Origin of the sequence: Allosalinactinospora lopnorensis (assembly GCF_000981225.1) — a bacterium.
GTDB classification, from domain to species: Bacteria; Actinomycetota; Actinomycetes; order Streptosporangiales; family Streptosporangiaceae; genus Allosalinactinospora; species Allosalinactinospora lopnorensis.
Genome location: NZ_LAJC01000023.1, coordinates 1 through 57,671, shown reverse-complemented (window position 1 = coordinate 57,671; position 57,671 = coordinate 1). Strand labels below are relative to the sequence as shown.

General features: G+C 67.1%; 45 protein-coding genes, 1 tRNA gene and 11 pseudogenes (1 of these 57 running past the window's edge). 22 read left to right on the top strand and 35 right to left on the bottom strand.

All coding sequences use genetic code 11. The features are described from left to right. From VS93_RS10780 to topA, 8 genes and pseudogenes are all read right to left on the bottom strand, one after another. Positions 1–453 carry the start of a fatty acid CoA ligase family protein gene (locus tag VS93_RS10780; RefSeq protein ID WP_201776610.1) on the bottom strand. Its footprint begins 1,416 nt before the window's first position, so only the first 453 of its 1,869 coding nucleotides appear in the window; its start codon is at positions 451–453; its stop codon lies beyond the left edge, outside the window. Beyond that, on the bottom strand, positions 450–704 hold the full coding sequence (locus VS93_RS30390) for a 3-oxoacyl-[acyl-carrier-protein] synthase III C-terminal domain-containing protein (RefSeq protein ID WP_236700474.1): 255 nt from the start codon (positions 702–704) through the stop codon (positions 450–452). The genes VS93_RS10780 and VS93_RS30390 overlap by 4 nt, the downstream gene beginning before the upstream one ends. Continuing rightward, positions 626–1,372: a beta-ketoacyl-[acyl-carrier-protein] synthase family protein gene (locus VS93_RS10775; RefSeq protein WP_052745673.1), complete on the bottom strand. Its 747-nt coding sequence runs from the start codon at positions 1,370–1,372 to the stop codon at positions 626–628. Before VS93_RS10775 ends, VS93_RS30390 begins: the two co-directional genes overlap by 79 nt. Before the next feature lies 1 nt (position 1,373). Next, the gene (locus tag VS93_RS31480) at positions 1,374–1,703 is read right to left on the bottom strand and encodes a 3-oxoacyl-[acyl-carrier-protein] synthase III C-terminal domain-containing protein (protein ID WP_236700472.1); all 330 of its coding nucleotides are present in this window, start codon (positions 1,701–1,703) and stop codon (positions 1,374–1,376) included. Between the two features lie 137 nt (positions 1,704–1,840). Further along, positions 1,841–2,110, bottom strand: a pseudogene (locus VS93_RS33710) (hypothetical protein); the annotation flags it as partial. Positions 2,111–2,956: 846 nt separating this feature from the next. Beyond that, positions 2,957–3,744, bottom strand: a pseudogene (locus VS93_RS10765) (nucleotidyltransferase domain-containing protein). A 189-nt stretch (positions 3,745–3,933) separates the two neighbouring features. Beyond that, positions 3,934–6,101, bottom strand: a pseudogene (tmk, locus tag VS93_RS10760) (dTMP kinase). 268 nt (positions 6,102–6,369) lie between these two features. Then, positions 6,370–9,203: pseudogene (topA, locus tag VS93_RS10755) on the bottom strand (type I DNA topoisomerase). Between the two features lie 255 nt (positions 9,204–9,458). Here topA and VS93_RS31470 point away from each other — a divergent pair. Then, on the top strand, positions 9,459–9,644 hold the full coding sequence (locus VS93_RS31470) for a DUF5703 family protein (RefSeq protein ID WP_082126795.1): 186 nt from the start codon (positions 9,459–9,461) through the stop codon (positions 9,642–9,644). A gap of 178 nt (positions 9,645–9,822) precedes the next feature. Here the strand turns inward: VS93_RS31470 and VS93_RS10750 are convergent. Beyond that, a pseudogene (locus VS93_RS10750) lies at positions 9,823–11,144 on the bottom strand (M20/M25/M40 family metallo-hydrolase). A 150-nt stretch (positions 11,145–11,294) separates the two neighbouring features. Here VS93_RS10750 and VS93_RS10745 point away from each other — a divergent pair. Then, positions 11,295–11,382 (top strand) — tRNA-Leu (locus VS93_RS10745). A gap of 88 nt (positions 11,383–11,470) precedes the next feature. Here VS93_RS10745 and VS93_RS10740 read toward each other — a convergent pair. From VS93_RS10740 to VS93_RS10710, 9 genes and pseudogenes are all read right to left on the bottom strand, one after another. Continuing rightward, complete coding sequence (locus VS93_RS10740) at positions 11,471–12,700, bottom strand: tyrosine-type recombinase/integrase (RefSeq protein WP_052745672.1); 1,230 nt, start codon at positions 12,698–12,700, stop codon at positions 11,471–11,473. 47 nt (positions 12,701–12,747) lie between these two features. After that, positions 12,748–12,900 (bottom strand): annotated as a pseudogene (locus VS93_RS28000) (helix-turn-helix transcriptional regulator); the annotation flags it as partial. 20 nt (positions 12,901–12,920) lie between these two features. Further along, complete coding sequence (locus tag VS93_RS32940) at positions 12,921–14,591, bottom strand: replication initiator (RefSeq protein ID WP_046469833.1); 1,671 nt, start codon at positions 14,589–14,591, stop codon at positions 12,921–12,923. Further along, positions 14,591–16,028: pseudogene (locus VS93_RS32935) on the bottom strand (cell division protein FtsK). The gene VS93_RS32940 and the pseudogene VS93_RS32935 overlap by 1 nt, the downstream one beginning before the upstream one ends. A gap of 99 nt (positions 16,029–16,127) precedes the next feature. Beyond that, complete coding sequence (locus VS93_RS10730) at positions 16,128–16,430, bottom strand: hypothetical protein (protein WP_046469823.1); 303 nt, start codon at positions 16,428–16,430, stop codon at positions 16,128–16,130. Then, positions 16,430–16,852 (bottom strand): hypothetical protein, encoded by a 423-nt coding sequence (locus VS93_RS10725; protein WP_046469822.1) that lies wholly within the window; start codon positions 16,850–16,852, stop codon positions 16,430–16,432. The genes VS93_RS10730 and VS93_RS10725 overlap by 1 nt, the downstream gene beginning before the upstream one ends. A 112-nt stretch (positions 16,853–16,964) precedes the next feature. Then, positions 16,965–17,696 (bottom strand): GntR family transcriptional regulator, encoded by a 732-nt coding sequence (locus VS93_RS10720; RefSeq protein WP_046469821.1) that lies wholly within the window; start codon positions 17,694–17,696, stop codon positions 16,965–16,967. A gap of 241 nt (positions 17,697–17,937) precedes the next feature. Continuing rightward, complete coding sequence (locus tag VS93_RS10715; RefSeq protein WP_046469820.1) at positions 17,938–18,225, bottom strand: hypothetical protein; 288 nt, start codon at positions 18,223–18,225, stop codon at positions 17,938–17,940. Positions 18,226–18,714: 489 nt separating this feature from the next. Further along, positions 18,715–19,926: a helix-turn-helix domain-containing protein gene (locus tag VS93_RS10710; RefSeq protein WP_046469832.1), complete on the bottom strand. Its 1,212-nt coding sequence runs from the start codon at positions 19,924–19,926 to the stop codon at positions 18,715–18,717. Positions 19,927–20,026: 100 nt separating this feature from the next. Between VS93_RS10710 and VS93_RS27990 the strand changes: the two genes are divergently transcribed. Further along, complete coding sequence (locus VS93_RS27990; protein WP_082126793.1) at positions 20,027–20,737, top strand: HAD family hydrolase; 711 nt, start codon at positions 20,027–20,029, stop codon at positions 20,735–20,737. A 127-nt stretch (positions 20,738–20,864) separates the two neighbouring features. After that, complete coding sequence (locus VS93_RS32490; protein ID WP_269082835.1) at positions 20,865–20,987, top strand: hypothetical protein; 123 nt, start codon at positions 20,865–20,867, stop codon at positions 20,985–20,987. Positions 20,988–21,804: 817 nt separating this feature from the next. Here the strand turns inward: VS93_RS32490 and VS93_RS27985 are convergent. The 5 genes from VS93_RS27985 to VS93_RS32485 form a co-directional block, all read right to left on the bottom strand. Next, on the bottom strand, positions 21,805–22,938 hold the full coding sequence (locus VS93_RS27985; RefSeq protein ID WP_269082834.1) for a DUF4365 domain-containing protein: 1,134 nt from the start codon (positions 22,936–22,938) through the stop codon (positions 21,805–21,807). A 35-nt stretch (positions 22,939–22,973) separates the two neighbouring features. After that, the gene (locus VS93_RS29070) at positions 22,974–23,981 is read right to left on the bottom strand and encodes a hypothetical protein (protein WP_156184778.1); all 1,008 of its coding nucleotides are present in this window, start codon (positions 23,979–23,981) and stop codon (positions 22,974–22,976) included. A gap of 297 nt (positions 23,982–24,278) precedes the next feature. Continuing rightward, positions 24,279–25,463 (bottom strand): XRE family transcriptional regulator, encoded by a 1,185-nt coding sequence (locus VS93_RS10700; RefSeq protein WP_046469818.1) that lies wholly within the window; start codon positions 25,461–25,463, stop codon positions 24,279–24,281. After that, positions 25,460–26,242 carry a hypothetical protein gene (locus VS93_RS10695; protein WP_046469817.1) on the bottom strand — a complete coding sequence of 261 codons (783 nt, stop codon included), beginning with the start codon at positions 26,240–26,242 and terminating at the stop codon, positions 25,460–25,462. The genes VS93_RS10700 and VS93_RS10695 overlap by 4 nt, the downstream gene beginning before the upstream one ends. Before the next feature lie 287 nt (positions 26,243–26,529). Continuing rightward, positions 26,530–26,661, bottom strand: coding sequence for a hypothetical protein (locus tag VS93_RS32485; RefSeq protein ID WP_269082833.1), 132 nt, complete (start codon positions 26,659–26,661; stop codon positions 26,530–26,532). Between the two features lie 366 nt (positions 26,662–27,027). On the opposite strand from VS93_RS32485, the gene VS93_RS30385 reads away from it, so the two are divergent. Continuing rightward, positions 27,028–27,882, top strand: a complete 855-nt coding sequence (locus tag VS93_RS30385; RefSeq protein WP_046469816.1) for a hypothetical protein — start codon at positions 27,028–27,030, stop codon at positions 27,880–27,882. Positions 27,883–27,998: 116 nt separating this feature from the next. Here VS93_RS30385 and VS93_RS30380 read toward each other — a convergent pair whose 3' ends face one another. After that, the gene (locus VS93_RS30380; RefSeq protein ID WP_201776608.1) at positions 27,999–28,499 is read right to left on the bottom strand and encodes a recombinase family protein; all 501 of its coding nucleotides are present in this window, start codon (positions 28,497–28,499) and stop codon (positions 27,999–28,001) included. Positions 28,500–28,989: 490 nt separating this feature from the next. Here VS93_RS30380 and VS93_RS10685 point away from each other — a divergent pair, with 490 nt between their 5' ends. Next, positions 28,990–29,181 carry a hypothetical protein gene (locus VS93_RS10685; RefSeq protein WP_156184777.1) on the top strand — a complete coding sequence of 64 codons (192 nt, stop codon included), beginning with the start codon at positions 28,990–28,992 and terminating at the stop codon, positions 29,179–29,181. A gap of 181 nt (positions 29,182–29,362) precedes the next feature. Here the strand turns inward: VS93_RS10685 and VS93_RS10680 are convergent, their stop codons facing one another. Together VS93_RS10680 and VS93_RS10675 are read right to left on the bottom strand one after the other, a co-directional pair. Then, positions 29,363–30,232, bottom strand: coding sequence for a universal stress protein (locus tag VS93_RS10680; RefSeq protein WP_046469814.1), 870 nt, complete (start codon positions 30,230–30,232; stop codon positions 29,363–29,365). 549 nt (positions 30,233–30,781) lie between these two features. Beyond that, entirely contained in the window at positions 30,782–31,447 is a 666-nt protein-coding gene (locus VS93_RS10675; protein WP_201776607.1) for a ZIP family metal transporter, read from the bottom strand. A gap of 459 nt (positions 31,448–31,906) precedes the next feature. Here VS93_RS10675 and VS93_RS10670 point away from each other — a divergent pair, with 459 nt between their 5' ends. Further along, positions 31,907–32,839, top strand: coding sequence for a ribose-phosphate diphosphokinase (locus tag VS93_RS10670; protein ID WP_046469813.1), 933 nt, complete (start codon positions 31,907–31,909; stop codon positions 32,837–32,839). A 299-nt stretch (positions 32,840–33,138) separates the two neighbouring features. Next, positions 33,139–34,473: a phosphoribosyltransferase gene (locus VS93_RS10665; RefSeq protein ID WP_046469812.1), complete on the top strand. Its 1,335-nt coding sequence runs from the start codon at positions 33,139–33,141 to the stop codon at positions 34,471–34,473. 129 nt (positions 34,474–34,602) lie between these two features. On the opposite strand, the gene VS93_RS10660 is transcribed toward VS93_RS10665, so the two are convergent. Genes VS93_RS10660 through acsA form a run of 5 tightly spaced genes read right to left on the bottom strand, consistent with a single transcriptional unit; the run spans position 34,603 to position 40,015 of the window. After that, entirely contained in the window at positions 34,603–34,854 is a 252-nt protein-coding gene (locus tag VS93_RS10660; protein WP_046469831.1) for an acyl carrier protein, read from the bottom strand. Beyond that, a complete protein-coding gene (locus VS93_RS10655; protein WP_046469811.1) occupies positions 34,854–36,248 on the bottom strand; it encodes a 2-oxo acid dehydrogenase subunit E2 in 1,395 nt (464 codons plus the stop codon). The genes VS93_RS10660 and VS93_RS10655 overlap by 1 nt, the downstream gene beginning before the upstream one ends. A gap of 1 nt (position 36,249) precedes the next feature. Continuing rightward, positions 36,250–37,230, bottom strand: a complete 981-nt coding sequence (locus VS93_RS10650) for an alpha-ketoacid dehydrogenase subunit beta (protein ID WP_046469810.1) — start codon at positions 37,228–37,230, stop codon at positions 36,250–36,252. After that, positions 37,227–38,243 (bottom strand): pyruvate dehydrogenase (acetyl-transferring) E1 component subunit alpha, encoded by a 1,017-nt coding sequence (gene pdhA / locus VS93_RS10645; protein WP_173434290.1) that lies wholly within the window; start codon positions 38,241–38,243, stop codon positions 37,227–37,229. The genes VS93_RS10650 and pdhA overlap by 4 nt, the downstream gene beginning before the upstream one ends. Then, positions 38,240–40,015 carry an acetate--CoA ligase gene (acsA, locus tag VS93_RS10640; RefSeq protein ID WP_046469809.1) on the bottom strand — a complete coding sequence of 592 codons (1,776 nt, stop codon included), beginning with the start codon at positions 40,013–40,015 and terminating at the stop codon, positions 38,240–38,242. The genes pdhA and acsA overlap by 4 nt, the downstream gene beginning before the upstream one ends. A 1,205-nt stretch (positions 40,016–41,220) precedes the next feature. Between acsA and VS93_RS33365 the strand changes: the two genes are divergently transcribed. The 12 genes and pseudogenes from VS93_RS33365 to VS93_RS10600 all read left to right on the top strand — a co-directional run bounded on the left by VS93_RS33365 (position 41,221) and on the right by VS93_RS10600 (position 48,249). Next, positions 41,221–41,394 (top strand): CBS domain-containing protein, encoded by a 174-nt coding sequence (locus VS93_RS33365; protein WP_394298814.1) that lies wholly within the window; start codon positions 41,221–41,223, stop codon positions 41,392–41,394. A gap of 162 nt (positions 41,395–41,556) precedes the next feature. Further along, positions 41,557–41,796 carry a hypothetical protein gene (locus VS93_RS10630; protein ID WP_046469807.1) on the top strand — a complete coding sequence of 80 codons (240 nt, stop codon included), beginning with the start codon at positions 41,557–41,559 and terminating at the stop codon, positions 41,794–41,796. A 253-nt stretch (positions 41,797–42,049) separates the two neighbouring features. Then, entirely contained in the window at positions 42,050–42,337 is a 288-nt protein-coding gene (locus VS93_RS26905; protein WP_052745670.1) for a hypothetical protein, read from the top strand. Then, positions 42,300–42,653, top strand: coding sequence for a hypothetical protein (locus VS93_RS27970; RefSeq protein WP_236700470.1), 354 nt, complete (start codon positions 42,300–42,302; stop codon positions 42,651–42,653). Before VS93_RS26905 ends, VS93_RS27970 begins: the two co-directional genes overlap by 38 nt. After that, positions 42,650–43,345 (top strand): annotated as a pseudogene (locus VS93_RS33360) (ATP cone domain-containing protein); the annotation flags it as partial. The gene VS93_RS27970 and the pseudogene VS93_RS33360, both read left to right, overlap by 4 nt. Beyond that, positions 43,246–43,779 (top strand): annotated as a pseudogene (locus VS93_RS32480) (hypothetical protein); the annotation flags it as partial. The pseudogenes VS93_RS33360 and VS93_RS32480, both read left to right, overlap by 100 nt. Then, positions 43,704–43,916: pseudogene (locus VS93_RS33355) on the top strand (hypothetical protein); the annotation flags it as partial. The pseudogenes VS93_RS32480 and VS93_RS33355, both read left to right, overlap by 76 nt. A gap of 46 nt (positions 43,917–43,962) precedes the next feature. Next, positions 43,963–44,814: a hypothetical protein gene (locus tag VS93_RS32475; protein ID WP_269082832.1), complete on the top strand. Its 852-nt coding sequence runs from the start codon at positions 43,963–43,965 to the stop codon at positions 44,812–44,814. Then, positions 44,789–44,962: a CBS domain-containing protein gene (locus VS93_RS29065; protein ID WP_156184776.1), complete on the top strand. Its 174-nt coding sequence runs from the start codon at positions 44,789–44,791 to the stop codon at positions 44,960–44,962. Before VS93_RS32475 ends, VS93_RS29065 begins: the two co-directional genes overlap by 26 nt. Before the next feature lie 74 nt (positions 44,963–45,036). After that, positions 45,037–45,456, top strand: coding sequence for an aldo/keto reductase (locus VS93_RS10610; protein ID WP_269082836.1), 420 nt, complete (start codon positions 45,037–45,039; stop codon positions 45,454–45,456). A gap of 556 nt (positions 45,457–46,012) precedes the next feature. After that, positions 46,013–47,154, top strand: a pseudogene (gene fbp, locus VS93_RS33350) (fructose-1,6-bisphosphate aldolase/phosphatase). 780 nt (positions 47,155–47,934) lie between these two features. After that, positions 47,935–48,249: an Hsp20/alpha crystallin family protein gene (locus tag VS93_RS10600; protein ID WP_082126789.1), complete on the top strand. Its 315-nt coding sequence runs from the start codon at positions 47,935–47,937 to the stop codon at positions 48,247–48,249. 364 nt (positions 48,250–48,613) lie between these two features. Here VS93_RS10600 and VS93_RS10595 read toward each other — a convergent pair whose 3' ends face one another. Continuing rightward, the gene (locus tag VS93_RS10595; RefSeq protein ID WP_046469803.1) at positions 48,614–49,045 is read right to left on the bottom strand and encodes a DUF2267 domain-containing protein; all 432 of its coding nucleotides are present in this window, start codon (positions 49,043–49,045) and stop codon (positions 48,614–48,616) included. 529 nt (positions 49,046–49,574) lie between these two features. Next, positions 49,575–50,477 (bottom strand): universal stress protein, encoded by a 903-nt coding sequence (locus VS93_RS26895; protein ID WP_052745667.1) that lies wholly within the window; start codon positions 50,475–50,477, stop codon positions 49,575–49,577. A gap of 941 nt (positions 50,478–51,418) precedes the next feature. Between VS93_RS26895 and VS93_RS32470 the strand changes: the two genes are divergently transcribed. Next, a complete protein-coding gene (locus tag VS93_RS32470) occupies positions 51,419–52,000 on the top strand; it encodes an HAD-IC family P-type ATPase (protein ID WP_201776600.1) in 582 nt (193 codons plus the stop codon). Positions 52,001–52,058: 58 nt separating this feature from the next. Further along, positions 52,059–54,152: a cation-translocating P-type ATPase gene (locus tag VS93_RS10585; protein ID WP_275451689.1), complete on the top strand. Its 2,094-nt coding sequence runs from the start codon at positions 52,059–52,061 to the stop codon at positions 54,150–54,152. A 4-nt stretch (positions 54,153–54,156) separates the two neighbouring features. Here VS93_RS10585 and VS93_RS27965 read toward each other — a convergent pair whose 3' ends face one another. Both VS93_RS27965 and ppsA read right to left on the bottom strand, forming a co-directional pair. Continuing rightward, a complete protein-coding gene (locus VS93_RS27965; RefSeq protein WP_082126787.1) occupies positions 54,157–54,942 on the bottom strand; it encodes a CBS domain-containing protein in 786 nt (261 codons plus the stop codon). Positions 54,943–55,091: 149 nt separating this feature from the next. Next, a complete protein-coding gene (gene ppsA / locus VS93_RS10580; RefSeq protein ID WP_046469802.1) occupies positions 55,092–57,473 on the bottom strand; it encodes a phosphoenolpyruvate synthase in 2,382 nt (793 codons plus the stop codon). Positions 57,474–57,671: the final 198 nt, after the last annotated feature.

The window sequence follows — 57,671 nt, the reverse complement described above, 5'->3', positions numbered from 1 at the left end:
GAACCAGCGCCGGCCGACCGTGACGCTCGTCCGCAGGGACGAGAAGGTGCGGGGGCTGAGCACCCGCAGTACATGCGCCTCCGGGATCCCCACGAACGCCTCGGCGCCGGCGGTGCGGTAGCAGTGCAGCATCCGCCGCAACCCCAGCCCGGGGTCGGCGATGACCGGAACCGCGCCGATCCGGAACAGCGCGAACACGATCGCGAAGAGATCCGGCCCGGGCCTGACCATGACAATGGTCTTGGTTCCCCTGTCGATCCCAGCGCGGAGCAGTCTTCTCGCGTAGGCGTCGGCGGTGTCGTCCACCTCGCGGTAGGTGACGTGCCGGTAGACGGTCGCGCCCGCGCGGTCCCGGCCGGCGGGAAAGATGATCGCCTTCTTGTCCGGGAAGGTGCGGGCGTTGTCCCGCAGTCGCGCGGCGATCCCCGGCGCCGCTTCCGTCCGCGCCGTCATCGGACAGGGGAGTGCTCGGGGTGCCGGTACACCGCGCAGGCGGACGTGAGCCCGGCACCGACGGCCACGAACAGCAACTGGCGGAACTCCCGGTCCCGGCCGGCGGCGACGGCCTGATGGTAGGCGAGGGGCACCGCGGAGGTGTGCGGGTCACCGGCCACGCCCGTGACGGTCACCGCCGCGTCCTCGCCGACGCCGAGCCGGGCCGCGACCTCGGCTGCGAAAGCCGGGGTCGGCTGGGAGGTGACCAGCAGGGTCTCGTGCAGGTCGATGCCCTCGGCCTCGGCGCACGCCCGGGCGGAGTCAGCGGCGAGCGCGGCAAGACGGTCCGGATAGTCGCCGTCCTGCCGGACGGTGACCGCACGGCGGCCCTCGCGGCCCATCCGGCCGGTCTCGGTGTACCCTCCGGCCCCAGGCGCCCCCTCGTGCGCGGTCGCCGTGTGGATCTTGCCGAAGCCCGCTCCTTCGTCCAGGTGCGCCCGAGCAGCATCGCGGCGCCCATCGTGGCGTAGGGGAAGCCGGTGCGGCGGGCTTCGGCGGGGTCGTTCGACGGGTGAGCGTCGCCCGAGACCACGAGCACGTACTCGGCACTGCCGGACTCGACGAACCCGGCGCCCACCTGGACCGCGTTGAGCACCCCGCACGCCCCGTTCATCAGGTCGAACGAGAAGGCGGGCTTGGCCGTCGGGTTCTGAAGGTAGTCCAGGTTGACCCCGACGTTCTTCTGGATCATCGCGGCCATCGCCGGCTCGGACATGTTCGCGTCGCGGTAGACGCCGGTGTTGACCATGAGGTCGACCTGGTCGGCGGTGATGCCGGCACGGTCGAGGCAGTCGCCCGCGGCGAGCGAGGCGTGTTCGATGGAGCTGTGGACCGCGGGGTCGGTGCTGACCGCGGTGGCGCTGATGATGGTGCCCATCTCAGACCTCCAGGGAAGAAATCGTGGCGGACAGGCACCCGGTGACGACGCCGGAGGCGGCGGGCACGAGCAGGAGCTTGGAGCCCTTGGTGATACGGCCGTTCTTCAGGTGCTCGTACATGACCACGAAGTGCGACGTGGACGAGGTGTTGCCGTACCGGTCGACCACCGCCAGCGGCTCGGGCATGGGCGCGTCGAGGATCCGCTCACCGGTTCGGGATATCTTCTCGATGAAGCTCGCGCCGACCTGGTGGTGGATGACGAAGTCGTAGCCCTCCTCGGTGAAGGTCCTGCCGCGCTTGGCGAGGAACTCCCGGTGGAAGTTGGGCACAGTGCCAGGCGCTCCTTCTTGTGCATCTGGTGGTTGTCGGTGTAGAGGGCGATGCCCTGGTTCTTGTCGCTCGGCATGCCGATGCACAGGTGAGAGTACTCGGCGCACGTCATCAGTTCGGCGTAGTCGATCCGGTCCGCTTCACTGGTGGACTCGTCGAGCACCACAGCGGCGGCGGAGTCGCCCACGGTCAGGGAGCCGAACTGGGAGTCGTAGGGTTCGCAGATCTCCTTGACCGCGGTCTCGGTGATCACGGTGATCCTCTCGCCACTGACCACCAGGCCGTTGCGCACGATCCCGGCCTTGACCATCCGGTCGAGGACGGTCACCCCGGTGAGCATTCCGGCGCACGCGTTGGACACGTCGAAGTGGATCGCCGAGTCCGCGCCGAGCACGCGAGCCAGCATGTGCGCGAAGGAGGGCTCGAAGTAGAAGCGGTCGCGCTCCTTGGACCGGGTGATCGAGGAGGAAATGATCACGTCGAGCCCGCCGGCGTCGTACCGCGACCTCGACAGGCAGTCCTCGGCCGCCCGCAGGGCGAGGGCGAAGGAGTCCTCGTAGGTGTCCGGACGGCTGTCGCCGACCCGCCGGTTCGTGATCCCGGTGATCCGCTGGAGATCGAAGGGTGGCTCATACTCCATCTGCGCTACGAGTTCCCGCGTCGGCTTCTCTGTCGACGGCAGGTACGCGCCGATGGATTCGAAACGCGTATACGTCATGTCTTTCCAACTTCCTACAGTCACTTCAGGCGCTTTCCGAAAAACCCGAACGAAATGTTTTTAGCGCGCCACGAACGGTGAAGTCAAAAGACAAAAAGAGGCGAAGAACACACCGCAAGATCATCGGCGGCGACAGGATCGATCCCTAAATATTCCTCAATTTTCAAAGATTCACATTTTAGGCTGTGACCTGCTGTTATTCCTGGCGGTCACAATGGGTTCCTCCGCAACCGGCCTGCGGGGCGTGGTTGATATCACCGTGCAGCCGAGCGTCGTCCCGCCGGCCTGGAAGTGACCAACCCAACCTCGCCGGAGACCTCCCGTTCCCGTGCGACTTGATCAATTCTTTTCGCACCGGCCGCGGGTCTCGGGAACCAGGCACAGACCGCGTTCGCGGAGTTCACTGGTAACGCATCGGCGCGGGCGACCGCATTCGCCGCAAGAATGACCACTCACTCCGAAAAGGTTCAGAATTGAATCATCCGGGAATGCGAACGCGTCAGCGGATGTGAGAGGCCCTGCTCCGGCCGTGCCCTATACCGCGGCGGAGGCGGGCTCGCGCCACGCGCGCTGGTGGGCCTCGACCAGCCAGGCGTCACCCCAGGCGCGGTCGGGGTACTCGGGCAGCCGCGAGGTGTCCACCAGGTCCCGCAGCCGGCCCTCCAGCTCCCCGGCCGCGGCCAGCGCCTCGGCCATCGAGTGCTCGCCGCGGCGCAGCCCGCGCAGCCAGGATGCCCAGGGCTCGGGGATCGGCAGTGTCACCCTGCCGGTCTCCAGCATCTCGACGCCCTGAACGCCCAGCCGCACCATGTGGTAGGCGAACTTGACGTCGAAGCCGTACTTCTCGACCAGCTCGGGGCGGTTGGTGTGCCGCCCGCCGCGCAGCCCCAGCATGCTGTCCCGCTGCGCCCGCAGGTAGCCGAGGAACCGGTCCCCGGCCTGCCGGGACAGATCCGGTCGGCGTTCGCGCGCAGTTCCCGCCCCAGATCCGTGACGCGAACGATCTCGTCCTCGGGCACGAACAGCGGAAGCAGCACCGTCGGATTGCCCTGGAGCGCCAACCGCAGCCACTTGCGCAGCGAGTAGACGGTCAGGTCGAGGTCACCGGGACCGGAACGCACCCCCTCAGGCTGTGTGCGGTAGATGTACTGCTCGAACCGGCGCAGTCCGACCACGTACTCCGGCGGCTCCACGCAGATGCCCATCTCGTCCCGGTCGTCCTGGTCGGCGACGGTGATGCCGTGGACTCCCGAGCCCACCTGGCAGCGCAGGATCGTGCCCTGCTCGGCGATCGCGGCGAACTCGGCACTGGAGTGCTGCACCGGCATGCTCCCCTCCGGACCGTGGTGCGGCGGCTCCGCACTGGGTGCCTCCCAGGGATCGGGAGGTGCTCGAACCTACCCCGGACGGCCCCGGCCGGGCGAAGGGTTTTCCCGCCCCCGCAAACGAAAGGTGCGGGCCGAAGCGGTCTTCGGCCCGCACCCAAGGGACTTCGAGGGTGTCCGCGTGTCCTAGTCCTTGATGATCGGCATCATGCCGGTGATGGCCTCGGCGTCCTGGGGGACCGGGTCCGGCAGGAGCGGGCGCAGGCGGCGCTGGATCTCCCGGGTGACCTCCTCCTGCGACAACCGGGCGTCGACCACCAGATAGCGGTCGGGCTCGCGTTCGGCCAGGTCGCGGAAGCCCTTGCGTACCCGGGTGTGGAACTGCTCCGACTGCGCCTCCATGCGGTCGGTGGAGCCCCCGAGCCGCCCGAGCCCTTCCTCCGCCGGCAGATCCATCAGCACCGTGAGGTGCGGAACCAGCTCCTCGGTGGCCCAGTCGTTGATCCGCTCTATCACCGGACCGTCCAGCTCCCGGCCGGCGCCTGGTAGGCGATGGTGGAGTCGATGTAGCGGTCGCTGATGACGATGGCGCCGCGGCGCAGCGCCGGAAGGATCACCTCGTTGACGTGCTCGGCGCGGTCCGCCGTGTACAGCAGCGTCTCGGCCCGCGGGGAGACGCTCATGTCGTCCTTGTCGAGCAGCAGTGCCCGCAGCCGCATGCCGAGCTTGGTCGCGCCCGGTTCGCGGGTCGCGACGACCTCGAAGCCCTCTTCCCGCAGCCAGACCGTGAGCTGGCCGGCCTGGGTGGACTTTCCGGCGCCTTCGCCGCCTTCGAGCACGATGAAGGTTCCGGGCAGATGTTCGGCCTCCTTGGCGGGGGTGGCCGGCACGCCGCGCAGCACCGCGATCAGTTCGGTGCTGAACGATACCTCGCTCCGCTCGCTCACCTGCCGGTAGGCGAAGAGGGCCGCCAGGAGGGCCAGCAGCGCGGCGATCATCAGTGCCGCTCCGGTGCCCAGGAAGTCGTAGGAGAGGTCCCGGACCTGGACCGGGTGGTCGCCGATCAGCCCGGCGAGCAGCGGCATCAGCGCGGCCGAGAGCAGCAGGAGCACCCCGGCCGCCGCGTGCAGGAACACGAAGGTGCGTCCCCTGACCTCCTCTTCGAGCTCCTGGGTGAGCAGGCCCAGGCCCACCGCCCACGCGATGCCGGCGCCCACGCCGACGACCGTGGTCAGCCCGGCGGCCAGCACCATGTTCGGGATGAGCCCCGCGCAGAACAGCGCGACAGCGGAGACCCCGAGGCTCAGGCCGAACAGCCGGCGTCGATTGAGATCGCGCAGGACGCGCGGTCCGATGAACATCCCCAGTGCCATGCCGGCGAAGAAGGCACCGACCAGCACGCCGAAACCGGCGTTGCCGGCCGCCATCCTCTCCACGAAGAGCCGGCCCACGCCCAGCACCGCGCCGCCGGCGAAGAACGCGCCGAGCATGCCCAGGAGCAGACCGCGCACAAGCGGGGTCGTACCGGCGAACCGCGCCCCCTGCCAGAGGGTGCGCAGCACGTTGCTGTCGGGCGTGCTCGGACTGGTCGGCCGCTGCACCGGCTGGGCGACGGGGACCTCGCGGGTCTGCGGCAGCGGTGCGGTCAGCTCATTGGCGTCCACGCTGTCCACCGGCTGCGCCGCCGACTCCTCCGCGCCCGGCTTGCGGGCCGGGAGCATCCACGTGACGACGGCGGCGGCCAGGAAGGCGACACCGTTGGCGTAGAGGGCGGCGTCGGCCTGGGCCGTGCTCAGCACCGGGAACAGCGCGCCGAGCACGGCGCTGAGGGCAGCCAGGACGGCGAACACCACCGCGGCGACCGGCGCGGCGCCGTAGCCGGTGAGCAGGTTGATCCGGTGCGCCTCCTCCAGCCGCTTCTTGGGGACCATGTCGGGGACGGTGGCGTCCTTGGCCGCGGTCCTGAACGGGACGACGCAGGCCGCCAGGAACGCGGCGGCGAACAGCCAGTCGAGCCGGCCGACGATGGGAACCGACACGTAGAGGAGGGCGCGCAGGACGTCGCCGACGATCATGATCAGCCGGTTGTCGACCCGATCGGCGAGCGCACCGATGAGGGGGCTCAGCAACAGGGGGGGCACAAGCCTGAGGGCGACGACGCCGCTGACCGCGAAGTACTGCGTGATCGGCTCGCCCTCCCGCGTCAGGAGCGCGGCGAGCGAAACAAGGGCCAGCAGGCTGAGCCAGTCACCGAGGCTCGAGAGCGACAGCGAGATCCACAGCCGCCGGAATGGCTTGATCGCAAGGACGTTGCGCGCCTCGCCCGGCGCTGCTAAGGATGCAGATCTGCTCATAGCGATAAAGAGTATCGACGCTTCCGGTCTCGACGGGGCACTGATCGTGTATCGGTGACGCGGCGAGACACCTCAGCGTTCTCGCGCGGCACCATAAGCACAGTGCGGAATGTGACATAGCACACACAACATTATACGCCGGGTGCGCATCCGCACGAAAAGCCACGAATCAAGCGAAAGTGGCAATGAGTACGTCCGCGGCACTGTACTGCCAGGAACGTTCGCGCGCCACCCCCGTTGCGCGCAACGAGGGGGCGGTCACGCATCGTCAACCGCTCTCGGCGGTGCCGTTCTTCTTGGCGCGGCTCTTGGTCGCCGTCCCGCTCTTGGTGCCCGACTTCGCGCCGGTCTTGGCAGTGCCCTTGGAACCGCTCTTGGCCGCCGCACCGTTCTTCGCGGTGCTCTTCTTGGCCGCCGACTTCTTCGCGGGCGCCTTCGCCCGGCGGTCGGCCAGCAGCTCGGCCGCGCGCTCATCGGTGATCGAGTCGACGTCGTCCCCCTTGCGCAGGGAGGCGTTGATCTCGCCGTCGGTCACGTAGGGGCCGAACCGGCCGTCCTTGATCACCATCGGCTTCTCGCTGTGGGGGTCCACACCGAGTTCGCGCAGCGGCGCGGCCGCGGCGGCGCGGCGCCCCCTCTGCTTCGGCTTGGCGAAGATCTCCTTGGCCTCCTCGACGGTGACGCTGAAGATCTGCTCCTCGCTCTCCAGCGAACGGCTGTCGGACCCCTTCTTCAGGTAGGGGCCGAACCGGCCGTTCTGCGCCGTGACCTCCTCACCGTCGATCTCACCCACCACACGCGGCAGGGAGAGCAGCTTCAGCGCGTCCTCAAGGGTGACCGTGTCGACCGACATCGACTTCAGCAGCGAGGCGGTGCGCGGCTTCGGCTTGGCCTTGGACTTCGACTTGTTGCTCTTGGGCTTCGTCTCGCCCTCGCCGCCTTCGGGCTCCTCCAGGACCTCGGTCACGTAGGGGCCGAACCGCCCGACCCTGGCGAGGACGGTGCGCCCGGTCTCCGGGTCCGCCCCGAGTTCGCGATCGCCGCTGGGCTGGGCGAACAGCTCCTCGGCCTTCTCCTTGGTGAGCTCGTCAGGAGCGAGGTCCTCGGGCACGTTGACCCGCTGCCCGTCGCGCTCCATGTAGGGGCCGTAGCGGCCGACCCGCATCACGATGTCGGTGCCGGGCAGCGGGAAGGAGCTGACCTCCTTCGGGTCGATCTCGGCGAGGTGGTCGCCCACAAGGTCACGGAGCCCGGTCTCGTCGTCGGCCCCGAAGTAGAACCGCTGCAGCCACGGCAGGCTCGCGGTCTCGCCGCGCGCGATGCCGTCGAGGATGTCCTCCATGCGCGCGGTGAAGTCGTAGTCGACCAGGTTCTGGAAATGCCGCTCCAGGAGCTGCACCACAGCGAACGCCAGGAAGGACGGCACCAGCGCCGAGCCCTTCTTGAACACGTAGCCGCGGTCCAGGATGGTCCCCATGATCGAGGCGTATGTGGACGGGCGGCCGATCTCGCGGTCCTCAAGCTCCTTGACCAGCGTCGCCTCGGTGTAGCGCGCGGGCGGACGGGTGCTGTGCCCCTCGGCCTCGACGCTCTCGGCCTTGAGCGGATCGCCCTCGTCGAGCGGGGGCAGCCGGCGCTCGCGGTCGTCGAGCTCGGCCTCGGGGTCGTCGGCGCCCTCGACGTAGGCCTTGAGGAACCCGTGGAAGGTGATGATCTTCCCCGTGGCGGCGAACTCGGCCAGCTCGCCGGCGTTGGAGGTCCCGGTGACCTTCACCGTCACCGACTCGCCGACGGCGTCCTTCATCTGGGAGGCGACCGTGCGCTTCCAGATGAGCTCGTAAAGCCGGAACTCCGAACCGGTCAGCCCGGTCTCGGCCGGCGTCCGGAACGAGTCGCCGGCCGGGCGGATGGCCTCGTGCGCCTCCTGGGCGTTCTTGACCTTGCTGGAGTAGATGCGCGGCTTCGCCGGCAGGTAGTCGGTGCCGTACAGCCGCGCGGCCTGGTCGCGGGCGGCCGCGATGGCGCTCTCCGACAGGGTGATGCTGTCGGTGCGCATGTAGGTGATGAAACCGTTCTCGTAGAGCCGCTGCGCCACCTGCATCGTCTGCTTCGAGGACAGGCCGAGCTTGCGCGAGGCTCCTGCTGCAGCGTTGTGGTGCGGAACGGGGCGTAGGGGGAACGCTTGTACGGTTTGCGCTCCACCGAGCGCACCGCGAAGTCGCTCCCGGTGAGCCGGTCGGCGAGAGCGCGGGCGGACTCCTCGTCCAGGTGCAGCACACCCGAGCTGGAACGCAGCACACCGTCGGAGGTGAAATCGCGTCCCACCGCCACCCGGTCGCCGTCGACCGAGACCAGGTTGGCCATGAAGGTGGCGGGGTCGTCGCCCGAACTGCGCCCGACCGAGTCGAAAACGGCCTTGAGTCCCCAGTACTCCGCCGAGGTGAACGCGATCCGCTCACGCTCGCGCTCCACGACCAGGCGTGTCGCGACGGACTGCACACGGCCCGCCGACAGCCTCGGCATGACCTTCTTCCACAGCACCGGGGAGACCTCGTAGCCGTAGAGCCGGTCCAGGATGCGGCGGGTCTCCTGGGCGCTGACGAGGCGCAGGTTCAGATCCCGGGTGTTCTGGGTGGCGCGCTCGATCGCCTCCCGGGTGATCTCGTTGAAGACCATGCGCTTCACCGGGATCTTCGGCTTGAGCTCCTCGCGCAGGTGCCAGGCGATGGCCTCGCCCTCGCGGTCCTCGTCCATGGCCAGGATGAGCTCATCGGCCTCGGCCAGAAGCTCTTTGAGCCTCTTGACCTGCTGCTTCTTATCGGAATTGACGACATAGAGCGGCTCGAAGTCGCGCTCGACGTTCACACCCAGCCGCGCCCACGCCTCGCCCTTGTAGCGGGCCGGGATCTCGGCGGCCTTGGTCGGCAGGTCCCGGATATGGCCGATGCTGGACTCCACGACGTACCCCCGGCCGAGGTAGCCGGCGATCGTCTTGACCTTGGCGGGCGACTCGACGATGACGAGCCGATTGCCGCCGCCCGGGTCTTTGGTGCCGGTGTCGTTCGAGCCGTTCTCACCGGCGCTGCCCTTCGTGGGTGGCACGCTCTTCCCCTACGTCTAGCTTTGCGCTGTCTGTGCGGCCCGGTCGGCCGGACCGCGAACCATCGGACCCCCAACAACTGACGGTAACCGAACCCCGGGGACTCCGCTTTCCCGCGCCGGGACCGACCGCTGCGGGGCGTACCTACGGCGCTGGCCTTGTCGCTGTCCTCAGGGTTCCCAGGAAGCGGCATCCCGTTAACCGTTGTGCTCGCACGCTATGGCACGAACCCGGCCGGCAGACGCAGAATAAGCGCAATGCTTGAATACGAATACCGGGAACTTCGCTTCCCGCGCGGCACGTCGCGCAGCGCCACGCGCCAGGCCCTGACAGAGCACGCGGAGTACGGGAGATGGGAACTCGCACGCGTGCGGTTATATCCCAACGGAAGCCGCCGTATTACTCTGCGCCGAAAAATCATCCGGCAGGTACGCACAATGTGAGTTCAGTCACCTCACTCTAGGTGGCGCGCACCTGGACTCCCCGTATCCGGTCACGAGGGTCGGGGGTGGGGAGCGGTGCGCCGTCGCACCGCCCCGTCTTCCCCAATAGCAAACGGCGGGTCGCCCCGATTATTCCAGGAGGGCCCTCCGCCACCGGGGCGAAGGCGCGCGTCCCCGCTCAGGCCAGGTCGATGAAACGGTCCAGAACCCGGACCCCGAACCGGAGCCCCTCCACCGGCACGCGCTCGTCGACCCCGTGGAACATTCCCGCGAAGTCGAGCTCCGGAGGCAGCTTGAGCGGGGCGAACCCGTAGTTGCGTATCCCCAGCCGCTGGAAGCTCTTCGCGTCGGTTCCACCGGAAAGGCAGTAGGGGACGGCGTGCGCCCCGGGGTCCTCGGCGCGCAGCGAATCGGCCATCGCACCGACGATCCCGCCCTCGAAGTCCGTTTCGACAGCGGGCAGGTGGTGGATGAACTCCCGGGTGACCTTCGGCCCGAGGAGCCGGTCGATCTCGGCGAAGTACTCCTCCTCCATCCCGGGCAGGAACCTGCCGTCCACCTGGGCCTCGGCCGCTCCGGGAATGACGTTCGCCTTGTAGCCGCCACCCAGAACGGTCGGGTTGAGCGTGTGGCGGAGAGTGGCACCGACCATGCTGGCGACCGGGCCGAGCCGGGCGACGGTCGACTCGGGGTCGTTCTCGTCGAACTCGATGCCGAACGCCTCGCAGACCTCCTCCAGGAAGATCCGGACGGTCTTCGTCAGCCGGACGGGGAACTCGTGCCGCCCCAGGCGCGCGACGGCTTCGGCGAGCTCGGTGACAGCGTTGTCGTCGTTGACCATCGACCGTGCCCGGCGGTCCCCCGGGCGCGCAGCCTCATCCAGGCGATGCCCTTCTCGGCCGTCTCGATCAGGTAGAGGCGCCGCTGGTCGTCGACGGTGAAGCTGAACCCGCCCACCTCGCTGATCGCCTCGGCGCAGTCGGCGAACAGCTCGGGGTGCCGGTCCACCAGCCACCGGGCGCCCCAGGACCCGCCCGCCTCCTCGTCGGCCAGGAACGCCAGGACGATGTCGCGCGGCGGGGTGCGCCCCTCGCGCATGCGCTGCCGGACGACGGCGAGCACCATGGCGTCCATGTCCTTCATGTCGATGGCGCCGCGCCCCCAGACGCACCCGTCGGCGATCTCCCCGGAGAACGGGTGGTGCGTCCAGTCGGCCGCGTCGGCGGGAACGACGTCCAGGTGGCCGTGGATCAGCAGCGGCGGACGGCCGGGGTCGGCCCCGGCGATACGGGAGACCACGCTGCTCCGGCCCGGATGCGACTCATAAACCGCGGTCTCCAGCCCGACCTCGTCCAGCTTGCCCGCCACGTACTCCGCGGCCGCCCGCTCCCCCGGACCGGAGTGGTCCCCGTAGTTCGAGGTATCGATGGCGATGAGCTCCCGGCACAGGTCCACGACCTCGGCCTCGGCCGGGCCCAACGTCTCCTTCGCATCCGCCATGACCTACGCCAGCTCCTCTCGACCCTCGCGGGGGGCGTCTCGTCCCCCACCGACCATCCCATGATGCTGCCCCCCGAGAAACGTGTACGCCGCACCTCGTGAGCTTTGCTATGGTTGACCTTGTCCGGCGCGGCAGCGCCTGACACTCAGGTCCGGGTGGCGGAATAGGTAGACGCGCTAGCTTGAGGTGCTAGTGCCCGTTAAGGGCATGGGGGTTCAAGTCCCCCCTCGGACACCAGGGAGCCGGTTACGCAGCAGGTCAGAGAGCTGCTACCGGGATCGCGATAGGCGGCCGTTTCGGAGCGTTGCACATATGGTGCACATGCTCAGGGGCAGCCGTTTTGTGTTTCACTTCCCACCTTGCTCAGTGCCTCGATGCGGCGCGCGTCCATCACGTCGGCGACCTCGTCGAGCCGGTCCGGCCACAGGTGCCCGTAGCGGTCGAGGGTCATGGTCGCCGTTGCGTGGCCGAGCATCGCCTGCACCACCTTCACATCCGCCCCGGCCGCGATCGCCAACGACGCCGCCGTGTGCCGCAGCTTATGCGGGGTCAGCCCGAGCCCACTGAGTCCAGCGGGCTTGAGGGCATTGTTGAACTCCCGGGGACGCCAGTTGCGCGCACGCAGCGGCTTTCCGCGCGCCGTGGTGAACACCAACGCATCCTCCGGGCGCCCCTCGACCAGCGGATTCAGCTCGGCCACCAGCGAAGCCGGTACGGGAACGGTCCGGCTCTTTCCCGTCTTCGGCGGCTGCTCCACAAGCTTCCCCTCGACCTCGGCGAAGGCGACCGTGACCCGGATCCGGCGCTTGACCAGATCAACCTTGCCAACGCGCAGCGCCGCCGCCTCACCCCAGCGCAGGCCTGTGTAGGCCAGCAGCAAGACAAGGGCGCGGTTCACTGCCGAAGCCGCCGACCTCTGGTTGTACTTCGTGCGCAGTCCCGCCGCCGCATCCGCCAGCGCTTCCACCTGCTCATAGGTCAGGTAAACGTGTTCGGCCTCACTCGACTTGGGAAGCGGGACGCCTTTCGCGGGATTGACCGGGATCCGGCGCGGCACGCACCACCCCAGCACCATCGACAGCACAGCATGCGCGTTCCTGGTTTGCGAGGCTCCCAGCCCACTCCCGCCTTCTTCACGCGACTTCTGCAGCTCGGCGACCCACACCGCGATGTCCTCGGCGTGAATAGCACTGAGCGGCAGGTCTGCCCACCGAGGAAGGACGTGCGTGTCCAGCAGGTTCCGGTACTTCCACCAGGTCGAGCGCCTGATGTCGGTCCGGGCGGCCAACCACTTCTCGGCCATCTCTCCGAACGTGATCTTCGCTGCCGCCGGATCCCGATAGGAGCCTTCGTTCAGGCTGTTCTCGATCTCGGTTTGGCGCTGTTCAGCGTCGGGTTTCTTCTTGAACGTGCCGGCGCTTTTGAGCTTTCCGGCGGGATCGTAGTAGCGCACCAGCCAACGACCGGGAGGAGTGCGTTTGGCCTGCTTGGCTTTGGTGACCGCGTCGCGGTAGCTCTTGTCCTTCTGCCGGTCGTAGATCCAGGCCCGAGCCATGCGGGGGTTTCCTTTCCGTGGGGGTGGGGGTCAGGGCTGCTTACGGACCAGGCGCGCACTTCGGCCGGGTCATAGCGCACGTGGCGGCCGATGCGGTGCGAGGGCGGACCGGTCCGGGTGTAGCGCCACTGGTAGAGCGTCTTCGCCGGGACGCCGAGGAAGCGGGCGGTCTCTGCCACCGACCACAGGCGCGAGGCCAGATTGGGAACGGTCGTACTGTTCACGCGGCCCTCTCCCCGGTTGCCGAAAGTTCTGCCTGCCGCGCGGAGTCGAGTTGTGCGCGGCGTTGTAAGGCCTCACCGACCGCGCGCAGTAGGCGTTGCTCACGCGGCGGTACGTCGGGATCCGTGGGGCGAGCCAGCTCCCAGACTTCATTGCCGGACGGAACGCGCAACGGGACAGCGGCGCCCTGGTCCTGCTCGTCGCTGTTGGGATCGACGCCGAGTTGTTCGAGGACCCAGGTCAGCCGGTCGGCTTTGTGGTCGGTGAGGGTCTTGTTGGACCACTTGCGCGAGACCAGCACGCGGCGGCCCGCGTAGCCGAGGTGTTCGCGTTTGTGGGCTTTGGAGCGGCAGAATCCGGGCCGCATTCCGGCCTTGGGGTCTTGGGGTTGGATGCCGTAGCGCAGCCAGTTGGAGCACCGGGGCGAGCAGGGTTCGAAACGCAGCGCTTCGGTGAGCCGGTCCACGTGGCGTTCCTGTGCCACAGTCTCGATCTCGTGGCATTCGGCGATGTCCTTGGTCAGGTACTTCGCCAGGTACCGGATGCAGCGGTCGGCATCCTCAGATCCGGCGAGCACGCCCTTTGCGTCGACCTGGGAGCCGAAGCGCACCACGTGCATGGGTTCGGCGTCCGGGTCGGCGTCGAGGGCGTCCAGGGCCTCATCCCAGGTGGGCAGGACTTCCCCGGTTGCCGGGTCCACATAGTTCCCGGTCGCCTCATCAAAGAGGGGAAGGTGTGACCCCTCATAGACCACCTCGTCCGCCTTGGGCCACCACACCTGGTGATAGGTCGCCGCCGCGATCTGGCGCAGCTCCGCGCGCGGAATGGTGCCCCTCGTCGCCATGTGCAGGTGCGGCGCCAGCCGGCGTTGCGGCTCCACACTGGCGAAGTACTGGACATCGAAGCCGGCCACGCGCCGCAAATTCTGCACGAACCGGTCCACCAGTTTGGAGAAGTGCAGCGCATCCCGCGCCGCGCGGCGGTAGTCATACGTTGAGGGATCCACCGGGGTGCCGTCGCTTTTCACCCGCCCGTAGCTGTTCAGGGTCAGGGTTACGAACAGCGAGGGGCGGAAGGTCTTGCCCGAGGCCGGGTCCTCGAAGGCGCGGCCCACGGTGCGCCGGGCCATGGGCCGCTTGGGCAGATCCGGGGCATCCTGGCGCCGCTTGGTCGAGCGCACCCGACGCGACTTGGACGAGCCGGACGAGGAGGGAGTCACCGAGCCGCGCAGCCCCGACGCCGAGATCTCCGCATCCAGATCCGCAATCGCCGCATCCAGCGCCGCGAGCTGGTCAGGCTCAGCGGCACCGGATTCGGCCAGCCGGTCGCGTTGGGCGGTGACCATGGCGCGTTGTTCCACCCAGGAGCGTTGCACCTCGGAGGGCTCGTCCGGTTCGGTGACCGGTTCTTCGGCCAGGTGCCAGCCCTCTTCGCATTGGCTGCGCCGGATCGAGCGCTTGCGCTTGGCGCAGGCCGGACACCGCGATTCGAGCGTCGAGCCGCACGGCACATCCACGATTTCGGAGGCCCCGGTAGCGGTATCAATGCGCCGCAGCGAGACCGGGCGAATGCACACCCCCTTGTCGGCAGCCACCTGTTCGGCGACCTCACGCGCCAAGGGTTGCGCCATGCGCTCAGCCCGCGTGCTCTTCCCCGTAGGAGTAGGCATCAGGCGACCCCCTCCCCCGACACCGGCCGCAAGCGAGGAGCCCCGTACTCGCCTGCCATCGCCTCGATGTCGCCATCGGCGACGTAGGCGGCGCGCACCCGCACCGGCCGGGGATCCCTCCAGGCGCACGAACGCCACACCGGGAACCTCAGGGGCGATCAGGTGGGCGTTGGCGCCGCGATCACGCGCATCCTCGCCGAGCACCATGTCCACCTGGGAAGCCTCATCCAGGCGCAAGGCCACCTTGTCCGGGAAGAGGTTGCGCAGGTTCATCACCTCCTTGCGCGGATCCTGCAACGCCGCCAAGACGGAGAACCCGACCGAACGCCCTTGCGAGGTCAGCGTGGCGATGGCGTTCTCCGCGCGGCGGCGGATCTCGCGATCCGGGTGGTAGGCGGTCAGGAAGGCCACCTCGTCAAGCACCACCGCCACGAACGGGTCATCCGTCGTGGGCACGTGCGTGCGCTGCTTCCCGGCGTAGCGCGCGGCCCGCTCCTGCATCTCCTCTACAGCGGTTTCGAGCAGAGCCACAGTCGCTTCAGCGGTATCGGCGTAGCGAGCGAACAGGGAACGTCCGTAGGACAGCTCCATGCGTTTCGGATCGATCGCCCACACCTGCGCCGTACCATCAGCCAGAGCCGGGAGCATCGCACGAATCGCCGACCAGATCACCGAGCCCTTCCCGGCCCCGGTAACCCCCACGGTCAGCACATGGGTGCCGTGCAGGCGCATGTGCCAGGTCTGGCCGTCTTCGCGCAACCCCATCGGCAGCGCCGTCAGATCCACCTGCTCAGGTACGGGGAGTGCGTCGAGGGGGTCGGCGAGCAGATCGCGGCGGGGGAACTCCAACACCACGTCTCGTGGACCGAGCACGGTGACCCGGCAGGAGGGAGCGGCGAAGCCGTGCGCCAGCTCGGTGACCCGGTTTTCGAAGTCGGCCGGGGCGGTTCCGGCCACCAGCTTGACGCGGACCCGGTCGGCCCACTCGGTGCAGGTGACCTTTTTGATCTGGGGCAGGTATTGGCGTTCCTGGTAGGACTCGGCCAGCCCGGCCACCACCAGCACGGGTTGCCAGTGCCGGCGGTAGTTGAACACCCAGCGCCAGGCGGCCAACGCCCGCAGCACCACCAGGGACCGGAACGTGTTCGGCCAGCGCCACCGCCAGCCCGCCAGTCCCGCACCGGTCAGCGTGGCGACGAGGGCGAGCGGGAGCCATCCCAGGTAGTGAGCCACCGCCGCGAAGACGGCCGCACTCGCCACCGCGACGGGGAATCGGACCGGCAGCAGCACCGCCAGCCGCAGCAGCCGGTACACCCAGCGGGTGAGGATGAAGATGCCCGGTGTTTCGACAACCGGGGTGGTGAAGCGGAAGGCTTGGGCCGGAACCGGAGTGGTGGGCTGCACCTGAGTGGCCCCGGCGTTCCTGTCACGCCACATAAGCTGAACACACCTCTTCCAAGGTCTGTGAGGGATCGGGGAGGGGGTAAGGGGCGGCCAGGTGCGCCAACACCAATGGCCGCCCCGCCTGTCAGTCGGTCAGGCCGTGCCGGTATCTGCGTCGGCGACGGTGCGCGCGTGCAGCTCTTCCAGCGCGGCCAGGAAGTGCTTCGCCTGAGAGGCCAGCTCACCGGCGAACGCCAGATCCTCCGGTGTCACCGCGCCGTCGTGGTCGCGGCAGGTCACCGATACATAGATCCCGCGCGAGGCCAGGGCCAGAATCGGCTTGCTGTCGGCGTAGGTGTGGCAGTAGACCGCCGCATCGGAGCCGACACGCAGGCCCAGCGATGCCCGCGAGGCCTCCGGCCCGCCCGGAGCCGCAGCCGTCCAGCGCCCACCCATCAGGCACCGTCCTTGGCCGCACCGGATGCGGCAACCGCGGCCTTGCGCGAACCGCCCCCGCCGGGGGTCTTCACGCCCCGAGCCCGCAGCGAGTAGGCCACCCTCGGGCGGCGCCCGTTGTCATCGACATAGGGCATCACCGACATGGACTCGAACTCGATCGGGCGAAACGGCAGGCCCGGCACCTCATCGGGCAGGGTGGGGCAGACCTCAGCGGCCACCTTGACCTTCACGCTCTTGGCCTTACCGCGGGCTTCGGGATCGGCGTCGATCACGTCGACCGCCCACAACGGCAACCCGGACTCCTTGTCGGTCTGGGGCCGCTTGGTCTCAAAATCGGTGATCGCCTCCACCCCAAGGGCGTAGGCCCCGTGTGGGAACACCGTGCCGAACTCCACCGGCAACGCACCCTGAATCGCCATCACACACTCCTTCTTCGATAAGTGCTCAACTACTCGATCAAACGAGTGTCTGTAAAATACCCGACTCGACTCGTTCACACAAGCGGGCGAGCCGGGGGATTTCGGGGCGGCCTCAGGAGGCGGGGTAGCTGTCTTCGAGTTCGTGCAGGTCCCCGGGCAGCACCACATCAGCCACCGCGATCACGGTGTCAGAACCATCGAGTACACGGGCGAGGATGCCCAGCACCGGGGTCGTCTCCTGCAGTTGGAGCAGCTTGCGCTCCTGCTCGGTGGCCAGGCGCGAGGAAAGGTGCTCACTGATGCGGGCCGGGCGGATCTGCTTGACCGCCTGCAGGTGTTCCTTGACCCCGATGCTGATGAGCTGCTCTTCTGCCAAGTCGGTCCCGGCGGCCACATCGAGGGGAAACCACAGCGAGACCAGTTCGCTGGGCTCTCCCTCGGAGAGGATGAGGCGCTGGCGCAGCAGCGCCGGGGACTCCTCCGGCAACCCCAACGCGGTGGCGATCGCCCTAGGAGCGGTGGACCGCCCAGCCTGGGTGATCCGGGCGTCCTTGATGTTCTCCGAGGCATCGAAGGCACTGGCCCCCGCCTGCGAGCGCTCCGCCGAACGCTCCGGCACTCCTTTGACGAAGGAGCCACGCCCGTGCTCGCGTTCGATCCAGCCCTGCAGGCTCAGAATCTGCAAGGCCCGCACCACCGTGGAGCGCCCGGCCCCGAACTCACGCACCATGCGCGACTCCGAGGGCAGGATTTCGCCTACCGGGTAGGTGCCGTCCTCGATACGCTCTTGGATCGCTTTGATGATCTGCGCGTATTTGGGTGGAGCGAACTCCAGGTTCGACATGACGACCGCCCAATGGCTCTAGTACTCATCTGATCAAGCAGCATACTGGCGCCGCCCTGACCTGTCATGATCTGGGGGCACTACCGTCTACGGCTTTCGATTCCGGGGAGGCCGGGACGCCCCTGAAGGGGGAAGGGGAGACCCCGGCCTCCAGCACACGCCCCCCCGGGGGCGGTGCACGGTGCCGCGCGGACCCGGTGGGAAGGCCGTTACCAAGGCACCCGGAGGCGCGGCACATCCGTCACGCCATCGGAGGCGTGGGGTCGCGATACACCCCGTCGCGCACTTCGGTCAGCCGTTGAGCGAACCACGACGCCGACAGCAGCGAATGCCCACGCCCCACCCGGGCCGGCGGGTCTTCCAGTTGCCCCACGAAGACCTCGATATCGTCCTCGACCAGGGTCGGCGCGTGGTCGGCATCGGGATCCACCGCCGCAGCGATCCACAGATGCTCGGTGCGCCGGATCCTCCACCGCTCGGCATAGCGCTCTTGGAGCAGCCGCAACAGCGGGTCCGCGTTGGCGCTCACCTCAGCATCCCGAGTCCAGCCAGGACAGCCAGTCCGGCGAACTGGGCAAACGAGTGGTTTTCTACCAACCTGCGATCCTCTAGAACACGCAGGTATGGGCGGATTCGCGCGCTTCGACGCGATGGCAGGATAGGCAACGTCATCAGCTCCCGTTAGCTGGTGGCCACGCCCCCGGACGGTGGCAGCCGTCGCGGGGGTCTGTTCGTCTTGGTTTACGCGGCGCTCTTACCGGTCCCATCGCAGGCGGAGCACCAGACGGGACGAATCGCGCCGGAGGTGCCCGGCTTAGGGCTCACCACGACCACCCGACGCGGTCGCACGCTCTTGCGCCCCCGCCCACGACAGGACCGGCAACGCACCGACGTGGTGACAGCAGTGGTCTCCAAAGCGCACATCCCCTTCATAGCCGCGCCGTGGTTGGACCAGAACGCTATGACGGGAAGCGGCCAAGAACCCGAACTCTCAGCTCGGGTAGACCAGCAGACCGGGTTACTCGTACAGCCCGACGCGGCGGGCCAGAGCCCGCACCTGGGGAGCGAAGGTGGGGCGGGCACGCTTGTTGAGACCCCGAACGAGATCCCGGGCGAGCAGGTTGTACTTCATGTCCTCCGGCCCTGTTCCTTCAGCGTTGAGCAGGTGGATGAGTACAGCGGCATCGTCGCGACGCTGTTCGTAAGAGCGTGCGACTTCCAGGGAAAACGTGGTCTGGCGCTCGATCGAGGAAGTACGTGTCGGGTCAACGGTATCTGCGAGGCGAAGAGCTTCGGCCGACTCTCCCGACTCCATCTCAATGCTCACGGCGTGCAACTGAACATTGGTCGGTCCGAAAGCCGTCCACATCACGTTGCCTTCACCGGCCCGCTCAGCGGCTGGACCCGCATACTCACGGATCCTGCCATGTGCGGTCCAGTGGTCGCCGTTACGCACGGACGCCACCGCTCCCGTGAGCCAGAGCGCCCCCTGCATGGCAACGGACTCCGTCGTGTCACCAAGTTCGGTACGCACCCCTTCGGCAGCATGCATCACAACGTCTTCGGCGCCATCCGCATCGTCCTGGGCGAGGAGAACATGAGCGAGGTTCCAACGGGCACCCGCTACGCGGAGGGGGTCATCAGCAGCTTCAGCGACTTGGATCCCGCGGTCAGCGACCAGGAGAGAGAGGTCCACCCTGCCTATCCGCTTGGTGAAGGTGCGAAGGAGGAAGTACAGGTCAGCGGACACACGGTTAACGGCACGGCGATGCTCAGGATCCGCGTGCTCCAGTGCCCGAGCGGCGGCCTGTACGTCTTCGACCAGTGCGGGGAGCACGTCAGAGCCTTCGGTGAAGCGGTGCGGGGAGTTCTGCCATATCTGCCACGCGGAGTTCACCCGGTCTTTGAGGCTCTCGATGTCGTCCGGTGCGACCTCTCCGCGCGACTGCGGGGGCATGATCAAGGCACGATTGATGTCGGAGGCGACAGGGTGCACCTCCCCGTCTTGCTCGATTTTGGGTTCACCCAGCAGGGAAGAGACCGGTACACCAAGGATGCGGGAGAAGCGGTGGAGCAGAGTGATCGTGGGGGACTTCAGCCCGCGTTCGATCTGGGACAAGTAGTCCTCGCTCACCCCGGCCAGACCAGCAACGACGGCTTGTGTCTTCTTCTGACCCGTACGGTAGAACTTCAGACATTCACCGACCGGAATCTCCGACGAGGACCCCATGACCACACCCAGAACGAGAAGACCTATACAGCCAGCATCATTTTAGAGCGTGGTCAAGTCATCGTAAAGAGGAAAACCAGAATCTGGAGATGCGAGTAGGATGCGTTCGCCGCTGCTTATTCTATGGGACATCGACCACACGCTTATCAAGACCGGCGGTGTAGGGCGCGAGATATTCGGAGAGGCTTTTGCGGCGGCAACCGGGCAAGTGATGAAAGACATGCCCGAGGCCACCGGGCACACCGAACCCGACCTCTTCCGTGAAACACTCGCCATGCATGGGATTGAGGAAGCGCCCGAGTACTTCTCAATATTCGCAAAAACTCAAGCGGAAGGATACAAAAGGCGCGCCGAAGAGCTTCTACGCCGAGGCGAGATCCTTCCCGGAATCCTGGAAGCCCTGGACAGTCTCGGGCGCACACCCCGTGTCGTGCAGAGTGTTCTCTCAGGGAATACCCGTGCAGCAGCTACAGCAAAACTGGACATCTTCGGCCTCTCGCAGTCCCTTGAACTGGATATCGGCGCCTACGGCGACGACGAATCACATCGACCTCACCTGGTATCGATTGCGCAGAAGCGCGCCGAGACTAAACATGGGTATCCATTCTCTCGCGAGGAAACCATCCTCATCGGTGACACTGTCCGCGATGTCTACGCAGGCGACCAGGGGGGAGCCCGTGTCATTGCCGTCGCTACCGGAAGAACGTCAATCAACCAACTGCGAGATGCCAGACCGGAGACCGTTCTACCCGATGCCCGCGACCATACGGCACTGCTTACCGCGCTTGGAATTCCCTTCACGGACACCTGATACCACTCTCCTGTCTCCCCAATTTGGAGGACCGATGCTGTTCTTCCGTCGCCGCCGGCTTATAGATCGGATTGAAGCCCTACACACCCGTCTGGACGATCTGGCTCGTGAGGTCGCCCTGGCTCGAATGGACCTGATCTCTATGCAGGCCGCCGAGGAGGCCGCCCTAGACGAGGCCCAAGCGATCATCGCCCGACGTGCACGCCAGGGCGCACCCGCCCGTCACCTGTCCGTCGTCCGCGACACTTGACACGAAAACGGTCCTGACCAAGATGCTCGCCCTAGTCAGGGACCACGGAACGCCAACTCTCACGAAAGGAACCCTCAAACGGACGCTCCAGTGCCCAGTTCCGATCACCTGTCTAGTCCCAGCACTGCCGAATTGGGCTGTATGGGATCAAGGCGACGGCGCTTCGCGCCGTCGCTCCGGCCTGCTGTCCGCCGCTCGGGCTGCGGGCTGCCGCCCGGTCCCGAGCGGCGGACAGCTACCGGAATAGGACACCAAGAATCGAATGTAGCCCGTGCCTGAGGGCGCGTGTGAGGTAGCAGCAAGGTCGGAGGCCGGGAGACTTTAGGCACCTCTCAGGCTCAGGATCCTCCAGGACCAAGCCGGGGGCCGAGTGCATTGCTTCGCAGGGTGAGGGCCCATGGCCCTCTCCAATTGGTCGAGCGTAATTGGCCCCCGGCATGGTCCTGCCAGAGCCAGACAGGACACCGCCCAAAGTCTCCCGGCCTCCTCCGCATGCGGTCATGTGCACGCCCTGCCAGGTACGGCGCCGGACGGTGGCTGGCTGCGGCTCTCCGGCCGGTCTGGCCCCGCGCCAGCAAGGTAGCGAACCCAGTCGTGTGGTGAACAACTTTGGGCCATTGGAACAAGAGCGACCCTTATCTCATCAGAAGACTCCTCAAGCCTCAGACCGATCGCTGTAGCGCTCCCTGGAAGGAGCAGCGTTCCTGGGCGGCCTCAAAAGAAGGAGAGACCAAGAAAGTGCGACCAACAGGCTCCTCAATTTAGGTATAAATACCTGCTGAATCAATTCCCGACTCCAAGGAAAAAGCAGGACATGTTAGAAGAGACCAATTCCGCCGTACTCTTCAACTAGCAGCGCAATTTCTCGGAAGAATGCGAGCTTTTGGATGCCTGGAAGTCTTTCACGTATTTCTTCCAATCTCGCTTCTGGAGAGTCCGCCAAGAAGATCATTAAGGCTAAGACTGCAAATATTATTTGCTTGCGGTCCGCATTAACCCATTTCGGGCCGAACGGCTCAGCTGCAATCCAGGTGCTTCTCCATGTCATTTCGTCAGTTCGAAATGATTCCGTGATGAGACGGTCAAGAGACCAGTCTAGTGCCGGGTCCTCGACGAGGAGCATGTAGAGGCTCTGGGATATGGTCCCTCGCTCCCATATTCCTTCCTCTTTGGGAAGGCGGGAGATTAGCATGGAAATCTCGTTCGGCGCCCAACGGAAACATTTTGCAATATCGCGCCTAACATCGGTAGGGACAATGTTGCCATTATGCCAGAAGATGTCGGGATGCGGAGTTGCATGTGACAATATACGGACGGCGGAGAGATAGGTGTTCTGGTCTCTGAAGCTTAATAGTAGCGAGCGGAGCAAGCGAAAATAGCGCGGATCATTCCGCCCCACTGCGAGACAGTCAAAAAGAGCAGACTGCTTCTCTAATTCATCCTCGCCAAATAGCCTCAGAAAGAGATTTCCTTGCTGCCTCTTGCATTCAGTCCTTGCGGCTTCAAGGAAGTCACTAATCCCATTCGGGGTCAACTTCTGGTCAGGATATAGATAAGCACTCTTCGACTCTTGAGGAGCTCTTTCCGCCATCTCCTTAAGGTTCCCCCAGTAGAGCTCCCCGTCATTCGGATCTTGGGCGACTACAAAAATTGGCGTATTGCTGTTGAGCCAGAGACTACGCAATCGCGAGTTTATTTCGATGACATGTCCAGACTTGCGCTTATATTTATCCCCTCCTTTGATTTGCAGCGACACCGTCAACCCTAAATCTTTTTCAGATCGCCCAAGGTCTAATATCACATCTTTTCCAGCATCATTCCGCAAATCAATTTCATGGAAAATTAGGCCGTTCTCTTCGAAGAACATTCGAGAGGCGTTGACTGCTCGTTGCCCTATACGCCTAGCCTTTTCACTGGGGGAAAGCTTGTCTGTTCTTTCCTTATGTGACACTCATATATGATCTCACAATTGGTCCTTGCCCAGCACTAGTTCCATCTAGCTATAAGAAGCAGGCGAGAAGCGGGGAGAACTCGCGAGATGCGTTTCCGTTGCCCGCGTGAGCGCTGGGCTGCTGTGAGCGGTATGACCAAGAACATAATCCTGGATACAGCGATGACAGGTATGAGCTCAGCAATTGACAGCAGTAGTGACAGCAACGCCACCTGCCACCGCACGATCGGAACGACCTTCGCCGGACTCCGATCCCAGCACAGCAGGCGTCTACGGTGACCCATGATCGAGCTGATAAGGGTGAGTCCTGTGTCCGGTGGGCCACGGAAGCTACGGGGAGCAGGCCCAGTAACGACGCCCAAGCGATGCACATTCAGTGCACATGACGCCAGGTGAGGGCGGGAAACCGCGAGAATCAGCCGGAAGAGTTTTCGCACGTAATCGGCCGACCTACCGCGAGTCCCAAGGCCATCTGAGGCCCCCAGTAGGTTAAGGGCATGGGGGTTCAAGTCCCCCCTCGGACACGACCGTTTGTACATGTCGTGCGAGTTGAGGTTCGCCTCGGCTCGCACTTTGCGTTCTACGGGGTGGTAGGTCAGGCGAAGATCCAGCCCGTTGTAGAGGGCGCTCTTCGCCTCACGGTCGGCGTGGCGGATCATGGTTGAGACGTCTCCTATCGCGTCCAGGTGGGCGGCGACCTCGTCTTCATCGAGTCGCTGAGGGTAATCCTTCTGTTCGGCAAGTTGGGCGTTGGCTAGCGCCCGGTCAGGCTTGACCTCCCGGATCCATTCAGCCACGACTTCCGGATCCGTTCCGGCCTCTAACGCGGCGCGATAGCGGGCCAGCTTCGCGTCACACCCGGCGATCTTCTCCTCAGCCGCGCGCCGAGCGGCCTGGTCGGCGTCGTTTTCCCGCTGCGACTCGGCGAGCAGGCGAATGGTGGCTCGGCGTCGGGTGGGGTCAAACAGGGTGGCCAGCCACTCGTCCAGCACCGGAAGCACATCGGCTTCACGGAGATAGACCGCGCGGATGGGGTTCGTCAAGTTAAGGGCTCTGTCCCACTTTCGGTGGTGACTGAGAGTGGTGTCATTCGAGGAGGATGCGGTGGCGTAGGAGGGGGAAGCTGGCGCGTCCGTGCAAGCGGGGAAAGCTCACGCCCGGAGCCACGTCCCATCTTCACTGTTCAGTTGACAGGTGGCGGGCTTGTATTTCAGGCGGCTTCGCTGGTCAGCGGTGGTGGGTGTGACGCTGGGACCGTCGTGGCCGTGTGACGACGTCCAACCCTCGCTCGGCTAGGAAGAGTTGGCTCACATGAGCAGGTTGGGTACAAGCGGCCGCCATTACTCCTCCGAGGACATGCGGTCCAATAACGACACGACTTTGTCGCCATGGTGCGATTCATCCTCCCCGGTCTGCTCCTTTTGACCCTCGTGGGCCTTCCCCGAACCGCGAGGAGCCCGGGAGGTGATCGTGGAGAACAAGCCGAGAGGGGCACCACACTCATCCGCCAAAGTAGCCCCCTCGACCCCTGCCTCCTTGGCAAGCAGTTCAACCGCTCCCGGTAGAAGGGACGGCTGTTCCAGCACCGGCATCGGTCCGGGCTCGCGCCGCCGCCACCCCTTCTGCGCCAAAGAGGCCATGGCGTTGCGATAGGTCACCTCCCGCATGACCCCCAGTGTGCGGGCACGAAACAGCAGCGCCTGCAGGCTCACGTTCCAGTGTTGTTTGAGACGCTGTAACGCCTGCCAGTCAGCGCGAGCCGGTAGCTGGTCGATGACCTGCTCGGCGGGCATGAGCAACTCGGCCGCGAAACGGTGGGCCTGGTTCTCGACCACCCGTCCACCAGGTTCGGCGTCGATGTGCATGACCAAGTGGCCCAATTCGTGGGCGACATCGAACCGTTGACGAAAGTAATCGTCCTTAAGCGGGTTAAGTAGGATAACCGGACGCAGAGCGGAATCGAAGGAATAGGCGTCGACCGCGGAGACACCCGGTGGTGTGAATACAACCAAGCCCCCGTGGTTCTCTACTAGGCGCACCAGATGTCCGACCGGCCCCTCCGCGAGACCCCACTCCTTCCGGAGCTGTCCAGCCGCTTCTTCCGGAGCGTTCCTGTCCGGTTCCTCTCCCACGACGGGGATGAGCGGGAAGTTACGGCCGGGAAACTCGACATGGCGCTCGACGGCCGCAGCGACATCGACCACTAGTTGGCCGTAGGCGTAGGCCTGGTCGCGTGCAAGCTGGGTTGTCGAGCGCAGTGAACGAAAGTGCGCAGGAGAGCTGGTGGCGTTCATGGCCCCCGGTCGGGGCAGAAAGAACTCGGGGTCGACCTGGAGAGCCAGAGCGAGTTCGGCCACGGTCGTGGCTGCAGGGCGCATAGCCCCGTTCTCGTAACCGGCGACCGCTGTGGGGCTCTTGCCGACCTGGGTGGCCAGAGCATTCTTACGCATACCAGCCAGGTTGCGCGCAAGGGTGAGTCGGCCGCCGTCGAACACGGCGGCCACGTCACGGAGTCGGTTGGTCATCCTTGATCAGTGGAACGCTTTCCAGGGGTCGTGGGCGCCGGACGCAGGCGCACTGGGGCGTCGGCAACCTCGCGAGGAGCCTCGGGTACGGGCGAGGTCGGCGTGCGGTCGATCCCCGACCGACCGGCGTCAGGTGGTGCGCCGAGCAGATCGTACAGCCAGTACCAGGAAGAATCGCTGTCGGTGTTCAGGCGAGGGCGTCCGATGTACAGCTGCGAGTCCTGGGTAGTGGAGTCCAGAGCCTGGGCGACCACCAGGGTTTGGGAGAGGTCGACCCCGAAAAGTGCATGCAGTTTCTCGTTCTCGTCAATGGGAAACAGAGCAGGGTAATCCACGCAGTCCTGGGCGGCCACCTGTTGCTTGGTCAGGCCCCTCCAACGGATCTTGCTGACCTCGCCGAACTTGAAGGAAGCGCGCAGCCAGCGCCACTCACCGAAACGCCAACCCTCTGATCCACGGATGTCGTCTCGGATGACATGGCCAGGCGGGAGCAGAACGTCGCCCAGTGGAAGGTCCGGGTCGATGCCATCGTGGAGGAGGTCACGACCATCTTCCGGTGTGGACGGATCGGGTTGGAACGCACCGCACTGAGCGACGCGATCCATGCGTTCCACCGTCAGTTCGTACAGAGAGGTTCCCCGGGTCCGGTTCGTCGTGTAGCCCTCGCGGGGCAAGTGGTTGGCCAGGCTAGTTCGGGCCGCCGACAGGTGGGCCCACCGTATGGCGGCCAGGAGTCCGTTGGCACTGAACTCGTCAACAACCCGCTGCATCTCACTCACGCGGAGAACAGTAGCAGATTCCAGTATCTCGCGGTTGAAAATAAACCACTTGCGTACGTCATGGAGATCAACGAAAACATCGACCTCCGCCTGTACGACACAGTCACTGACGGGCAGAGGAACCGACGGCACACAAGACCAAGGCCCGTTCGCATACTGGCGCCCGTCGGCGCCTTGCCCTGGGTATCCCCGAAGCTACGCGAGTGGCCCGCTGCGTTGTTCCGGCCTGTTCACTCCACAGAGCACGAAGCACCGTCACCCAATGATGGCCAGGCGTGGACGATGCGCTACCACGCGGTGGGGTCGGCCACAGTGATGTTGGCCGCAAGCGAGGCGAGGTTGTTGATGTTCAGCAGGCCCCGGGACAGCAGCTCGCCGCGGCGGCCCTGGCGGGCATCTATCCAGCGGGAAGCGACCATCACCGATCCCCCATCGACGGCCACCTCAGCGCTGGACTTGGATTCGTCAGCTCGCTTTCCTACACATAGCCGGGTGGCAGGTCGCTGATCGAACTTTCGATGATCGGGATGGGGTTCGTATTCTGGGAACTCGGGTCCCAACATGAGTGGGTAGCACTTGGGGTTGAGCGACATCACCATCCGGCCAAAATTGAGTTACGCTGCCCCTCGGTCGGAGACGGATTCTTGCGCTGAAATCCAAGGGCACCGACCGAAAGGGCGCGTTATGGTCTACAGTGTGACGACTGTCGACCCTGATCAGCTGCTGGAGTCGGCGAAGGATTTCGCCAGCCGGCGCTAAAGGCGTACGCGGAGGACGACCACCGGGTGATCCTCACGCAGGCCGCGTTCAGCATGGAGCACCTGTGCAAGGCGTATCTGTGCTCGGTGAGCCCCACGTATCTAGTGGACCTGAAGAACGGCCAGTTCGACTCTCTGCTCCACCTGACAGGACAGGGCGGCAAAGCCAAGAAGCTCAAGACCCCGCGCACGATCAGCGCCCGGGAGGCGCTGACCCGTGTGGAGCACTTGTTGCCCGGACTCACCGCTCCCCGGGATCGGCTGGACCAGTTGATCAACGTGCGGGACGGCGTCGTGCACGTCGGGTATCTCCAGGACAAGGAGACCCAGGAGATCCTCACCGCAATGCTCCGCTTCAGCAAGGAACTGTATGAGGCCCTGGCTCTCCCCGCGAGGGATCGGTGGGGTGTCCATGCCGACCTGGTCGCTTCCTTGATTACTGACTCTCTCACGGAGATCGAACGCGAGGTTCACCGGAAGCTTGTGACCTCCCGGCTCCGTATCGACGAACTCCTTACCAAGATCCCCGAGGAAGAGCACATTTCCGTCATGGCTGCCCGCCAGGCCCAAGGCGTTGTGATCATCCATGAATCCGAGGAGCAAATCGAAGCCACGTGTCCAGTCTGCGACGACGAATACGCCACTTGTGTCGGGGAACCAGAGATCCTCTGGGAGGCTGATATCGATATCGGGGACGAGCGTGAAGCATACGTCTCCGGCACTTACGGAATCAAGATCCTCCACGCGCGTAACTTCGTCTGCGGCGCCTGTGAGCTGAGCTTGTTCGGAGCCGACGAACTGAAGGCCGCCGGATTCGAGACCCGCATCGAGCTCGATGAGGAAGTCGACCCCGCCGACTACTCTGCTCAGACCGAATTCTGAGAGGACTACTCCTGGACGTACCGACTGGAAGAGGTGCTTCCAGTCAACGCGACACCGATACCCCGCCCGGTCGTTGACCCAGTGTGCGTCCATCCGCCGACCGCATACCCGGCACACTAACAGCCCGGCGCACAGGCACTCCCGGATACGACCGTCCTTGGTGGACGGGCTGCCCGCACCGCTTGGGCGGCGACGAAGTCCTCTTCACTGACCAGCGGCGGATGCACGGTCTCTTTCGAGACCGCCCATTCCCCACGCGACGACGCCTCCGGGGTGCTGTCCGAACCAGCGATGCGGGAAGAGCGCGCGCCCGGCTGGCGCTGCCAGACTTGGCGGCCGGTGTAGCGCGGGTTGTTCAGGATCGCGGCCATCGTCGGCACCGTCCACGCCTGCCCCGACCGGTACGGGTTGCGTTGCCGGTCCGCACTCGACGGACACGCCCCCCGCTCGTTGAGCCGCCGGGCGATACCGGCCACGCTCCGCCCGGCCAACCGCTCAGCAAAGATCCACCGCACCTGCGGCGCGGTCACCGGATCCGGATCCAGGCGCTGAAGACGCCGCCCCCACTTGGCGTGCGCCCGGTTGGGATGCGGGCCGGCATCCCAACCGGTACCCATACGGGGGCCGACCACCCGGGTGCGCTCCGGACTGTGGGCCAGGGTTCTCCAGCGGCTCCTCGCCCTCAACACCGCCATCTGGCGCAACGGGGCCTGCGCAGCCCACAGAGAACGCTCACTGATCCACTACGACCACCCAACCCCGCTGACCAGCACATAAAAGCGCACCAACCATCTAGCGGGATACCTATGTCGCCGCCACTGCCGTACCCGCGTACTAGGGTCCTGGCGGGGAGCGACGTGCTCGCGTGGAGGTACGTCCGGCAGCGGTTCCGGGTGAATGACGGCCCGCGCCTTGGCGCTGAAGGGATCCGAAGGTGGGGAGGGTGGGCGGGAAGCTCCCGCTTGCAGAGCTGGCCGGGCAGGTTATCACTTTCCGGGATTCGGGCAGTCCGGTCATAACGGTATGGCATCCGTCTCCCGGCAAGGCTCCGGCGATCGCCGCGGTGCTCGGGGCCCGGTGGGAGGAAAGCACGGGAGGAGGGGGCGCGTGATGGAACGCATCGTCGAGGACCGTCGGATCGACGGCCACCGGGTGGTGATCGTGGAGGATGTCACGGACGAGGGGAGCGGGTTCCTCCTGTTTGTCGACGACATTGTTCTCAACGGGAACGAGCCGCTGGGCCGTGTCCCCTCCGACGGGGAGGTCCGCGCGCTGATGCGCGCACGGGGGGTCCTCTAGATCGTTGGTGGGAATTCACTGAACCGGCCGCGAACACGAGGAAGGGCGCCCATGATCGATGTGTGACCAGTAACCTGGACGCCCTTTGGCCGGTCTCTATGTCCACCTGGACTGACCATGTCCTGCCCGCGGCTCAACAGCAGCGCTGACCAGCGCACCACACACCATCCTCGTCAACGATCTAGGCCGCGTCGGCGCCCGCGGCACGGTCTCGGGACCGCGGCCGGGCGACCACCACTGGGCACAGGGCGTGATGCAGGACGGCGTGACTGACCGAGCCCAGGGCCAGGCCGTGGAAGCCGCCACGGCCCCGGGAACCCACGATGACGAGATCAGCCCGTTCCGACGCCAGAATGAGGGAATGAGCGGGGTGGTCGCGTGTTAGGTCGTCGACGACTTCCACACCGGGGTACCTTTCGTGCCAGCCGGCCAGCGCCCGGGTCAGCGCACGCCGTTCCTCCTCGGCCGCTTTCTGGGGATCGGGCGCGGGCGCGGAGGGCAGGGACCAGGCGTGCAGGGCGCGCAGCCGTACGCTGCGGGCCGCTGCCTCCGCGAAGGCGCAGTCGAGTGCCGCGGCCGAGTGTTCGGGGTCGTCCACGCCCACCACGATCTCGTGGTGGGCGGCGTTCGGGCCGTCCCGCACCACGGCGACGGGGCTGTCGGCGTGGCCGGCCAGTTGCAGGCTGGTCGAGCCGAGGAGCAGGCTATGGAAACCGCCGCGCCCCCGGGCTCCCACCACGACCATGTGGGCACGCTCGGACTCGCCCCGCAACGCGGCCACGGCACTCGCCGCCGGCATGCGCGTGTCGATGTCGAGCGGCGGGTAGAGCTCATGGGCCACCGCGACGGCCTCGGCGGTGATCTCCTTGCCGTCAGCTTCGGCCGCCTCCCACCGGCCCGGCACGAAGAACGGCATGTCATAGCGATACCGTGGTAACGCGTGCACGATCAGCAGCGGTCGACCATGCAGCGCCGCTTCCCGTGCGGCCCATTCCAGCGCCCGAAGGCTCGGCCGTGACCTGTCCACACCGACCACGATCGCACCACTCACGCTCTGTCCCCCCGGTCAGTACGGCCAGACACACGGCCAGCGGACACCTCGCTCACCGAGTGCCCCCTCCCCTGGGTTCTCTACCCGCCCGAGCCGCCGTCCCGACACTCCGGAAGATCCGCCCCATCAGTTTCCCTACCGAACAGCGGAGGTGCGCCGGCAACGAGACGGAGCGACACCAGAGGAGCAGGTCGATGGCGATCCGCGGGTATCGGAATCTTTGCCTCGGCGCACCGTTCCCCCACTTCAGCAGGGGCATAAGGAAAAGAGGACCCGAGGAGGTGCGATCATGAGCTGCTGGTGCGGGCACGGCCCCTGGCACCATTGGGGATACGCTTACCCTCCGCCCGGTACACCGCCTTACCCGGGACCGAGACGGCGGCGCGGACAGGCCGACGAGGAGGACCTGGCAGACTACCTCCGACACCTGGAGGAGGAACTCGCCCGGGCCCGCCGGGAACTCGAGCACATCCGTGGCGGCGGGGAGGGCTGATCCCATCCCGCTATGAGCGCGGGATCACGCGACCCAGACGATCGCCAATAGCACTGTCAGCCCCACCGCGAAACCCGCACTGAGAAGGACCTTCTCCCAAGACACCGGGGACGTGGTGACCTCTGGCAGTAGATCCGCGACGGCGATGTAGAGGAAGTTGCCCGCGGCGAATGGCACCAGCACCGCCACATCGACCAGCTCGACGCAGCGTAGGCGAGCACACCGCCGAGCACGAAGGTCAGTGCCGAGAGGAAGTTGTAGGCCAGCGCCCAGCCGCTGTGCAACAGGATGCCAAAGTCACCCAGTTCCTGGGGCACCTCGTGGGCCGCCGCGACGGGCCATGTCACCACGCCTAGACGGACGTCGACCACGAACGCCCCGCCCACCGCCAGTCCTCCAATCAGGTTGTGTAACCCGTCGGCGACCAGGACCAAATGTCCCAGCGGCCGGTGCGAGCTGTCGGGGCGATGGCAATGGTGCCAGTGCAGGAACTGCTCCAACACGAAGAACGAGAACAGCCCTACCGCCACCCACACATACACGACCAAGCTGTTATCGAACGCTCGCACCGACTCCGGCAGCATGTGGAACAACACGCCGCCCAGTAGTGCGCCGGCCGCCATGGCCACCAGCGGCAGCACCACCCGCTTGAACGCCCGGTCGGACAACAGCAGGGTCACGCTTCCCACCAGCGCCAGCGCGCTCATGGCGAACCCTGACACTAAGATCCACGCCAGCACCGGCACGGAAGCCCCCCAGCCCGCCGATCAATGTTTGACTCGACAGGGTGATTACCCTCTGAGCTCACCCGAAAGACGCCGGTCACGGCCGCTACCGTCCGGTACTCACGGAATTAGCCTGACACCTCTGCACCTGCCTGCACCGCTGAGGCGCGCTCTTTTGGCCGTAGCCGCAGGCACCGCCTGTCGTGCCCCGCGGAGGCGCGAAACCCGGCATCTGGCCGCTCGACCCGGGCAAACCCCGAGGTCGCCACACCGGAGCTCCAGGCACGCCACTGCGGCAGCCGCTCCGATGAAACTCCGCGCCACCGGGGAAGAAAACGGTTTGAGCGGGCCCGCCTCCGGCGTAGCGGCGAGCAGCCCACTGTTTCGCCGCGACCGGGTCCAGAAGGCACGCCGACTGGTCGAGGGGGTGGGCCCTGTGTTCTGTGTGAGGGGGCGATGACTTTCCGGATCGTTTCGGGAACGGCCAGCCCGGAGCTCGCCGGCGCTACCGCGGCCGCGCTCGGGACCGGGCTCGCGGCCTGCCGGGTGGAGCGGTTCCCCGACGGGGAACTGCGGCCCGGTGTTGGCCACCTGCGGGGTGCGGACGTGTATGTGGTCCAGTCCACCGGCCCCCCGGTCAACGAGAACATCATGGAGCTGCTCCTGCTGCTGGACGCGTGCCGGAGGGCCGGCGCGGGACGCGTCACCGTAGTGGTCCCCTACTTCGGCTACGCCCGGCAGGACCGGCGCGGCGCGGCGGGCGAAGCCGTGGGCGCCCGGGTCGTCGCTGACACGCTGATGGCAGCGGGGGCGCAGCGGCTGGTCGTCGTCGATCCCCACACCGCAGCGCTGGAGTCCATGTGCGCCATGCCCGTGGAGATGGTCTCAGCGGTACCGACCCTGGCCGATGCGCTGGCCCCCTCGGTCGCCGAGGGAACCGTCGTCGTCGCGCCCGACCTCGGGGCGGTCAAGCTCGCCGAGCACTACGCCTCGCTGCTGCGGTGCCCCGTTGCCGTGGTACGCAAGACCCGGGTGAGCGGTGCGAGGGTCCACGCCGAGGAGCTCATAGGCGGTGTCGAGGGCCGCTCCGCGATCGTCATCGACGACATGGTCAGTACCGGCGGGACGATCGAGGCGGCGGTACGCGTTCTGCTCGCCCACGGGGCCGAGCCGGGCATGGTGGTCGCCGCCACCCACGGGCTGCTGGTGGGGGGGCACACCCCGCTCAGTGGCCTGCCGCTGCGGCGCCTGCTCACCACCGACACCGTCGAACCCGCCCCGGCGCCGCCCCTGCCCGTGCAGGTACGGTCCGTGGCCCCGCTGCTCGCAGACACCATCGGCCGACTGCATCGAAACGAGCCCCTGGACGACCTGCGGATCCGCACCTGAGATCAACACCGAGCCCGGCCCGGCAACACGCGGGATCGGCGGGCCCCGCGCCCCGACCGGGCGGAAACTGCTCGCCGTCGAGTTTTCCTTTCCGGGGCGCCTGCGTCGAGGAGGCGGGGTGCGGTTTGCCCGGATCCGCCCGGGGAATGCGCCTGTTAACACGAGGGACAGCGCCGCCGGCGCGGCCGAACTGCGGCGGAGGCGCACACAGCGGTCATGCGCCCAGGGGTTTCCGTGTCCTCACACCGCGAAAGCCGCTCACCCGCGTCGAAACGCGACTGCTCTCCAGGGAGGGCCCAATGTTCGTCAACCGAGACGATGCCGGACACCGCCTCGCGGCGCGCCTGGAGCACCTGCGCGGTGCGGACGTCGTCGTCTTGGGGCTGCCGCGGGGCGGGGTCCCCGTGGCGTTCGAGGTAGCTCGTGCCCTGGAGGCACCGCTGGACGTCATCGTGGTCCGCAAACTGGGAGCTCCCTTCCAGCCCGAACTCGCCATGGGCGCCGTCGGCGAGGGCGGTGTACGAGTCGTCAACGAAGACCTCGTGGCCGTGATCCGGATCGCCCCGGAGGAGCTCGCGGCGGTCGAGGAGCACGAACGCGCTGAACTCGAACGGCGGGCGTTGCGGTTCCGGCGACACCGGGAGCGGGTGGATCTGGCCGGGCGGACCGCTGTCGTGGTGGACGACGGGATCGCGACCGGGGCCACAGCGCGGGCCGCCTGCCAGGTCGCCCGAGCGCAGGGGGCACAGCGGGTCGTGTTGGCGGTGCCGGTGGGGCCGCCGGACACGATCGAGCATATACGTTCGGTCGCCGACGAGGTCGTCTGCGTGGAGACCCCCGGGGCTTTTCACGCCATCGGTCAATGGTACGCCGATTTCGCCCAGGTGCGCGACGAGGAGGTGGTCGCCCTGCTGGATCTGGCCGCGGCCCGGCACCTCCGGCCCTCCGCGGCGCAGGAGGCGGCCTCTGGTAACACCGACCCCCCGGGTCGGGACGAGGAGGTCCAGGTACGCGCCGGGCCCGTTTCCCTCGGCGGGCACCTGGCCGTCCCCGATCAGGCACCCGGCGTGGTCGTGTTCGCCCACGGCAGCGGCAGCAGCCGGCACAGCCCGCGCAACAGGTACGTGGCCGGGATGCTGAACCGCGCGGGAGTCGGCACACTGCTGCTTGACCTGCTCACGCCGCGCGAGGAACTCGACCGGTCCAACGTGTTCGACATCGGGTTACTGGCCGGGCGGCTCGCGGACACCACCGAGTGGCTCCACGGCGAGGCACCAGAGGTCCGGATCGGCTACTTCGGCGCCAGCACAGGAGCCGCGGCCGCGCTGGTAGCAGCCGCCGAGCCGGGCACCGACATCGCCGCGGTCGTCTCCCGGGGCGGCCGCCCCGACCTGGCGGGGGCCCGGCTGGAGGAGGTACGGGCGCCGACCCTGCTCATCGTGGGCGGGCACGACGAGGCGGTCCTCGACCTCAACCGCCGAGCACAGGCGCGGCTGCATTGCGAGAACAGGCTGAGGGTCGTTCCGGGCGCGACTCATCTCTTCGAGGAGCCGGGCGCGCTGGAGACCGTGGCCGACCTCGCCCGGGACTGGTTCGTCGACCACCTGACCAGCATCGGCCAGCCCGCGCGCTGAACGGGTGCGCCATCCGCGCGCCCCGGTGGGGCGGGGCGGTGTGCAGACTCCCAGGAGATTCCGTTCCGCGTCCCGGGCGCGGCGCACCACGGCCGTGCGTGTAGCCGCCATCGGGGCACAACACCGCTGTCACCTGTGGCTGAGAAAAGCCACGCAACTCGACAGGGACCGGAGCTCTTCATAGTCGTCTTCCTCGATGCGCCGCCCGGAGCGCTGGCTGAGCTTTTCGACGAAGCTCAGGAAGTCGAGCGAGTCCAGCTCCACCGCGCCCCGGAGGTCGTCGTCGGGTGCGAGGCCATCGAGATCGGCATCGGGCGCGATGGCGGACAAGGCCTCGCGGACCATTGCGGTCGCCTGCTCCGGAGTGATCGTGGTCGGCATCACAGAACCTCCGGAGCTTGGAGCAGCCGGTCGAGGGTGCCGAGAAACCGGGCACCGGTGTAACCGTCGGTGGCCCGATGGTCGGCGGACAGGGTGGCGGTGACCACCGGGCGCACACCGAGCAGCCCGCCGACAGCCCAGGGCCGCTCCACGACCCTGCCGAAGCCGACCAGCGCGACCTGCGGCGGGTAGATCACCCCGAACACCGTCTCAACGCCCTGGTCCCCAAGGTTCGTGACGGTGATCGTTGAATCGGTCATCTCGGAACTGCGGGTCCGGCCCGCGCGGACACGGGCCACCAAGTCGCGCAGCCGCTTCATCAGCTCGGGCACGTCCAAGCCGTCTGCGTCGCGAAGGGCCGGAGCCATCAGTCCACCTCCGCGAAGGGAGATGGCGACCCCGAGATGGACGGCCGGCGCAGGCTCGAAGTGGTCGCCGCACCAAAACCCGTTGAGCTGGGGTACGCGCCGGACAGCCAAGGCGGACGCCTTGAGCAGCAACGCAGCGGGGACGAGGCGCTCCTCGACCGGGACCTCGCGGTTACGCTCGCGCAGCCACGTCATGGCTCGCGATAGGTCGATGGTGGTGCTGAGATAGTAGTGCGGAACCTCCCGCTTGGAACGGGCCATGAGATCCGCGGTGGCGCGGCGCAGCCCCTCTTGGCGCGTCTCGCCCCGCTCCTCCCCGGTCGCCTCTCGAGGCGCGGTCCCACCGCCTTCCTCAGCCCGCGCGGCCTCCACTGTTCCGGCTCGCTCCGTCACCGCGTGCACGTCGAGAGCGCGGATTGCCCCACCGCTCCCGGTACCGGTGACACGACTCAGGTCCACACCGAGTTCGCCCGCGATCCGGCGCGCGTACGGGGACGCCCGGACGCGGCCGGTAGCTCTTGGGCTCACGAGCCGTTCGACATCCTCTCGGGTGACGACACCGCCAGGACCAGTGCCGTGTACAGACGCAAGGTCGATGCCGGCCTCCGCGGCGCGCTTGCGCACGAGCGGCGAGGCCACAGGAACTGTCCGGGCGGCCGGCGGCGGCTCCGGCGGCCGTCGCGGCGGCGCTGCGGGCTCCGGAGATGGAGGCGGTGATTCCGGTGGTGCGGGCTGTTGCGGGGCGGGCGGCCCGGTCGGAGTCGGTGGCGGATACTCCGATGCCTGTTCGGCGGCCGTGCTGATGGTCGCGAGTACCGTGCCGACCGGGACGCGCTCACCCGGCCCGACAAGGAGCTCGTCGACGACGCCTGAGTCGAAGCTCTCCACTTCGACCGCGGCCTTATCGGTGTCCACAACGGCGATCACGTCGCCCCTGCTCACCGTGTCGCCGGGCTTGACCAGCCATTCGCTGATCGTCCCCGCGTCCATATCGGCGCCCAGCGACGGCATGCGGAACTCGGCCACCTCACCCCACCGCCTTCCGCACCGCCTCGACGACGGCGGCAGGCTGCGGCAGGGCCGCCTCCTCCAGGTGCCTCGCGTAGGGGATGGGCACCTCGGCCGTGCACACACGCTCGATGCCGGCGTCCAACTCGTAGAACGCCTGCTCGGTGATACGAGTCGAGAGCTCGGCGGAGAGGCTGCCGCTGCGCCAGCCCTCGTCTACGATGACGGCGCGATGCGTCCGCCGCACCGACCCCACAACCGTCGCGTCATCAACCGGCCGCAGCGTCCGCAAGTCGATGACTTCGACCTCGATGCCCTCGCCCGAGAGTTCTTCGGCCGCGGCAAGCGCTGCAACCAGTGTCCCTCCGTAGGCGATGAGGGTAGCGTCCCGACCGGGGCGGCGTATGGCCGCGCGGTCGATGTCCACCTGGCGGTCCGCTCCGCCCAGCTCGCCTTCGGTGCTGTAGAGCGAAACGTGCTCGAACATCAGCACCGGATCGGGATCCGCCAGCGCCGTCGGTAACATGCCACGGGCGTCTTCCACCGTGGCGGGCGCGACGACCCGGATACCGGGGATGTGCGCATACCAGCCCTCCAGGCTGTGCGAGTGCTGAGCAGCGAGCTGCCGCCCCGCTCCGGTGGCCATCCTGATCACGACCGGTACGTTGAACTGCCCTCCAGACATGTGTAGCAGTGTGGCGGCGTTGTTGAGGATCTGGTCGAGCGCCAGGAGGCTGAAGTTGACCGTCATGATCTCGACCACCGGCCGCATTCCCGCCAGCGCCGCCCCAATGCCGGCGCCGACGAAGGCCGACTCCGACATGGGCGTGTCCCGTACGCGTTCCGGGCCGAACTCCTCCAGCAACCCGAGGCTTACAGCAAAGCACCCCCCGTACCGTCCCACGTCCTCGCCCATGAGGAACACTCGGTCGTCGCCAGCCAGTGCCTCACGCAGCGCCTCCCGCAGCGCCTCGCGGTAGGTCACCCGCTTCTCGTTCATGTTCTCTCCGAGTACACGAAACGGGTCAGGTCGGCCACGGGCTCCATCGGCGCCGCCTCGGCGGCTTCGACGGCGCGCTCGATCTCCACGGCGATCTCCTCCTCCAGGGCGGCGAGGCCCTCGTCGGTGAGTTCGCCATCAGCGCGGCCCCGGGAGACGAGGGCGGTAATCGGGTCCCGCTCTTTCCATGCCTCGATCTCGGCCTTGTCCCGGTATCGGTCCGAGTCGTACATCGAATGGGCACGGAAACGGTACGTGCGCAGCTCGAGGAAGCAGGGAACGCCGCCGTCGCGGACCATACCGAGCGCCTGGCGCGCCGCGTCCTCTACGGCGAGCACGTCCATGCCGTCGACCGGCCAGGCTGCCATCCCGTACGAGGCCGCGCGCAACGCCAGATCGGTTTGCGCCTGGGCGCGGGCGAGTGCGGTCCCCATTGCGTAGAGGTTGTTCTCGCAGCAGAACAGCACCGGCAGTCGCCAGAGCGCGGCCAGGTTGAGGCATTCGTGGAACTCTCCTTCAGCCACCGCGCCATCACCGAAGAAGCAGGCCGTCACCTGCCGGTGTCCACGCATCCGATCCGCGAGGGCCAGCCCGGCGGCAAGTGGAAGGCCGCCGGCGACGATGGCGCTGCCCCCGTAGAAACGCGTGTCTGCGTCGAAAAGGTGCATCGACCCGCCGCGCCCCCGGCTGACCCCGGTGATCCGCCCGTACATCTCCGCCATCAGTGCCTCAAGCGGCACACCGCGGGCCAGCGCATGACCGTGCTCGCGGTAGGTGGAGACGATGGCGTCGCCCGGCTCCAGGGAAGGGACGATGCCCGCCGCGACCGCTTCCTCTCCGATGTAGACGTGCAGAAAACCGCGGATCTTGGCTGCGCTGTACAGCTCGACGCACTTCTCCTCGAAGCGGCGAATCCGCAGCATCTGCCGAAGCAGCTCGAATCGGCGTTTCGTACCTGCATCGGCGGGAGGGCCAGGCCTCCTCCCCGCCTCATGGCCGTGGTCCGCGGTCATTGGGCGGTCTCCAGTGTCGAGACATCGCCCTCTGGAAGCCCCATCTCGCGGGCCTTGAGCAGGCGGCGCATCACCTTGCCGCTTCGCGTATGCGGCAGGTCCGCTTCGAAGGCGATCTCCTTGGGCGCCACTCCCCCGAGCCGTCGGCGGCCGAAGGCGAGCAGCTCCCGGCGCAGCTCCTCGCTCGGAGTCTGTTCCCGCCGGAGCGAGACGAACGCCTTGACGATCTCCCCCGCGACCGGGTCCGGCCTACCGATGACTCCGGCTTCGGCCACCGCCGGATGTTCCATCAGCGCGCTCTCGACCTCGAACGGCCCGATCAGGTGGCCGGCCGATTTGATGATGTCGTCGGCACGCCCGACAAACCAGTAGTACCCGTCAGCATCGCATCTGGCGAGGTCGCCCGTAAGGTACCAACCACCGGCGAACATCTTCGCGTAGCGAACGTCGTCGTGCAGGTAGCCTCGGAACATCGAGGGCCACCCCGGCCGCAGTGCCAGTTCTCCCATCTCGCCCGGCGTGCTGCTCTCGGTTACGCGACCATTGGTGACCAGCGCCCGGCCGTCTTTCCCGCGTTCCAGCAGGCCGGCGACGACCCCGGGAACGGGGCGGCCCATGGAGCCGGGACGGATGTCCATGGTGGCGTAGTTGCTGATCATGATCGCCCCGGTTTCGGTCTGCCACCAGTTGTCGTGGATCGGCAGTCCTAAGACTTCTTGGCCCCACACCACCGCCTCAGGGTTCAGTGGTTCTCCCACGCTGGCGATGAAACGCAGCGCCGACAGGTCATGGTCGCGCGCCAGATCCGCGCCGCGTCGCATGAGCATGCGGACCGCGGTGGGCGCGGTGTACCAGACCGACACGCGCTGCTCCTGCAGGATCCGGTACCAGCGGCGAGCGTCGAACTCTCCGGTATCGACCACCAGGGTGGTCCCCCGGGTGAGCGGTGCGATGATCCCGTACGAGGTCCCCGTAACCCACCCAGGATCGGCGGTGCACCAGAAGACGTCATCGTCGTGCAGGTCCAAGGCAAACGAAGCGGTCGCGTGATGCGCGACGACCGCCTCGTGAACGTGGACCGCCCCCTTGGGCTTGCCTGTGGTCCCGCTGGTGAAGTGCAGAAGTGCCATGTCTTCCGGGTCGGTGGGTGGGATCTCGAAGCCGGGGTCCGCCTCCGCAAGAGCAGAGTCCAGCTCGATTCCGCCCGGAATTCGGGTTCCCTCACCCACCGTGCCCACCAGCAGGACATGGCGGAGCTCCGGCAGGGATTCGCGGATCGGCGCGACCTTGCGCGTGTACAGCTCCGGGGTTGTGACGAGCACCCGCCCGTTCCCCAACCGGAGCCGCTCGCCTACAGGGTCGGGGCCGAACGCGGAGAAGAGGGGAGAGAACACGTTCGTGTTCTTCAGCGTGCCGAGCGCCGCGGTATACAGCTCCGGTCCACGGCCAAGCAGCGAGAAGACCCGTTCGCCTCGGCCGACCGACAGTCCGCCCAATACGCTGGCGAACCGGTTGGTGGATTCGCGGAGCTGTCCATACGTGATGTCGGTGACACCGGCCCCGTCGACGCAGCGCAACGCGACAGCATCGGCTTTAGGACCGGCCGCGTGGCGGTCCACCGCCTCGTGGGCGATGTTCAGCCCGCGACCATCCGGCAGGCCGTCTAACCCGGCCCGGGCCTGTTCCCAGCTGAACGCGTCTCGCACCTCCGCGTAGTCCCACACTCGCGGGCCAGCCGGTGGCGCTTCCTTCGCGATCGTCTGCCACCTCATGTCGAACGCATACCCCCGTAGGGCGGGGAGTTCCCGCCCCTATGCCCCGACCTCGCAATTTTTCAGGTCATACCCGCTTTCACACGATCAACGCAGGTTCACCCCCGGAACACACCAGGGTCTCCGCCAGCATGGGGACCAGACCTTTCCCCGTCCCTTCCCAAGAGACCACGTGCGGCTCTGGCGGGCCCTAAGGACACAGCGCCGGCAGTACCGCGGCGGTGGTGACCCAGCGGGCTCAAGAGAAGACACTCACCGCCAGCGCCCTGGCGCTGGGTACGGAACCCGTGGTGACTCCCACGGCTTCCCTCCTGGCAGACGGTGTACCACTGTTGGAGGCTGGGGCACATCGAGAGGCGCTGGGACAGGTCCTGCCGCGCCTGCGCGGCCACAAACGCATGCGCGGGGCGCCCCCCTCAGCCCTGTGCAGTCATCGTCGATCCCCAGAGCCTCAAGGCCAGTGATCGGGGCGGCCCGCATGGCTACGACGGAGCCAAGAAAGTCGATGAGATCAAGCGGCACCTGCTGGTCGGCGTCTGCGGCGCTGTCCTGGCGGCGTGCGCGAGCCCCGCGAGCGTCGGTGACCGCGACGACGCGAAGCTTCTGCCGGCCCGGCCGCGATGCTGCTTCCGCGGTTGCACCACGTCTGGGCCGACCAGGGTTACATGGATGTGGCCCCAACCGAGTAGGCCCACCGCATCGCCGGCGTCACCGTCGAGATCGCGCGTCGGTCCAATGGAGAATTTCGCCGCATCTGGGCACCGCAGGGGGCGTCGTCCCTGGTGCGTTCCCGCTTCACAGTGGTACCGCGCCGCTGAGTGATAGAGCGGACGTTTTCCTGGCTGGACGAATACCGCCGCTCTCCAAAGATTACGAGTACCTGAGGAAGACCTCGGAGAACGTCATCTACCTCGCGATGAGCCCCACCCTGTTCCCCCGGCTGACCCATGCGCCGTCCTGATCCCCTTTCAGACGCCCTCCAAGGTTCGATCGTGGATGCGGTGGAGCCTGAGGGCCGGGCTTGTCGACGGAGTTTCCACACATGCCCAGGCCCCCTCGCTGAGGTAGCCCAACAGATGGACCATACCGGCGTGGGCGTCCTGATCGTCGTTGACATCGACCAGGTAGAGGGGGCATCCCCGATCGGAATCTAACGATGCGGGCTGTTGCCCGCGATCTTCCTGGATTCGCCGGCGGAGCAGGTGATGTCGCCCGACCCGGTCACTGTGGCGCCAGACGACGATGCTGACGTAGCAACTCACACCTTCCGCAGACATGAATCCCGGCAGCTTCCGGCGGTGGATCACCGCATGACCATGGGCATGATTACATCGACGACCTGCTGTTGCGACCGTGGCAAGTCCTGGGCGACCTACTAGGGCCGTTTTCTGCCGAGACCCTCGAACCGTAGCGCCTCAGACCAATCACCGAGGAATGGGAGATTCGAAGTTCGAAGAAGGCAGCGGGAGAGCGTCGCAATCGCATCCAAGCAGGGGAATCAAAAGTAAGCACAGACTGCACCTGAAGGCGGAGGTGGCGACGTGCCGGAGGAGCGGCTTGACCGCGTTCAGATGCGCTTGGACGTGGTCGAGAAGCGAATACGGATCCTGGAGTCTCAAGTGAGCACGCTGACCGAAGCGATCCGCGTGCTTGTCCATGGCTTGGAGGGTACGCCGATAGCCCAGCCGGGCGAGGAGCAGCGCTCGGCTGGGCAGGCGGCTCGTCAAGCCCACGAACTGCTGCTGCTTACCGAGCAAGCGTCGCAGCGCCCGGAGAGGTGACGTGGACAGGGGAGGTGACCACGGTCTGGCCGATCGATGACCTCGACCCCGAAGAGGCGGTGTTCCTGCGACTGCTAGCCGGGCAGGACGCCTTTATGTGCGTCGAGAACCTCGCTCTTGGCTCTGCCACCGGCGGAGTCCGGCTTGGCTCCCGCGTCACGCCCGTTGAGGTGGCCCCGGCTGGCTCGCGCTATGACGTTGAAGAACGCGGCAGCCGACTTATCGTACGGTGGAGGTAAGGGGCGCGGGGAGAATGGTGCAGGGATTCGGTGCGGTAGGTCGGCACGCCACGTTGGCCTTGGTGGCCCGCGGCGCGATGGTGATCGCGGTCTCCGACAGTCACGGCGTTACCCACGACCCCGACGGGCTGGATATTGCCGAACTCGCCTCCTTCAAGGAGGCCGACGGCACGGTGGCCGAGTTTCCCGGTGGCCAGGCAGACGCCCGCGACGCGATCTTGGCGCTCAGCTGTGACGTCCTGGTACCCGCGGGCCCAGGCGGACGTGTTCACCTCCGACACTGCCAACCGGATACGCTGTGAGGTCATCCTGCGGGGCGCCAATATTCCAGCCGCCGCCGGGGCGGAGGCCACCTTCTACCGCCGCGGCCTTGTGTGCGTGTCCGACTTCGCCGCCGACGCCGGCGGAGTGATCTGCACGGCTGCCGAATACAGGAGCAGCACAAAGACCGAGGCGTTCACCGAGATCGTCGACAAGACTCGCGCCAACATCATCGAGCTGCTTGCTCTGATGCGCGTGGCCGACATCCCACCAAGGGCCGTGGCCGAGGAGGTGGCCGAAGCGAGGATCGCCACGGCTGCCAGCTACCGCCGAACCTTCGATGCCGCACCGACATGACGGATCAGCAGGACCGGCATCTGCCGAGTCAAGTGCGACGGCGCGACGGGGGTCTGGTTCCGTTCGACATCCGCCGGATCGAGTCCGCCGTCGAACGCGCCGCGCGCGAGACCGGTCGCACCGACGGCAAGTTGGCCGCTGCCATGGCACGGGCCGTCGCCGACGACCTGTGCACACAACCCCGCCGCGCCCCTAGCGTCGAAGAGATCCAGGACGCTATCGAGCGGCAACTCATGGCGACGGGCTTCGACGACGTCGCCCGCGCTTACCTGGTGTACCGGCAACAACGCGCCGAACTGCGGGACGCCAAGGCGTTGCTTGGCATTCGTGATGATCTCAAACTCAGCCTGGCTGCGGTCACCGTGCTGCGGGAGCGGTACCTGCTGCGCGATGGTCGCGGCAGTCCAGCGGAGTCGACCGCGGGCATGATGGACCGAGTCGCCCAACATGTCGCCGCCGCCGAGGACCTGTACGAACCAGGCTCGTCCACCCGGTGGGCGGAGGAGTTCTCGACGATGCTGCGGGCCCGCGACTTCCTGCCTAACTCCCCCACACTGATGAACGCCGACACCAGGGTCGGCCTGCTCTCGGGCTGCTTCGTCCTGCCTGTAGAGGATTCCCTGGTCTCGATTTTCTCTGCCCTTGGCCAGGCCGCTCTGATCCATCAGGCCGGCGGCGGCACCGGCTACACCTTCTCTCACCTTCTCCCACCGGCGACAGCGTCGCCAGCACGCAAGGCACCGCGAGCGGCCCGGTGTCATTCCTCGAGGTATTCGACACCGCGGCCAAAGTGCTCCGCCAATGCGGCTGGCGCTGCGCGGCCAGCATGGCCGTCCTCGACATCTCCCACCCCGACATCGACGAGTTCATCACGGCCAAACGCACCGGCGGCCTCGACCACTTCAACCTCTCCGTCGGCGTTCGGGACGCGTTTATGCATGCGGTGGAACGAGGCGGGACGCATCGACTGGTCAAGCCACGCACCCACCGCACCACACGCCGCGTGGATGCCGCCGAGCTGCTGTGGCGCATCTGCGAGAACGCCCACCAATGCGGCGACCCAGGACTGCTGTTCCTCGATACCATCAACCGGGCCGACCCCCTCCCGGTCCAGGGTCGCCTCGAAGCCACCAACCCTACGGGGAGGTGCCGCTGCTGCCGTACGAGTCGTGCAGCCTTGGCTCGATCAATCTCGCCCACCTCGCCGCCGACCGCGACGTGGACTGGGACCGGCTCGATCAAATCGCGGGAAAGGCGGTGCGCTTCCTCGACGACGTGATCGACGTGAACCGCTATCCCTTCCCCGAGCTTGAACAGGCCGCGCTCGCCAGCCAGCAAGATCTGGCTCGGAGTGATGGGACTGGCCGAGCTACTCGCGAGCATTGGCATCTCCTACGACAGCGATCAAGCAGTGCGGCTCACCTCGCGCATCGCCCGCCGAATCGGCGAGCGGGCGTGTCAGGAACCCGCTTCGCTGGCCGAAAGCCGTGGCACGTTCCCGCTCTACCACAAGAGCACCCTTGCCGGCCCTGGACCACCGTCGCTGCGCAACGCCCAGCTCACCTCTCTGGCACCCACCGGCACCATCTCGCTCATCGCCGGAACGACGGCGGGAATCGAAACGATGTTCGCCATCGGATATCTGCGCAACATCCTCGGCCGGCACCTGGTCGAGACCAACCCGTTGTTCGGACGGATTGCCCGCGACCGCGGCTTCTACTCCGACCAGCTCATGACCGGCATCGCACGCACCGGCCGAGTACGAGGCAATGCTCTGGTGCCGACGGACGTCCAGTCCGCGTTCCCCACCGCGTTGGAGATCATTCCCAAGTGGCACCTACGGATGCAGGCAGCCGCTCAGCGCTACATCGACGCCGCTGTCTCCAAGACCATCAACCTCCCCGCGGACGCCACCACCAACGACGTACGCTCCATCTTCTTGGCCTCCTGGCGGGCACGCGTCAAGGGAATCACCGTCTACCGGTACGGCAGCAAACCCGGTCAGGTCCTTCTCCCTCCCAGCCGACGGAAGCGCCTCCGGGGCCCCTGCGCGCGTCCACACCGCCTTCGCCGGAGGTTGTGCCGATCACATCTGCGAGTTCTGAGCCGGATTGGAAGGGAGTCCACACGGCGTCGTGGGTGCGCTCGCAGAAGCCGGTGACCTCGACGAAGTATGGACCGTCGACGTCATCAGTACCCGCACCCTCTGGGCCGACCCCGACGACAGCATCCTCCACGTGGGCAGACTCATGCGCCGGGCGGAAGTCCGACACATCCCCGTTCGCCGCGAGGGCTGCGCGATAGGATGATCTCCGCCCGCGATGTCCTGAGTGTCCTCCTCGCCGCAAGCGAGACATAAAGCGCTAGGGACCGGGCGCAACCAATCGGCGCCAGCAACCTTTCGGCCCGGCAGATGGAGATCGCGCATGAGGAACTGGCGAAACACGGAATTCCGTTGACCAGCAACCAGGTTCAGATCAACCTGTTGCACCGCAAGATCGAGACCAACGGTGTGCTGGGCACCGCGCGGCGGCTCGGCGTCACGCTGATCGCGTACGTTCCTCTGCGCAGCGGGATGCTGGCCGGAAAATTCCACGCCGATCCGGACTACCGCCGCGCCGCAAGCACACTCGCCGACGCCGTGTCCAGAATTGCCCACCTGCACAACATCGCACTCACCAATGGACTGAACACCACCAGACCCCACCAGAAGATCTGTTACGTGACAGCCCTTAGGGCAGTGGCCACACGCCTGATTCGTCGACAAACATGGCCCATGCCCGGTTTACTGGGCCCCTTATGATCCGCGGCCATTCGGCGGCGCCCCACCGGGCGATCTCGGACTCGTCGCGCTCGACGGCCCGGCGCTTCCGGGCGCTGCAGGCTCCAGGGAAAACCGTACGGTGAGCAGCCGCCACACCGAGGATCGATCTCTGCCCGGTACAACTGCTTCTTGAGCCGGGTCGAAACCCCCGCTGCTCGATGGGATCGTCTGGCAGCCCGAGATGGGCGGAAACGACCAGCACTCCCCCGGATCCGCAGCAGCCGGTCGATCAGCACCCAATCAGTCACGGCTTTCCCCTTGGCCTCATGCCCTTCGACAGCCGCGATAGAGGATGCCGATAGCGAGCGCACGCGGAGGGGCGACCACTCAACACCACACCGGAAGCACGGCCTCCACGGTGACCGTCAACCGCCCTCCAGGCGGCCGCGGCTCCTCTCCTGGTCTTGCCCACCCTGCCGAAGGGCCACCCGCACCGACAGGGACAAAAGTCTAGGATAGGCGGGCTAAACGGCCTCTAGGAGCCCTCCCACCAGTGAGAAACCGTGGTGAGAGACCCCTGTGAAAGGAATGAGTAATGATCACATTGAGCATCATCAAGGCCGACACCGGAGGTTTCGTCGGGCATTCGGCGGTCCATCCCGACATGATGGCGGCAGCCCGCCGAGCCGTGGAGCGAGCCATCTCCAGCGAGCTACTCCTGGACGGCTACGTCGCCAGCTGCGGCGACGACATCTCACTCATTATGACCCACACCTACGGCACGGACTCCCAGCTCATCCACTCCTTCGCATGGGACGTCTTCAAGACCACGACCGGCGTGGCCAGAGAACTCGGGTTGTACGGTGCCGGGCAGGACCTGCTCTCGGACGCCTTCTCCGGCAACCTGCGCGGGATGGGGCCGGGGTATGCGGAGCTGGAGTTCGAAGAGCGCCCCAGCGAGCCCGTCCTCTGCTTCCTGGCCGACAAGACCGAGCCGGGGGCGTGGAACCTGCCGCTGTACAAGACCTTCGCCGACCCGTTCAACTCCGCCGGCCTGGTCATCGACGCAAGATGCACGCGGGATTCCTGTTCGAGATATACGACCTCTATGAGGAAAAGGTAATCCTCTTCGACTGCCCCACCGAGCTCTACGACATGCTGATGTTCATCGGGGCACCGGCCCGGTACGTGGTGCACAGCGTGCGGTCGAAGGCGCTCGGCGAGGTCGCGGCCGCGACCAGCACCCAGCGGCTGTCCCTCATCGCCGGTAAGTACGTCGGCAAGGACGACCCGGTGATGTTCGTGCGCTGCCAGTCCGGCCTGCCCGCCGTTGGCGAGGTTCTTGAGCCGTTCAGTTTCGGCTACACCGTCGGCGGGGCGATGCGCGGTTCGCACCACGCGCCGCTGCTGCCAGTGGCGACCAGGGATGCCCATCCGGCCCGGTTCGACGGCCCGCCGCGGGTGGTCGCCCTCGGCTTCCAGATCAAGGACGGCAAGCTGATCGGCCCGCGCGACATGTTCGACGACCCGTCGTTCGACGAGGCCCGTCGGCAGGCCAACCAGGCCATGGACTACCTGCGCCGCCACGGCCCCTTCGAGCCGCACCGGCTTCCGCTAGAGGACCTGGAATACACCACCATGCCGACGATCGCCCACCGCATCGCCGACCGGTGGAAGCCGATCAGCGGCCCCGTGGTTAAGGCCGAGGCGATGGCGGGGGCCGAACAGCCACAGTAGCCGACCAACCGCGCCAAGGCCACAGGCCCGCTTCGTACAACACGTGGTGGCGACAACGCCACGGGCCCACCCGTTCTTCGACGGGATCGAAGCGGTCGCCGGCTCCGAACGGTCGGCGCTTCGCGGCAATGTGTGCTTCCTCGTACCGGCAGCATGGTGGACACGAGGCAAAAGCGGCACCGGATGCCTGCGAGCCGGTAGCCCCGGCCAAGCCCGCTCAGCTGAGAAAGCGACGACACCCGATCCCGTGCCGGCCTCGACACCGCCTCCACCGGCGGCTGCGCCAACTACGCCCGACGAGTCCTGGTCGGCTTCTGTTCAGTTGCCGGACTTCCCACCGGTTGGGACGTCCTCCGATGTGCGAGCGGGGATCGAGCAGCTCAGCGCGGCCGGGGCGCCGTTTGACCAGTCGACGCGAAGAAGCTGCGGACCGGTGAGCAAGGCAGTCACGCATCGTAGGGTATCCGACACCACCGCTGATTGGGCTCGGCGATGCGCGTTCAATCCTCGGGCGGCGAACACCCTCGGTACCTCCTCAAGGGGCAGGTTGCGCCGTCTTCCCGGTTGCCCCTCTGAGGGCTGGCCGGGTGAGCCCCGCAGGATATTCGACCTGGGTATGACGTTACTCTTCAGGTAGAGCCACAAGAGAAAGGCGAGAAGCAGAAGGAGACTGACGGGGGAGGATTCCATAGCTGAGCTGGCGCGCAGGGGGCGCTGTTCCCGAATCTGTCCTAGTGGTTCGATCTGCCGTTTCTCAGCGAGCGGCCCGGAATGTGCCGGATGCGCGTCGAGGACTTCGAGGAGGGCGGCCGCTATATCGTACGGGCCGAGATGCCAGACATCGATCCGGACAAGGACGTCGACATCACCGTAGCCTCCGGTCGGCTGACGATTCGCGCCGCTCGGCGCGAGGAGCGCAAGGACAAGCACCACTCGGAGTTTCGCTACGGTTCCTTCCTCCGCACCCTGACCCTGCCCGAAGGGGTCGACGAAAACGACGTGCAGGCCTCGTACAACAACGGGATCCTTGAGGTCAGCGTTCCGCTACCGGCCAAGGAGAAGGGGCACCGCGTTCCGGGGCAACGGGGCGAGTGAGCGCGGCGCGCCTGGGGATGTCCCGGCGCGGACTTTGCGGATGAGGTCTTCCCTGGCAGGGATGCCCTGCCAGGCAGGAACCCGGTGGTGCCTGCCCGCACGCCGGGCCTTCGCGGCCTGGTTGCCTGTTCGCTTCAAGCACTATCGAGCGAGACCCTCGAACACCCATTCCGGCCGGACGGGCCGCACCTTGGGCATCGGGAGGGCTGCGCGCCCCGGACCCGCCGACGCACTTTCGCGTTCACCACGGCGATCCGCCGCGACCGGCTCGTTCGGCGTCCCGGTCGAGCGCTCCCCGACCGCATACGGTCCTCAATACCGTTTCCAGCGTCGGTTCAGCGGCTAATCTCCTCCCGTCAAGGTGCTACGCCGACTCCGGATGCAGCAGCCGGCGAAGGTCGCGGGGAAGCTGCTGCAGGGTGTGGTCGAACGCGCCATTGCCGAGGTGGCCGCGGATCACCCCCGAGACGACCGCGATCTTCTCTGGGGCTTCGACGTTCGTGACCCGCGCCTCCCTCGCGAACCGGTTCACGAACTCGTCGCGGTCGCACTTTTCGGGCACCTTGCTCGGATTCCACCCGTCGTAGAACACGCCGCGCAGCAACTCGGGGAAGCCCGCCGCCAGGTGCGCGGCGACCTCGACGCCGAGCCGGTCGCGTAGCGTGTGCAGCCATGCCCGGAGTACCCGGTAGGTGAACTGCCGGTCGGTCGTTTCGAACCCCTCGGCGATATCAGCGAGCCACCCGTTGCTCTTGTGGATACTTCGATCGAGGTTCTCCACACCAGTGAACGACATCCTTATCCTCCAATACTGCCTTGGCAACCACGGCAGACACTGTCCACAGTGCCCCTCCCCGACTCCCTGTTCACGCCTCTGCCATCCCGGCCGCGAAGTACGCGATCACGTCTTCCCGGCGAGGTCGGGCAGCCCTCCGGTCACTACCAGCCCGTCTGTGTCCGGCGGTCCACTGACAGACCTCGTCTCGATGGTGGCCAGTGATGGTCACGGATCAGTTCGAGACTGGGTCGACACTGGCTGGACCTGCGCCCTTGTGGTCAGAACCTGTGCCACTGGACGTCCTGTACCGCGAACACACGGCCGTGCGCCGCCGGTGGCTGAATTGCTCCGGGGTGACGTGCGGGCGTGCCGCTGTGGCAGGCGGTACCACCGCCTGCGGCGGTGGCGCCCAACAGCCGAGACAGGACACCGCTCACACGGGCGGAAACCATGCTCTCCGCCGCCCGGAAGCCCTGAGTCGTGGCTGCGTTCCCTGGCACCAGGCGGCGCTTCGACGGCAAGAGCGGGAATCGTGGTTCGCTCTGCTCTAGTGGCCAGGGGCGCGGACAACGGCGAGTGTGACGGGCGAACGGCGGATGAGCGCGTTGCTCACCGAGCCCAGCAGCGCTCCCGGAAACCACCCGTGCCCGTGCGATCCCACGACCAGAAGCGGTGTCGCCGGCGCCACATCGAGGAGCGCGCGTACCGGGTGGCCCTGGACGACCCGTTGTTCCAGGGACACGCCCGGGTAGCGGTCCCGCCACCGGGTCACCGACCCGGCGAGCGCGTCCACCGCGAGTTCGCGCTGGGCCCCGACGTCGTCCGGGAAGACCGGCCAGGCGGAGATTACGGGTTCCCAGGCCATCACCGCAGCCACGCCGGTGCCACGGTACGCGGCTTCCTCGAAGGCAAACCCGACAGCCTCCTCGGAGATACGGGAGCCATCAACCCCAACGATGACGTTGCCGGCCCCGTCCCCGGGATCGCGTGCCACGACGACGGGGCAGGGCGCGTGGGCCGCCACATGACTCGCCACGGGGCGAAGGGTGATGTGATGCTGCTCCTCGTGCCGGGAAGCGCCCAAAACCACCAGCGACGCCTCACGCGCGGCGCTCGACAGCACCGAGGCCGCCGCCCCGAATCCGAAATGGCTCTCGGTGACCACCGCGGCCTCCCGAGCGTGCACATGTGCCCTGGCCCGGTCGAACAGTTCCTCCGCATGTGCGTTGGCGTCCTCCTTCGCCTCGGCCGTGAGCCGGTGATGCCGCACGAACCACGAGGGGAGCTCTTGGGCGTGCACCAACTGCAGCGACGCCTGCCTGCGTACCGCCTCGCTGGTTGCCCAGGCCAAGGTCGTTGCGTCGGCGTCGGAGCCTCCACCCCGACCACGATCGGCCGGCGGAGCACCGTAGGTCTCGCTGTCATCGCTGGCCTCCTGGTTCCTCACCATGCGTGGAAGCGTTGCCAAGCAGGAGCCGGTAAGCCGAGACGCGCCATATGGCGCGGAAACCGCCATCATGCGCACGGCGATTGCACCGACCATGCCGTCGGCTGTAATGGTTCAGGGTTCCGACTATGTGGCCCTTTCCTGGCGGGCTGCCGGCGCGCCCGATGGTATGCACGGGCCGGCGGAACGGCACGCTGTCCAATTCGCGAGGGGCCGCTCCACTGTCGTCGGCACCTCATAGAGTGTGTGCCCAGCGCGCCGCCGGCCAGACCACCACCGACGATCCGCGCTTTCTGGCCTGGTCGGCCCCCAGGGCCCCTGGTTCGGCGCTCGGGTCTTTGGCTTCACGATCGAGTGGGGGTTGGACATGAAGGATCTCCTAAGGGTCGGAGACCCAGGTGACAACCATGTCCATCAGTTTTAGATGACGCCGGTCCCCAGCCGCCGTTGACGCAGCCCTTAGACCACCCACCACAGCGCTGGAACGCTCGCCAGCACCGTGGGTGAGCAACCACGCGAGGTCTGCGGTTCCCGGCGACTCGGCGAGCCACACGCCACCACCCACACCGAGGCCCGCCAGGCACAACCAGAACAGCAGTCGCGTCGTCATGGCAGCTCACAGGATGTTTCGCGGGCGGCGTCGCCGTATAGGGCGGGCAGGTGGAACGGCTCCACAGCACCGTGGCCCCGCTCACACGGCAGACCAGAGAGGGCGTGTTTCGGCGCGCACCCGAGCAACATTGGTACCCGCCCCGGCGGGCTCCGGAAAGCCGACCATTGTTCCCTTTCCACTGGCGTGTCCTCCCATCCCACCTGGCTCTTCGCTATCTCGCGAGAGCCCCCGTCCCCGCCTTGAAGGTCGTTGGCCCCTGCCTATGGGGGACGAGAACAGTAAGCATGGGAGAGCGGTGCCCGTATGTGCCCGCTCCGGAGGAGAGGGAACCGTGACATTGCCCCACACACACGCCGACCGGTCGTGGCACGCCGTCGAGACCGCCGAGGCGATCGACGTGCTCGACTCCGGGCCCGAAGGTCTGAGCACCGCCGATAGTGAGCGCCGCATCCAGCGATACGGCCCCAATGTGTTGGAGGATCTCAAGCCGCCCTCGGCCGTGGTGGTCTTCGTGCGCCAGTTCCGCAGCCCACTCATCGTGATCCTGCTGGTGGCCGCCGCGGTGACCCTGGTGTTCCAGGAGTGGATCGACGCTGGTGTGATCGCCTTCGTGCTGCTGCTGAACGCGACGATCGGGTTTGTCCAGGAGCACAAGGCCGATGCGGCGGTGCGTGCCCTGATGGAGATGGCGGTGCCGCGGGCGCGTGTCATGCGGGACGGGAGGGAGCTGGAGGTCGACGGCCGGGAGCTGGTGCCGGGTGACCTGGTCCTGCTGGAGTCGGGGGCGCGGATCCCTGCGGACCTGCGGCTGGTCCGCGCCCAGGCGCTGCTGGTCGACGAGTCGCTGCTGACGGGAGAGTCCGAGCCCGTGGTCAAGCACACCCGCGCTGGCGTCGGACCTTCCGCTCGGTGACCGGGGCTCGGTCGCGCATGCCGGGTCGATGGTGACCAGCGGCCGGGGTGAGGGACTGGTGTTCGCGACTGGTACCCACACAGAGCTGGGCGGCATCGCCGAGCTTCTCCGGGCGGAACCGCAGGCCGAGACCCCGCTCCAGCAGCGGATGACCCGGCTGTCCCGGCTGATCATGGTCGTCGTGCTGTCCTCCTGCGCCCTGGTGTTCGTTCTCGGCCTGGCCACCGGCGGCCAGGCCCGAGAGCTGCTCATGGCCGCGGTGGCGCTGGCAGTGGCCGCGGTGCCGGAGGGCCTGCCGATCGTACTGACGATCGCGCTCGCGCTCGGGGTCACCCGGATGGCGCGGCGCAACGCGATCGTGCGCTGGTTGCCGGCGGTGGAGACACTGGGCAGCGCCACCGTCATCGGCTCCGACAAGACCGGCACACTCACCGAGAACCGGATGACCGTCCGCCGGATCTGGGCTGCCGGGCTGGTTCAGATGCCCGCCAGCATCCCCGTCCGGAGTGGGGGTGGTCCTGCGCTCCCCTCCCCGCTGGCGGAGGAGGCCGCCGCGCTGACCCTGCTCACCGGCGTGCTCACTAATGAGGCGGTGGTGCACGCCACGGCGGACGGAGTCGAGGGGCGGGGCGACCCCACCGAGATCGCCCTGCTGCTCGCCGCGGCCGAGGCCGGCCTGGCCCCCGAACCACAGCGGGACGCCTACGCTCTCATCGCCGATCTGCCGTTCGAGCCGAGCCGGCGGTTCTCCGCGGCCCTGCGTCAGTGGGGCGACGCCGAGGTGCTGTTCGCCAAGGGAGCGCCGGAACGCGTATTGGACATGTGCGACGCCCTCCTCGCCAACGGCGGGGAGGTGCCGCTCGACGTGGCCGAGATGCACACCGCGGCGCACTCGATGGCCGCCGACGGTCTGCGGGTTCTCGCTCTGGCCGTCAGCCGTCCCCGCCAGCACGGAGATCCGCCCCTCGATCTTGAGGAGCCGCGCGGTCTTGTCCTGGCGGGGCTGGTCGGCTTGATGGACCCGCCCCGCAAAGGGGTCCGCGAAGCCGTCACGGTCTGCCACGACGCGGGTGTCCGGGTCGTCATGATCACCGGGGACCACGCACTCACCGCCGCATCCATCGCCACCGAACTAGGGATCACCAGCAGCTCGAATCGAGCTGTCACCGGGAGTGATCTGGAGGCGATGGACGAGGATGAGCTGAGGTCGGCCGTCTCCGGCACGAGCGTCTTCGCGCGCATCTCCCCCGAGGGCAAGCTGCGCATTGTCCGTGTTCTTCAGGCGCAAGGCGAGGTCGTCGCGGTGACCGGTGATGGAGTCAACGACGCGCCCGCGCTCAAGTCTGCCTCGATCGGGGTCGCGATGGGTAAAGGCGGCACCGACGTGGCCCGCGAGGCCGCCGAGATCGTGCTCACCGACGACAACTTCGTCAGCATCGTCGGCGCCATCGAACAGGGCCGTATCACGTTCGACAACGTGCGCCGGGCGACCTTCTTCCTCCTCTCCACTTCCATGGCCACGATCATCGCGCTGCTCGTGACCGTGGCGGCCGGGTGGCCGCTGCTCATGGTGCCCGCACAACTGCTGTGGCTCAACCTCGTCACCAGTGGACTCCAGGATGTCGCCCTGGCCTTCGAACGTGGCGACCGCAACGTGCTGCGCAAGCCCCCGCGCAGCACACGGGAGGGGATCATGTCGCCCCTGCTGTGGCAGCGCACCGTCAGCACTTCTGTTGTCCGCGCCGGTGGAACGCTCGCCCTGTTCTACTGGGCCCTGGAGAGCACCGATTCAATCACCACCGCCCAGACGGTCGCGCTGACCACGATGGTGCTGTTCTCCGCTTTCCAGGCCGGAAACGCCCGCTCCGAGCACCGCTCCGTGCTCACCGTGCCCCTGCGCGACAACCCGTTTCTCGTCTGGGCGACCATCGCCAACCTCGTGCTGCACCTGGCCGCCCTGTACTTCCCGCTCACCCAACTGGTGCTGCGCGTCGAGCCGCTGCCACTGCACTACTGGCCGATCATGATCGCGGTAGCGGCCACCGTCCTGGTGGTCGTCGAGGCGGAAAAAGCCATCCGGCGCCGGCTAACACGCAGCGCAGCGCCGTCGCCAAGCGGCACTTCGGATCCGGGTTCCGGCCGGGGCGCCTAAGTTGTCACTCGAGCGACGGGGCGGCGCACTTTCCACGGAGGTCGGGCTCCCCGGGTGGCGCTAAGAGGCCCGCTCCGACGACCAGTGAACACCGCGACGCTATCGGACAGGGTCCCTTGTCGATGGGGTGTCGTCTATTTCCCAGGTGAGCTCGCTGTGCACACCCACGACACCGTCCACCCCGCAAACGAGCTGGCTGATTATGGTGCAGTGACTGTGCTGCTCTACCTTCTTCGAGGGTGACCACGCCGCCGTCTACGGTGAACCGGATGTGTCTGGTACCGAGCCAGGCGGGAGCGTCAATGAACGCGGCACTGATATCCCAGGAAATGTTCCTGTCGGAGCGGGCGAACACCCGAAGCAGATCGCGTCGACTGAGTAGCCCTATGAGACGGCCGTGCCCATCGACGACGGGAAGTTGCTTGACGTCGTGGTGGTCCATGGCTCGCGCCGCGACGACAATGCTGTCCTCGAGATGCGCGGTGACCACGTTCCGGGCCATAAGCCCGCTCGCCCTCTCGGCCCGCGCCTTGCCCGGAGCGCTGCTCAGGGAGTGGCGCAGCCGGGCCCACACCGGCTCACGGTAGTCATCTCCGGAGTCCCCGGGTCCGAACTCCTCGTTGTGCGCCAGATCGGTCTCGGAGACAATCCCAACGACGCGATCGTCCTCAATGACGGGCAGCGCAGAGACCTCCGGCAGGACCAGCAATCGGGCGATTTCCTTGAACGGGGTCTTTGGGCCAATGGATACTACGTCGGTGTCCATCACGTCACGGACGGTCGTACGCATGTGAACCCTCCTCAAGCTCGGGGCGCGGTTTCTTACCACGGCCACGCTGTCTCAGGTCGATAGAGCCGTTGGGCGGGGCGCCATGGACCTTCCGGTCCTGCACCGGCTGCCGCGCAGCGGCCGGTTGGCATAGTTGATGTCACGCTCAACTACCCCGCCTCGCTCTCCGCGGCGAGGACGTTCTCCTTCACCGCCAGGAAGCTGTCCGGGGCCACCGAGATCGAGTCGATGCCCGCGGAGACGAGTGCGCGCGCGAAGTCGGGGTCGTCGCTGGGCCGCTGACCGCACAGCCCCACCGGCCGCCCGTTGGCGTGCGCGGTGGCGACGAGCCGCTCGATACTGGCGATCACCGCGGGATCGCGCTCGTCGAACAGCTCCGCGAGTTCGGCGGAGTCCCGGTCCACTCCCAGGAGCAGCTGGGTGAGATCGTTGCTGCCGATCGAGAACCCGTCGAAGCGCTCGGCGAACTCCGCGGCCAGGACGACGTTGGCCGGGATCTCTCCCATCACGTACACCCGCAGGCCGTTCTCGCCGCGCCTGAGCCCCTCCTCGGCCATCACCCCGATGACCTGGTCGGCCTCGCGCAGGGTCCGGCAGAAGGGGATCATGACGACCAGGTTGGTCAGGCCGATGTCGTCGCGTACCCGGCGCACCGCCCGGCACTCCAGGGCGAACCCCTCGCGGTAACCCTCGCTGTAGTAGCGGGAGGCGCCGCGCCATCCCAGCATCGGGTTCTCCTCGGCCGGTTCGAACGGCCCGCCGCCGATCAGCCGGGCGTACTCGTTGGTCTTGAAGTCGCTCATCCGCAGGATGACCGGGTCGGGCCAGCGCGAGGCCGCGATCCGCGCCGCTCCGTGGGTGAGGTGCTCCACGAAGTACTCGGCGCCGCCGGCCGAGCCTTCGACGAGCTCGGCGATGCGCGCCCGGTCCTCGGGGGCCAGCCGCTCGGGGTGCAGCAGCGCCATGGGGTGGGCCTTGATGTGGTTGGCCACGATGAACTCCATCCTGGCCAGCCCCACCCCGTCCGCCGGCAGCCGCCACCAGCGCAGCGCCGCATCTGGGTTGGCGAGGTTGAGCGAGACCGCGGTCCGCGTCTCGGGCACTGCGGCCAGGTCGAGTTCGCGCTCCTCGAAGTCCAGCCGCCCGGCGTAGACGTAGCCGGTCTCGCCCTCGGCGCAGCAGACGGTGACCTCGGCCCCCGGCGCGAGCCTTCGGGTCGCGTCGCCGGCGCCGACCAGAGCCGGAACGCCCAGCTCCCGGCTGACGATCGCCGCGTGCGAGGTGCGTCCGCCATGGTCGGTGACGATGGCCGCCGCGCGCTTCATGACGGGTTCCCAGTCCGGGTCGGTGCTGGTGGTGACGAGAACCGTGCCGGGCTCGAAGCGGTCGATCTCCTCCGGGCCGCGCAGCACGCAGACCCGGCCAGCCGCGATCGCGTCACCCACCGCTATGCCCGACACGAGCCGCTGCCCGGACTCCAGCAGACGGTAGGTGTGCAGGCTCCCCGGCGCCTGGCGTGTCCGCACCGTCTCCGGCCGGGCCTGGACGACGAACAGCTCACCGGTGCGGCCGTCCTTGGCCCACTCCACGTCCATGGGAGTGCCGTAGTGGTCCTCGATCAGGACCCCCCAGCGTGCCAGGGTGAGGATCTCCTCGTCGTCGAGGACGTAGGAGTTCCGTTCGGCTCCGGAGGTGTCTTCGGTGCGGACGCGTTCGCCGCCACCGCTGTAGACGATCTTGGACTCCTTGCGGCCGCGTGCCTTGGCCGTGATCGGCCGCGCCCGGGTGTCCCCGCGCAGCAGGGGTTTGAACACGGTGTACTCGTCCGGCTCCACCAGACCCTGGACCACGCTCTCGCCCAGGCCGTAGGCGGCGCTGACCACCACATGGTGCGGAAACCCGTTCTCGGTGTCGATGGTGAACAGCACCCCGGAGCCGGCCAGGTCCGAGCGCACCATGCGCTGGACGCCGACGGACAGGGCGATGCTGAGATGGTCGAAACCCTGGTCCTCGCGGTAGTTGATCGCCCGGTCGGTGAACAGCGAGGCGTAGCAGCGTTTGCAGGCCTCCAGCAGGGCCGTCTCGCCGGAGACGTTGAGGAAGGACTCCTGCTGTCCCGCGAAGCTCGCGTTGGGCAGGTCCTCCGCTGTGGCGCTGCTGCGCACCGCGACATCGAGGTCGCGGCGCCCGGCCCGCTGCCCCAGCTCCCGATACGCCGCGCGGATGGACTCGTGCAGACCGGCCGGGAGCTGCGCGGCCAGGATCGCCGAACGCACCGCGGCCCCAACCGAGGAGACCGGCTCCCCCCGCCGCAGCCGCGCCACCTGGGCCGCGATGAGCCCGCGCAGCTCGTTGGCGTCCAGGAACTCCCAGTAGGCCTCGGCCGTGGTGGCGAAACCCTCGGGCACGGACACGCCCACCGCCGCCAGCTCACGCAGCAGCTCCCCCAATGAGGCGTTCTTGCCCCCGGCGGTCTTGACGTCGCCGATCCCGAGTTCGTCCAGGCCGAGGACATGGCGGATACCTGGCATGGTCTCCCTGCTTTCTGCCGTGCGCGGGCCGCAAGCGGCGACCGGCCACCGCGGGCGCGTCTCCAGACAAGCCGATGGGCGCCGCGGCGCCTACGGTCCGACGGCGGTCACCGCGCGGGTCCTTGGCAACACGCCGGGACGGACGAACGTCCCTTGCGCGTGCGCCGAGGGGAATCGGCGTCCCGTCCCCGCGCCGAC

What these genes read in the sequence shown, in the direction of transcription:
- VS93_RS10725 (WP_046469822.1), bottom strand. Translation starts at nt 16,852, where the DNA reads ATGGCGATTCAGGGTGCGTTGCCGGTGGAGTTCGGCACGGTGTTCCCA.
- VS93_RS10665 (WP_046469812.1), top strand. Translation starts at nt 33,139, where the DNA reads ATGTTCGTCAACCGAGACGATGCCGGACACCGCCTCGCGGCGCGCCTG.
- VS93_RS10740 (WP_052745672.1), bottom strand. Translation starts at nt 12,700, where the DNA reads ATGGCTCGGGCCTGGATCTACGACCGGCAGAAGGACAAGAGCTACCGC.
- pdhA (WP_173434290.1), bottom strand. Translation starts at nt 38,243, where the DNA reads ATGACCGCGGACCACGGCCATGAGGCGGGGAGGAGGCCTGGCCCTCCC.
- VS93_RS33365 (WP_394298814.1), top strand. Translation starts at nt 41,221, where the DNA reads ATGTCGCCCGACCCGGTCACTGTGGCGCCAGACGACGATGCTGACGTA.
- VS93_RS27965 (WP_082126787.1), bottom strand. Translation starts at nt 54,942, where the DNA reads ATGCGTACGACCGTCCGTGACGTGATGGACACCGACGTAGTATCCATT.
- VS93_RS10660 (WP_046469831.1), bottom strand. Translation starts at nt 34,854, where the DNA reads ATGCCGACCACGATCACTCCGGAGCAGGCGACCGCAATGGTCCGCGAG.
- VS93_RS32490 (WP_269082835.1), top strand. Translation starts at nt 20,865, where the DNA reads ATGGACCTGATCTCTATGCAGGCCGCCGAGGAGGCCGCCCTAGACGAG.
- VS93_RS31470 (WP_082126795.1), top strand. Translation starts at nt 9,459, where the DNA reads ATGCTTGAATACGAATACCGGGAACTTCGCTTCCCGCGCGGCACGTCG.
- VS93_RS30380 (WP_201776608.1), bottom strand. Translation starts at nt 28,499, where the DNA reads ATGGGTACCGGTTGGGATGCCGGCCCGCATCCCAACCGGGCGCACGCC.
- VS93_RS26895 (WP_052745667.1), bottom strand. Translation starts at nt 50,477, where the DNA reads ATGGTGAGGAACCAGGAGGCCAGCGATGACAGCGAGACCTACGGTGCT.
- VS93_RS26905 (WP_052745670.1), top strand. Translation starts at nt 42,050, where the DNA reads ATGGTGCAGGGATTCGGTGCGGTAGGTCGGCACGCCACGTTGGCCTTG.
- VS93_RS32485 (WP_269082833.1), bottom strand. Translation starts at nt 26,661, where the DNA reads ATGGTCGCTTCCCGCTGGATAGATGCCCGCCAGGGCCGCCGCGGCGAG.
- VS93_RS10650 (WP_046469810.1), bottom strand. Translation starts at nt 37,230, where the DNA reads ATGAACGAGAAGCGGGTGACCTACCGCGAGGCGCTGCGGGAGGCGCTG.
- VS93_RS10700 (WP_046469818.1), bottom strand. Translation starts at nt 25,463, where the DNA reads ATGACCAACCGACTCCGTGACGTGGCCGCCGTGTTCGACGGCGGCCGA.
- VS93_RS10670 (WP_046469813.1), top strand. Translation starts at nt 31,907, where the DNA reads ATGACTTTCCGGATCGTTTCGGGAACGGCCAGCCCGGAGCTCGCCGGC.
- ppsA (WP_046469802.1), bottom strand. Translation starts at nt 57,473, where the DNA reads ATGCCAGGTATCCGCCATGTCCTCGGCCTGGACGAACTCGGGATCGGC.
- VS93_RS10595 (WP_046469803.1), bottom strand. Translation starts at nt 49,045, where the DNA reads ATGTCGTTCACTGGTGTGGAGAACCTCGATCGAAGTATCCACAAGAGC.
- VS93_RS32940 (WP_046469833.1), bottom strand. Translation starts at nt 14,591, where the DNA reads ATGCCTACTCCTACGGGGAAGAGCACGCGGGCTGAGCGCATGGCGCAA.
- VS93_RS10775 (WP_052745673.1), bottom strand. Translation starts at nt 1,372, where the DNA reads ATGGGCACCATCATCAGCGCCACCGCGGTCAGCACCGACCCCGCGGTC.
- VS93_RS10730 (WP_046469823.1), bottom strand. Translation starts at nt 16,430, where the DNA reads ATGGGTGGGCGCTGGACGGCTGCGGCTCCGGGCGGGCCGGAGGCCTCG.
- VS93_RS10710 (WP_046469832.1), bottom strand. Translation starts at nt 19,926, where the DNA reads ATGGGGTCCTCGTCGGAGATTCCGGTCGGTGAATGTCTGAAGTTCTAC.
- acsA (WP_046469809.1), bottom strand. Translation starts at nt 40,015, where the DNA reads ATGAGGTGGCAGACGATCGCGAAGGAAGCGCCACCGGCTGGCCCGCGA.
- VS93_RS10720 (WP_046469821.1), bottom strand. Translation starts at nt 17,696, where the DNA reads ATGTCGAACCTGGAGTTCGCTCCACCCAAATACGCGCAGATCATCAAA.
- VS93_RS27990 (WP_082126793.1), top strand. Translation starts at nt 20,027, where the DNA reads ATGCGTTCGCCGCTGCTTATTCTATGGGACATCGACCACACGCTTATC.
- VS93_RS10600 (WP_082126789.1), top strand. Translation starts at nt 47,935, where the DNA reads ATGCGCGTCGAGGACTTCGAGGAGGGCGGCCGCTATATCGTACGGGCC.